The organism is Sphingomonas sp. IC4-52 (genome assembly GCF_020707225.1).
Taxonomy (GTDB): domain Bacteria; phylum Pseudomonadota; class Alphaproteobacteria; order Sphingomonadales; family Sphingomonadaceae; genus Sphingomonas.
On record NZ_JAJFEU010000002.1, the window covers coordinates 115,343 to 170,920 of the forward strand.

Annotated in this window: 57 protein-coding genes and 2 tRNA genes (2 of these 59 only partly in view); 24 read left to right on the plus strand and 35 right to left on the minus strand. The window is 64.8% G+C overall.

Going from position 1 to position 55,578, the window contains the following annotated elements; genetic code table 11:
• The 3 genes from groL to LK535_RS06950 all read right to left on the minus strand — a co-directional run.
• Positions 1-1,330 carry the 5' portion of a chaperonin GroEL gene (gene groL, locus LK535_RS06940; RefSeq protein ID WP_227771185.1) on the minus strand. It extends 308 nt beyond the left edge of the window, so only the first 1,330 of its 1,638 coding nucleotides appear in the window; it begins with the start codon at positions 1,328-1,330; its stop codon lies off the left edge, out of view.
• A 57-nt stretch (positions 1,331-1,387) separates the two neighbouring features.
• On the minus strand, positions 1,388-1,675 hold the full coding sequence (gene groES, locus LK535_RS06945) for a co-chaperone GroES (RefSeq protein WP_066777169.1): 288 nt from the start codon (positions 1,673-1,675) through the stop codon (positions 1,388-1,390).
• Positions 1,676-1,804: 129 nt separating this feature from the next.
• The gene (locus LK535_RS06950) at positions 1,805-3,211 is read right to left on the minus strand and encodes an MATE family efflux transporter (protein WP_227771186.1); all 1,407 of its coding nucleotides are present in this window, start codon (positions 3,209-3,211) and stop codon (positions 1,805-1,807) included.
• 153 nt (positions 3,212-3,364) lie between these two features.
• Here LK535_RS06950 and sppA point away from each other — a divergent pair, with 153 nt between their 5' ends.
• From sppA to LK535_RS06965, 3 genes are all read left to right on the plus strand, one after another.
• Positions 3,365-5,239, plus strand: coding sequence for a signal peptide peptidase SppA (sppA, locus tag LK535_RS06955; protein ID WP_227771187.1), 1,875 nt, complete (start codon positions 3,365-3,367; stop codon positions 5,237-5,239).
• Positions 5,236-5,646 carry a hypothetical protein gene (locus LK535_RS06960; protein ID WP_227771188.1) on the plus strand — a complete coding sequence of 137 codons (411 nt, stop codon included), beginning with the start codon at positions 5,236-5,238 and terminating at the stop codon, positions 5,644-5,646. The genes sppA and LK535_RS06960 overlap by 4 nt, the downstream gene beginning before the upstream one ends.
• 118 nt (positions 5,647-5,764) lie before the next feature.
• Positions 5,765-6,328, plus strand: coding sequence for a GNAT family N-acetyltransferase (locus tag LK535_RS06965; protein WP_227771189.1), 564 nt, complete (start codon positions 5,765-5,767; stop codon positions 6,326-6,328).
• Positions 6,329-6,391: 63 nt separating this feature from the next.
• Here the strand turns inward: LK535_RS06965 and LK535_RS06970 are convergent, their stop codons facing one another.
• The 3 genes from LK535_RS06970 to LK535_RS06980 all read right to left on the minus strand — a co-directional run bounded on the left by LK535_RS06970 (position 6,392) and on the right by LK535_RS06980 (position 9,854).
• Positions 6,392-7,018 carry a trimeric intracellular cation channel family protein gene (locus tag LK535_RS06970; protein ID WP_227771190.1) on the minus strand — a complete coding sequence of 209 codons (627 nt, stop codon included), beginning with the start codon at positions 7,016-7,018 and terminating at the stop codon, positions 6,392-6,394.
• A 72-nt stretch (positions 7,019-7,090) separates the two neighbouring features.
• Complete coding sequence (locus LK535_RS06975) at positions 7,091-9,133, minus strand: TonB-dependent receptor domain-containing protein (RefSeq protein ID WP_227771191.1); 2,043 nt, start codon at positions 9,131-9,133, stop codon at positions 7,091-7,093.
• Between the two features lie 199 nt (positions 9,134-9,332).
• Positions 9,333-9,854, minus strand: a complete 522-nt coding sequence (locus LK535_RS06980) for a hypothetical protein (protein WP_227771192.1) — start codon at positions 9,852-9,854, stop codon at positions 9,333-9,335.
• Between the two features lie 105 nt (positions 9,855-9,959).
• Between LK535_RS06980 and glpX the strand changes: the two genes are divergently transcribed.
• Positions 9,960-10,931, plus strand: a complete 972-nt coding sequence (gene glpX / locus LK535_RS06985; protein ID WP_227771193.1) for a class II fructose-bisphosphatase — start codon at positions 9,960-9,962, stop codon at positions 10,929-10,931.
• Between the two features lie 13 nt (positions 10,932-10,944).
• Positions 10,945-11,688: a CPBP family intramembrane glutamic endopeptidase gene (locus tag LK535_RS06990; RefSeq protein WP_227771194.1), complete on the plus strand. Its 744-nt coding sequence runs from the start codon at positions 10,945-10,947 to the stop codon at positions 11,686-11,688.
• Positions 11,689-11,748: 60 nt separating this feature from the next.
• On the opposite strand, the gene nusG is transcribed toward LK535_RS06990, so the two are convergent.
• The 6 genes from nusG to LK535_RS07020 form a co-directional block, all read right to left on the minus strand.
• Positions 11,749-12,285 (minus strand): transcription termination/antitermination protein NusG, encoded by a 537-nt coding sequence (nusG, locus tag LK535_RS06995; RefSeq protein ID WP_227771195.1) that lies wholly within the window; start codon positions 12,283-12,285, stop codon positions 11,749-11,751.
• A 20-nt stretch (positions 12,286-12,305) separates the two neighbouring features.
• Positions 12,306-12,503: a preprotein translocase subunit SecE gene (gene secE, locus LK535_RS07000; protein ID WP_088333318.1), complete on the minus strand. Its 198-nt coding sequence runs from the start codon at positions 12,501-12,503 to the stop codon at positions 12,306-12,308.
• Positions 12,504-12,671: 168 nt separating this feature from the next.
• Entirely contained in the window at positions 12,672-13,154 is a 483-nt protein-coding gene (locus tag LK535_RS07005) for a hypothetical protein (protein WP_227771196.1), read from the minus strand.
• Positions 13,155-13,230: 76 nt separating this feature from the next.
• Positions 13,231-13,307, minus strand: a tRNA-Trp gene (locus LK535_RS07010).
• Positions 13,308-13,344: 37 nt separating this feature from the next.
• Positions 13,345-15,666, minus strand: coding sequence for a putative bifunctional diguanylate cyclase/phosphodiesterase (locus tag LK535_RS07015; RefSeq protein WP_227771197.1), 2,322 nt, complete (start codon positions 15,664-15,666; stop codon positions 13,345-13,347).
• Between the two features lie 123 nt (positions 15,667-15,789).
• Positions 15,790-16,701 (minus strand): glutathione S-transferase family protein, encoded by a 912-nt coding sequence (locus LK535_RS07020; protein ID WP_227771198.1) that lies wholly within the window; start codon positions 16,699-16,701, stop codon positions 15,790-15,792.
• Between the two features lie 145 nt (positions 16,702-16,846).
• Here LK535_RS07020 and LK535_RS07025 point away from each other — a divergent pair, with 145 nt between their 5' ends.
• Positions 16,847-18,007 (plus strand): serine hydrolase domain-containing protein, encoded by a 1,161-nt coding sequence (locus tag LK535_RS07025; protein WP_227771199.1) that lies wholly within the window; start codon positions 16,847-16,849, stop codon positions 18,005-18,007.
• A 36-nt stretch (positions 18,008-18,043) separates the two neighbouring features.
• On the opposite strand, the gene LK535_RS07030 is transcribed toward LK535_RS07025, so the two are convergent.
• The gene (locus LK535_RS07030) at positions 18,044-19,111 is read right to left on the minus strand and encodes a phosphotransferase family protein (protein WP_227771200.1); all 1,068 of its coding nucleotides are present in this window, start codon (positions 19,109-19,111) and stop codon (positions 18,044-18,046) included.
• 114 nt (positions 19,112-19,225) lie between these two features.
• On the opposite strand from LK535_RS07030, the gene LK535_RS07035 reads away from it, so the two are divergent.
• Positions 19,226-19,888 carry a TetR/AcrR family transcriptional regulator gene (locus LK535_RS07035; protein WP_227771201.1) on the plus strand — a complete coding sequence of 221 codons (663 nt, stop codon included), beginning with the start codon at positions 19,226-19,228 and terminating at the stop codon, positions 19,886-19,888.
• On the opposite strand, the gene LK535_RS07040 is transcribed toward LK535_RS07035, so the two are convergent.
• A complete protein-coding gene (locus LK535_RS07040) occupies positions 19,863-20,942 on the minus strand; it encodes a GNAT family N-acetyltransferase (RefSeq protein WP_227771202.1) in 1,080 nt (359 codons plus the stop codon). The genes LK535_RS07035 and LK535_RS07040 overlap by 26 nt on opposite strands.
• Positions 20,943-21,020: 78 nt before the next feature.
• Here LK535_RS07040 and LK535_RS07045 point away from each other — a divergent pair, with 78 nt between their 5' ends.
• The 4 genes from LK535_RS07045 to LK535_RS07060 are packed head-to-tail and all read left to right on the plus strand — an operon-like array spanning position 21,021 to position 25,512.
• Positions 21,021-21,470 carry a DUF2721 domain-containing protein gene (locus tag LK535_RS07045; RefSeq protein ID WP_227771203.1) on the plus strand — a complete coding sequence of 150 codons (450 nt, stop codon included), beginning with the start codon at positions 21,021-21,023 and terminating at the stop codon, positions 21,468-21,470.
• Positions 21,471-21,527: 57 nt separating this feature from the next.
• A complete protein-coding gene (locus tag LK535_RS07050; RefSeq protein ID WP_227771204.1) occupies positions 21,528-22,697 on the plus strand; it encodes an MBL fold metallo-hydrolase in 1,170 nt (389 codons plus the stop codon).
• Positions 22,698-22,754: 57 nt separating this feature from the next.
• Positions 22,755-25,220: an ATP-dependent helicase HrpB gene (hrpB, locus tag LK535_RS07055; protein ID WP_227771205.1), complete on the plus strand. Its 2,466-nt coding sequence runs from the start codon at positions 22,755-22,757 to the stop codon at positions 25,218-25,220.
• A 10-nt stretch (positions 25,221-25,230) separates the two neighbouring features.
• Positions 25,231-25,512, plus strand: a complete 282-nt coding sequence (locus LK535_RS07060; protein WP_227771206.1) for an ETC complex I subunit — start codon at positions 25,231-25,233, stop codon at positions 25,510-25,512.
• Positions 25,513-25,628: 116 nt separating this feature from the next.
• Here LK535_RS07060 and LK535_RS07065 read toward each other — a convergent pair whose 3' ends face one another.
• The 8 genes from LK535_RS07065 to thpR form a co-directional block, all read right to left on the minus strand.
• Positions 25,629-26,534, minus strand: coding sequence for a hemolysin family protein (locus tag LK535_RS07065; protein WP_227771207.1), 906 nt, complete (start codon positions 26,532-26,534; stop codon positions 25,629-25,631).
• On the minus strand, positions 26,535-27,044 hold the full coding sequence (ybeY, locus tag LK535_RS07070) for an rRNA maturation RNase YbeY (protein ID WP_227771208.1): 510 nt from the start codon (positions 27,042-27,044) through the stop codon (positions 26,535-26,537).
• Positions 27,045-27,177: 133 nt separating this feature from the next.
• Complete coding sequence (locus LK535_RS07075; protein WP_227771209.1) at positions 27,178-28,179, minus strand: PhoH family protein; 1,002 nt, start codon at positions 28,177-28,179, stop codon at positions 27,178-27,180.
• A 141-nt stretch (positions 28,180-28,320) separates the two neighbouring features.
• On the minus strand, positions 28,321-30,435 hold the full coding sequence (locus LK535_RS07080; RefSeq protein ID WP_227771210.1) for a M10 family metallopeptidase C-terminal domain-containing protein: 2,115 nt from the start codon (positions 30,433-30,435) through the stop codon (positions 28,321-28,323).
• Between the two features lie 118 nt (positions 30,436-30,553).
• Positions 30,554-31,957 carry a tRNA (N6-isopentenyl adenosine(37)-C2)-methylthiotransferase MiaB gene (gene miaB / locus LK535_RS07085; RefSeq protein ID WP_227771211.1) on the minus strand — a complete coding sequence of 468 codons (1,404 nt, stop codon included), beginning with the start codon at positions 31,955-31,957 and terminating at the stop codon, positions 30,554-30,556.
• Positions 31,958-31,967: 10 nt separating this feature from the next.
• A complete protein-coding gene (locus tag LK535_RS07090; RefSeq protein WP_227771212.1) occupies positions 31,968-32,702 on the minus strand; it encodes a lysophospholipid acyltransferase family protein in 735 nt (244 codons plus the stop codon).
• The gene (locus LK535_RS07095; protein WP_227771213.1) at positions 32,699-34,258 is read right to left on the minus strand and encodes a spinster family MFS transporter; all 1,560 of its coding nucleotides are present in this window, start codon (positions 34,256-34,258) and stop codon (positions 32,699-32,701) included. Before LK535_RS07095 ends, LK535_RS07090 begins: the two co-directional genes overlap by 4 nt.
• A 45-nt stretch (positions 34,259-34,303) precedes the next feature.
• Entirely contained in the window at positions 34,304-34,846 is a 543-nt protein-coding gene (gene thpR, locus LK535_RS07100) for an RNA 2',3'-cyclic phosphodiesterase (protein WP_227771214.1), read from the minus strand.
• Positions 34,847-34,966: 120 nt separating this feature from the next.
• On the opposite strand from thpR, the gene LK535_RS07105 reads away from it, so the two are divergent.
• The 4 genes from LK535_RS07105 (at position 34,967) to LK535_RS07120 (ending at position 37,694) form a co-directional block, all read left to right on the plus strand.
• Complete coding sequence (locus LK535_RS07105; RefSeq protein WP_227771215.1) at positions 34,967-35,713, plus strand: Bax inhibitor-1 family protein; 747 nt, start codon at positions 34,967-34,969, stop codon at positions 35,711-35,713.
• A 185-nt stretch (positions 35,714-35,898) separates the two neighbouring features.
• The gene (locus LK535_RS07110) at positions 35,899-36,687 is read left to right on the plus strand and encodes a transglutaminase-like domain-containing protein (protein ID WP_227771216.1); all 789 of its coding nucleotides are present in this window, start codon (positions 35,899-35,901) and stop codon (positions 36,685-36,687) included.
• Positions 36,688-36,744: 57 nt separating this feature from the next.
• Complete coding sequence (locus LK535_RS07115; RefSeq protein WP_321576544.1) at positions 36,745-36,963, plus strand: hypothetical protein; 219 nt, start codon at positions 36,745-36,747, stop codon at positions 36,961-36,963.
• A 191-nt stretch (positions 36,964-37,154) separates the two neighbouring features.
• Positions 37,155-37,694, plus strand: a complete 540-nt coding sequence (locus LK535_RS07120) for a hypothetical protein (RefSeq protein WP_415837108.1) — start codon at positions 37,155-37,157, stop codon at positions 37,692-37,694.
• 43 nt (positions 37,695-37,737) lie between these two features.
• Here LK535_RS07120 and LK535_RS07125 read toward each other — a convergent pair whose 3' ends face one another.
• The 4 genes from LK535_RS07125 to LK535_RS07140 form a co-directional block, all read right to left on the minus strand.
• Positions 37,738-38,490: an extensin family protein gene (locus LK535_RS07125; RefSeq protein ID WP_227771217.1), complete on the minus strand. Its 753-nt coding sequence runs from the start codon at positions 38,488-38,490 to the stop codon at positions 37,738-37,740.
• The gene (locus LK535_RS07130; protein WP_227771218.1) at positions 38,490-39,248 is read right to left on the minus strand and encodes an NUDIX hydrolase; all 759 of its coding nucleotides are present in this window, start codon (positions 39,246-39,248) and stop codon (positions 38,490-38,492) included. The genes LK535_RS07125 and LK535_RS07130 overlap by 1 nt, the downstream gene beginning before the upstream one ends.
• A gap of 95 nt (positions 39,249-39,343) precedes the next feature.
• Positions 39,344-39,419: transfer RNA gene (locus LK535_RS07135), tRNA-Ala, on the minus strand.
• Positions 39,410-39,583, minus strand: a complete 174-nt coding sequence (locus LK535_RS07140) for a hypothetical protein (protein WP_227771219.1) — start codon at positions 39,581-39,583, stop codon at positions 39,410-39,412. The genes LK535_RS07135 and LK535_RS07140 overlap by 10 nt, the downstream gene beginning before the upstream one ends.
• Before the next feature lie 67 nt (positions 39,584-39,650).
• Between LK535_RS07140 and LK535_RS07145 the strand changes: the two genes are divergently transcribed.
• Both LK535_RS07145 and LK535_RS07150 read left to right on the plus strand, forming a co-directional pair.
• On the plus strand, positions 39,651-40,898 hold the full coding sequence (locus tag LK535_RS07145; protein WP_227771220.1) for a DUF2171 domain-containing protein: 1,248 nt from the start codon (positions 39,651-39,653) through the stop codon (positions 40,896-40,898).
• A 135-nt stretch (positions 40,899-41,033) separates the two neighbouring features.
• Positions 41,034-42,020 (plus strand): NADP-dependent oxidoreductase, encoded by a 987-nt coding sequence (locus tag LK535_RS07150; protein WP_227771221.1) that lies wholly within the window; start codon positions 41,034-41,036, stop codon positions 42,018-42,020.
• Between the two features lie 92 nt (positions 42,021-42,112).
• On the opposite strand, the gene LK535_RS07155 is transcribed toward LK535_RS07150, so the two are convergent.
• On the minus strand, positions 42,113-43,027 hold the full coding sequence (locus LK535_RS07155) for a neutral zinc metallopeptidase (RefSeq protein WP_227771222.1): 915 nt from the start codon (positions 43,025-43,027) through the stop codon (positions 42,113-42,115).
• A gap of 166 nt (positions 43,028-43,193) precedes the next feature.
• Between LK535_RS07155 and LK535_RS07160 the strand changes: the two genes are divergently transcribed.
• Both LK535_RS07160 and LK535_RS07165 read left to right on the plus strand, forming a co-directional pair.
• Entirely contained in the window at positions 43,194-43,979 is a 786-nt protein-coding gene (locus LK535_RS07160) for a 3-hydroxybutyrate dehydrogenase (protein WP_227771223.1), read from the plus strand.
• 41 nt (positions 43,980-44,020) lie between these two features.
• On the plus strand, positions 44,021-44,686 hold the full coding sequence (locus LK535_RS07165; protein WP_227771224.1) for a DUF4893 domain-containing protein: 666 nt from the start codon (positions 44,021-44,023) through the stop codon (positions 44,684-44,686).
• A 4-nt stretch (positions 44,687-44,690) separates the two neighbouring features.
• On the opposite strand, the gene LK535_RS07170 is transcribed toward LK535_RS07165, so the two are convergent.
• The 3 genes from LK535_RS07170 to LK535_RS07180 all read right to left on the minus strand — a co-directional run bounded on the left by LK535_RS07170 (position 44,691) and on the right by LK535_RS07180 (position 47,320).
• Positions 44,691-45,317 (minus strand): hypothetical protein, encoded by a 627-nt coding sequence (locus LK535_RS07170; protein ID WP_227771225.1) that lies wholly within the window; start codon positions 45,315-45,317, stop codon positions 44,691-44,693.
• A gap of 196 nt (positions 45,318-45,513) precedes the next feature.
• On the minus strand, positions 45,514-47,109 hold the full coding sequence (locus LK535_RS07175) for an isocitrate lyase (RefSeq protein WP_227771226.1): 1,596 nt from the start codon (positions 47,107-47,109) through the stop codon (positions 45,514-45,516).
• A 55-nt stretch (positions 47,110-47,164) separates the two neighbouring features.
• The gene (locus LK535_RS07180; protein ID WP_164518819.1) at positions 47,165-47,320 is read right to left on the minus strand and encodes a hypothetical protein; all 156 of its coding nucleotides are present in this window, start codon (positions 47,318-47,320) and stop codon (positions 47,165-47,167) included.
• Positions 47,321-47,492: 172 nt separating this feature from the next.
• On the opposite strand from LK535_RS07180, the gene LK535_RS07185 reads away from it, so the two are divergent.
• Positions 47,493-48,878, plus strand: a complete 1,386-nt coding sequence (locus LK535_RS07185) for a helix-turn-helix domain-containing protein (RefSeq protein WP_227771227.1) — start codon at positions 47,493-47,495, stop codon at positions 48,876-48,878.
• A 21-nt stretch (positions 48,879-48,899) separates the two neighbouring features.
• Here the strand turns inward: LK535_RS07185 and LK535_RS07190 are convergent, their stop codons facing one another.
• From LK535_RS07190 to LK535_RS07205, 4 genes are all read right to left on the minus strand, one after another.
• Positions 48,900-49,550 carry a L,D-transpeptidase family protein gene (locus tag LK535_RS07190; protein ID WP_227771228.1) on the minus strand — a complete coding sequence of 217 codons (651 nt, stop codon included), beginning with the start codon at positions 49,548-49,550 and terminating at the stop codon, positions 48,900-48,902.
• A 131-nt stretch (positions 49,551-49,681) separates the two neighbouring features.
• Positions 49,682-50,626, minus strand: a complete 945-nt coding sequence (locus tag LK535_RS07195; protein ID WP_227771229.1) for an aldo/keto reductase — start codon at positions 50,624-50,626, stop codon at positions 49,682-49,684.
• The gene (locus LK535_RS07200; RefSeq protein WP_227771230.1) at positions 50,623-50,808 is read right to left on the minus strand and encodes a hypothetical protein; all 186 of its coding nucleotides are present in this window, start codon (positions 50,806-50,808) and stop codon (positions 50,623-50,625) included. The genes LK535_RS07195 and LK535_RS07200 overlap by 4 nt, the downstream gene beginning before the upstream one ends.
• Positions 50,808-51,128, minus strand: coding sequence for a hypothetical protein (locus LK535_RS07205; protein WP_227771231.1), 321 nt, complete (start codon positions 51,126-51,128; stop codon positions 50,808-50,810). The genes LK535_RS07200 and LK535_RS07205 overlap by 1 nt, the downstream gene beginning before the upstream one ends.
• A gap of 158 nt (positions 51,129-51,286) precedes the next feature.
• Here LK535_RS07205 and LK535_RS07210 point away from each other — a divergent pair, with 158 nt between their 5' ends.
• A complete protein-coding gene (locus LK535_RS07210) occupies positions 51,287-52,270 on the plus strand; it encodes an ArsR/SmtB family transcription factor (RefSeq protein WP_227771232.1) in 984 nt (327 codons plus the stop codon).
• Complete coding sequence (metF, locus tag LK535_RS07215) at positions 52,267-53,208, plus strand: methylenetetrahydrofolate reductase [NAD(P)H] (RefSeq protein ID WP_227771233.1); 942 nt, start codon at positions 52,267-52,269, stop codon at positions 53,206-53,208. Before LK535_RS07210 ends, metF begins: the two co-directional genes overlap by 4 nt.
• 122 nt (positions 53,209-53,330) lie before the next feature.
• On the opposite strand, the gene LK535_RS07220 is transcribed toward metF, so the two are convergent.
• A complete protein-coding gene (locus LK535_RS07220; protein WP_227771234.1) occupies positions 53,331-54,326 on the minus strand; it encodes an LLM class flavin-dependent oxidoreductase in 996 nt (331 codons plus the stop codon).
• A gap of 169 nt (positions 54,327-54,495) precedes the next feature.
• Here LK535_RS07220 and LK535_RS07225 point away from each other — a divergent pair, with 169 nt between their 5' ends.
• Together LK535_RS07225 and dapD are read left to right on the plus strand one after the other, a co-directional pair.
• On the plus strand, positions 54,496-55,161 hold the full coding sequence (locus LK535_RS07225; RefSeq protein WP_227771235.1) for a pyrimidine 5'-nucleotidase: 666 nt from the start codon (positions 54,496-54,498) through the stop codon (positions 55,159-55,161).
• Positions 55,158-55,578 carry the 5' portion of a 2,3,4,5-tetrahydropyridine-2,6-dicarboxylate N-succinyltransferase gene (gene dapD / locus LK535_RS07230; protein WP_227771236.1) on the plus strand. The gene runs 398 nt beyond the window's last position, so 421 of the gene's 819 nt are visible here — the first part of the coding sequence; the start codon lies at positions 55,158-55,160; its stop codon lies off the right edge, out of view. The genes LK535_RS07225 and dapD overlap by 4 nt, the downstream gene beginning before the upstream one ends.

The following is a 55,578-nucleotide window of genomic DNA, read 5'->3' on the forward strand; positions in this document are numbered from 1 at the left end:
GAACGATGTCGACGCCGCGCGTCTGATCGTCATTGTCGCCCTTCAGGCCTTCGAGCGCCTTCGTCGCGTACAGCAGCGCGGTGCCGCCGCCCGGAACGATGCCCTCTTCGACGGCAGCGCGGGTTGCGTGCAGCGCGTCGTCAACGCGGTCCTTGCGCTCCTTCACCTCGACCTCGGTCGCACCGCCGACCTTGATCACCGCGACGCCGCCAGCGAGCTTCGCGAGACGCTCCTGGAGCTTCTCACGGTCGTAGTCGGACGTGGTGACTTCGATCTGCTGACGGATCGCCTCGGTGCGGCCCTTGATCGCTTCGGCATCACCGGCGCCATCGACGATGGTGGTGTTGTCCTTGTCGATCGTGACGCGCTTGGCGGTGCCGAGCATGCCGAGCGTAACGGTCTCGAGCTTGATGCCGAGATCCTCGGAGACGACTTCGCCCTTGGTGAGGATCGCGATGTCCTCGAGCATCGCCTTGCGACGATCGCCGAAGCCCGGCGCCTTGACCGCTGCGACCTTCAGGCCGCCGCGCAGCTTGTTGACGACGAGCGTGGCCAGCGCCTCGCCCTCGATGTCCTCGGCGATGATGAGGAGCGGACGGCCCGACTGCACAACCGCCTCGAGGATCGGAAGCATCGACTGCAGGTTCGACAGCTTCTTCTCGTGGATCAGGATGTACGGGTCGTTCAGTTCGACCTGCATCTTTTCCGGGTTGGTGATGAAGTACGGCGACAGATAGCCGCGGTCGAACTGCATGCCCTCAACGACGTCGAGCTCGAATTCGAGGCCCTTCGCCTCTTCGACAGTGATCACGCCTTCCTTGCCGACCTTCTCCATGGCCTCGGCAATCTTCTCGCCGACTTCACGGTCGCCATTCGCGGAGATGATGCCGACCTGGGCAACTTCCTGCGAACCCGAGACGGGCTTCGAGCGCGCCTTGATGTCGTCGACGACCTTGTGGACGGCGAGGTCGATACCGCGCTTCAGGTCCATCGGGTTCATGCCGGCGGCAACCGACTTCATGCCCTCGCGAACGATCGCCTGGGCGAGAACGGTCGCGGTGGTGGTGCCGTCACCGGCGATGTCGTTGGTCTTCGAGGCCACTTCGCGCACCATCTGTGCGCCCATGTTCTCGAACTTGTCCTTGAGCTCGATTTCCTTGGCGACCGACACACCGTCCTTGGTGATGCGGGGCGCGCCGAAGCTCTTGTCGATGACGACGTTGCGGCCCTTCGGCCCCAGCGTGACCTTCACGGCATCGGCGAGGATGTCGACGCCCTTGAGAATGCGCTCGCGTGCGTCACGCGAGAATTTCACGTCCTTGGCTGCCATGTGGCTACCCTTTCAGATGAACGAATGTTGAGAAAGTTGAGGCTGTCGAACGGAATCTCAGGCGATGATGCCGAGAATGTCCGATTCCTTCATGATGAGCAGGTCTTCGCCGTTCACCTTCACTTCGGTGCCCGACCACTTGCCGAACAGGATACGATCACCGGCCTTGACGTCGAGCGGCGTGACCTTGCCGTCTTCCGCCTTGGCGCCCGCACCGGCGGCGACAACCTCGCCCTCCTGCGGCTTCTCCTTCGCGGTGTCGGGAATGATGATCCCGCCGGCAGTCTTTTCCTCGGCCTCGACGCGGCGCACGAGCACGCGGTCGTGCAGCGGACGGAAGTTCATGGCTGTACCCTCTTTTGAGCGGTGTGACTGTTTTTTGGCACTCGCCTGAATCGAGTGCCAACGCGGGCCATATGTGTCTGGCCAATCACCGCGTCAACGGCACGGGACACAAAAAATTGGAGCCACCGGTCAGATCGTGCGTGGAACCAGGCCCAGCCGTTCGCGGGCATACCAGCGCCACATTAGCAGGACGGAAACGGCAAGCAGGCCGACGGCGAGGCCGGTCCAGATGCCGACGCCGGCCCAGCCAGCCTCGAAGCCGAGGAAGATGGACGTGCCAAAGCCGACCACCCAATAGCCGAACAGCGCGATGAACATCGGCACGCGCGTATCCTGCAAGCCGCGCAATACGCCCGCCGCCACCGCCTGGGCGCCGTCCACCAGCTGGAACATGGCCGCAAGCGCCAGATACTGTACCGCGAGCTTGACGACGATGGCATTGGCGGGCGCGTCCACGTCGACATAAGCGCTCACGAACAGGCGCGGCGCTGCCCACATGGCGGCGGCCGTGATGCCCATGAAGCCGATCCCCACCGCCAGAGCGACGCGGCCCGCACGCGCGATCCAATCCCGGTCCCGTGCGCCATAGGCCATGCCGACGCGTATGGTGGCCGCCTGTGCAATGCCGAACGGCACCTGGAAAGCGATGGCGGCGATATTGAGCGCCACGGCATGGGCCGCGACTTCGTTGACGCCGATCAAACCCATTAGGATCGCGGCCCCACCGAACAGCGCGCCCTCGAAGGTCCAGGTCAGCATGATCGGAACGCCAAGCCGGATAATGTCGCGGAAGCGTGGCCATTCGGTTGCCCACCATCGGCCGAACAGGTGATACCGTCGCAACCGCCGGTCGAAGCGGATGATGGCGGCATAAGCGATTGCCATCGCCGTCAGGCTGATGACGCTGGCGATCGCAGATCCTTCCAGCCCGAGAGCCGGCGCGCCAAGATTGCCGAAGACCAGCGCCCAGTTGGCGACAATGCTCACCAGCAGCGCGAGGCCAGTGACGGCAAAGGCCCACCCCGGACGGCCAAGCGCGGCCGCCGACGATCGCATGATTCCCGCCGCGACACCGGGCAAAAGACCGATCAGGATGATGTCGAGAAAGTGCCCTGCGCGGCGCGCCACATCCGGATCCTGCCCGGCCAGCAGCAGAAGCGTCTCGCCATGCGCCAGCAGGAGCAGCACCGGCAGCGCGGCGGCAGCGCCAACCCAGAAGGCCATGCGCACGCTGCGTCGCACTTCGCGTACGGCATGGCGCCGGCGCCCGAGCTCTGCCGCAATCAGCGGGGAAGCGGCGCTGGTGAGGCCGATCAGCGCATACATGCTGAGGTTGAAGAGGAACACGCCGAGCGTTGCGGCCGCCAGATCGACCGTACCGAGTCGCGCGACGAAGATCACGTCGACCGCGCTTACCGCCATCTGCAACAGGTTCGCGCCAACCAGGGGCGCGGCAAGGCGAGTCAGGGCGGACAGCTCGGCCCGGTCGCTCGCCGGACGCGTTTCGGTCAGCGGCGGGGCGGCAGCAAGCTCCATGACGGCGCCGGGTTAGGCCGAAAATCTTACGGTGGAAAGGCCGCGGCGCCAGTAAAGCGCGCTGAACCGTGCGCCCTTGCGCAGCAGTTTCGCCGTATTGCTCCACCCATACACCTTCGGCTAAACCACTGGCGGACTTTCCGGGAAATCATGATGAAGCTTGTACGCGGCGCGTGGAAACTGCTGGTCGGCATCAAGGACGCGCTGGTGCTGGTGGCGATGCTGCTGTTCTTCGCATTGCTGTTCGCCGCGCTGAACTCGCGGCCAAGCACGCCTGCAATCAAGGACGGTGCGCTTGTGCTCGATCTCGACGGGCCCATCGTCGAACAACCGGAAGAAGTGCCGGCGCTCGCCTTTGTGTCCGGTCAGCAGATCGGCCGCCAGTATCGACTTCGCGATGTCGTGCACGCCATCGATGCGGCACGCACCGACACACGCGTGAAGGCTATTGTGCTCGACCTCGACCGTTTCGGCGGCGCCTATCCTGCGATCCTGGCGGAAGTAGCCGAGGCGCTGGTCCGTGTTCGTCAGAGCGGAAAGCCGGTGCTGGCCTATTCGACCGGATATACGGATGGCAGCTACCGGCTGGCTGCGGCGGCGAGCGAGATCTGGGTGGATCCGCTGGGCGGCACGATCTTCAGCGGGCCCGGAGGCAGCCGGCTTTATTACAAGGGGCTGATCGACAAGCTGGGCGTCACTACCCACGTCTTCCGCGTCGGCAAGTTCAAGTCCGCGGTGGAGCCTTATACCCGCGCGGACGAGAGCCCGGAATCGCGTGCCGCTTCGCAAGCGCTCTATGGATCGCTGTTCGAACAGTGGAAGAACGCGATTGCGCAGGCCCGGCCGAAGGCGCGGGTCGACGGCTGGCTGACGCAGCCGAGCCGTATCGTACAGGCGGCCGGCGGCGATCTCGGCAAGGCGAGCCTTGAGTCCGGCATCGTCGACAAGCTGGGCGACCGCCTGACGTTCGGGCGTCGCGTCGCCGAGATCGTCGGCGCTGACAAGGACAAGCCGGCCGGCTCGTTCAAGCAGATCCGCTACGCCAGCTATGTTCAGGCAAATCCGGCGCCCAACGACGGCGAAATCGGCGTGGTGACGGTCGCCGGTGAAATCGTGGACGGCAAGGCCGGTCCTGGCACCGCGGGCGGCGATACCATTTCCAAGTACATCCTTGATGGCCTGGCCGAGAAGAAGTTGAAGGCGCTGGTCGTGCGCGTCGACTCGCCGGGCGGGTCGGTCATGGCGTCGGAGCGTATCCGCCTCGCCGTGCTGGAGGCAAAGCGTCGCGGGCTGCCGATCGTCGTATCGATGGGCGGCGTCGCTGCATCGGGTGGTTATTGGGTGTCGATGCCGGGCGAGGTGATCTTCGCCGATCCCGGTACCATCACTGGCTCGATCGGCGTTTTCGGCGTTCTCCCGAGCTTCGAGAAGAGCCTCGCGAAGATCGGCATCACCAGCGACGGGGTGAAACTGACCCCGCTGGCGGGTCAACCCGACATCGTCGCGGGCATCAATGACGAGGCGGGGGCGCTGATCCAGTCGAGCATCGAGCAAGTCTATGGTCAGTTCCTTGCCCGTGTGTCCCAGTCCCGCAAGATTCCGGTCGCGCGGGTCAACGAGATCGCGCAGGGGCGCGTCTGGGAAGGCGGCACGGCACGCCAGCTCGGTCTGGTTGATCGCTTCGGCACGCTCGACGATGCCCTGAAGGAAGCGGCACGGCGCGCAAAGCTCGATCCGGCAAAGGCCAAGCCGGTGTACCTCGAGAAGAAGCCGAGCTGGGCGGCGCAGATTGCGCAGCAGATTGGCGACAGCGAGGACGAGAACGGCAGCACGCCGACCGATGCGCTCGGCCGGATCGCGTGGGAGCAGCGGCAGGTGCTGGCCCGCGCCGCCGGTGACGTCCGTCGCCTGGCAATGACCGGCGGAATCCAGGCGCGCTGCCTGGAATGTGGCGCGGTCGGCCCGGCGCAGGTGATGGCTGGCGACCAGCGCCTGCTCGATCTCCTGCTGGCGCGGTTCGGGTTGTGATCGCTGCCATCCTGCTGGCGCTGCAGGCCGCGGCGGCCGCCGCCGTGCCGCCTGCGGTCCAGCCGGCGTCGCCGCGCACGCTGACCGGGCGCTTCGCCTGCGACGCGATCGTCTATGAGGTGCAGGTGACCGCAACGCCTCAGTCGGGGGCGGGCGTGCTGCTCGAACGGCTGATGATCGGCGGCAAGCCGGTTGACAGCGGTTCGCTGGCTGAGGCGCGGCGAATGGTGGCACGATTGGCGGACGTCCAGTCGATCGATGTGCGGTGCCGCGCTGCGGGCGGCGGCGAACTGAGCATTTACGGGGCGCAAGCCGCACCGGGCGCGCCGCCGCGGCGCGCGCGCCTGCGCGGCACCATGAACGGCGGCGCCGTCTCCGACCTGACTGTCGCCGTCGAGCAGCGTTGACGGGGTACGCCCCAATATGGGTGCCGCTGGAATCGATTGACGATCATCCGGCTTTGCTGCCGATTAGGGGCGCCTGCCCGGCTCAAGGGCCGGCACTGCCAGAAGGAGGCGCCTGACCATGATCGCCATTCGCGCCGCCACGCCCGCCGACGCGGCGACAATTGCGGCAATCTATGCGCCCTATGTACTGTCCGGCACGGTTTCATTTGAAAGCGAGGCGCCGGACACGCGACAGATGCGGCAACGCATGGCTGCCTCCGACGGCTTTTATCCCTGGATGGTGGCGACGTCGGGCGCAGGCGACGACGCCGCTGTGGTCGGATATGCCTATGCTACCCGCTTTCGCGAGCGGGCCGCCTATCGCTACGTGGTGGAAACGTCGATCTATCTGTCCGGATCGGTTCAGCGGCAGGGGGTGGGACGGCTGCTTTACGAGGCACTCGTCGATACGCTGCGCGCGCAAGGCTTCACCCAGGCGATCGGCGTGATCGCACTTCCCAACGATAGTTCGATTTCGTTGCACGAGGCAGTCGGCTTCCGCCGGGCCGGCATCTATCGCGAGGTCGGCTACAAGCAGGGGCGCTGGGTGGACGTCGGCTTCTGGCAATGTGCGCTGAACGAAAGCGTGGTGCCGCCGATCGAGCCGCGGCGTTTTGCGGACGTTGGCGTGGTCCGTGCCTGATCCCGGCGCGACGCCGCGCCTTGCCTGCCCGATCAGCGAAGATCGCTGTGACGGCGGGACCGCTCAGCGGCGCTGGCGATACGCCGGCAGATGCAATTGCCACCGGATCGCCGCTGCACGCAGCGCGAAGCCGGCGCTCGCAGCGAGGATCGCAGCCACGGCGCCGGCCATTCCCAGCAAGGTGAGGCCCACGAACAGTGCCGACGCCAGCGCCGCCGCGGTGACATAAAGCTCCGGGCGCATCAGGATCGATGGCTCTCCGGCGAGAACGTCACGGATGATGCCCCCGACGCACGCCGTCACCACGCCCATCAGGAAAGCAGGCACCGGCGGCACGCCATAGCCAAGCGCCTTGGCCGCGCCATAAACCGCGTAAGCGGCGAGGCCCACCGCGTCGAACCAGTCAAGCGCTTCTCCGCGCCACCAGCGTTCGGGCGTGACCCAGATCACCAACGCCACCGACAGGCAGACGGCGGCGGCGCGGCTGTCGACGATCCAGAATACCGGCGCGCCGATCAGCAGATCGCGAACTGTGCCCCCGCCCACGCCCGTGATGATCGCGAAGAACGCGAGCGTGACCATTGTCTGCCCCCGCCGGGCGGCGGCAAGCGCACCGGAGGCAGCGAACACCGCGAGGCCGGCAAGGTCGAACCAGGGCGCGAGAGCCGGGAGGGCGGCGACGGGCGGCATGGGCGAGCGGTTATCAGATCATTGTTCGGCAGGGGAGTGGGTGTCGCGCGCCACCCCGCTGCGGGTTCGTCCTCAGCCGAAGTTATGCTTGATCGTCAGATACGGCAGGATGTGCTGACTGCGCACCCGATCTTCCACTCGGAAAGGGGACGGCGTGCGCCGATCGGGATCAAAGAACAGGCGGCTGCGCCGCGCGGGGAAGTCACCCAGATTGTCGACGCTCAGCGTCACGGTGGTGCTGCGCGTCGGGCGATATTCGGCAAAGGCGGTGATGTACGGGTTGCCAGGGTAAAACGTGTCCAGTTCATTGCGTCGATAATAGGTGGACGGGTCGTCGCCGGAGAAGCCAACACCCCACGCAAAGTCACCCATGTCCTGGCGCCAGTTCACCTCATAAACAAAGGGGGAGGCGCCCGAGAAAGGACGCTGGCGGCCGGTATAGGGATCCCGGACGGACGTGCCGACATAGCTCAGGCGACCGGAGATACGGCCGCCCTTGATGCCCAGCCTTGATACGGGCACGTCAAAGGTCGCCCGGGCGATCTTGCTGCTGCCATCGCCCAGATTTCCCGGCGCATCGAACCCTTCGGGGGTGGGCACCCGATCCTGCACCAGCGACGTTTGCGTGTAGCCGAGCTCGACCTTCACCAGCCCGTCGCCAAGCACCTGTTTCTCGATCGTCGCCAGCGCCTCCCATGAACGCTGCGGCACCAGCTCGGCGTTGCCCCCGTTCACCCGTTCATTGGTCAATTCGGCCGCGCTGATGAAGTCCTCGAAACGCAGCTGCGCCACCGTGCGCGCAATCGACGCCTGCGCCCGCCAACCGTTTCCTGGTCGCCAGTCGAGGTTCACCTTCGGCTTCAGGAACCGGAGCGAGCGTTTCGCTTCGGCATCGCCTTCCACGGTCAGGCGGGACATTTCGTAGTTGAGCGCCAGATCCATGCGCAGCTTGGGCGACAGCGATCGGCTGGCGCTGGCGAACGCTTCTGCGCGATATTCGGTGACGGTTGCATCATCCACCGGCAAATCGATGCGGGTGCGCGTGCCGTCTTCGGCCAGAGAGAACAGGTCGACCTTGCTGCGCAGCCGGTTCAATGCGCCTTCGATACCGGTTTCCACGGACCAGCCGTTCAGATCAGGCCGCGTCCACAGCGCGCGCAACACGGCTTCGTCGCGCTGGCTTCGCACCTGCTGTTCATCGCCGTCGATCACATTCCCGCGCACCCGCAGAAGCGCCCGTTCGCGGTCCTGGCGGTCGCGTCGGGTGGCCAGGCCAATGAGCTTCACGCCGCCACCCAGCAGCGGCCGCTGGATATCACCGCCGACTTCCCATTCGTCGAAGTTGAACCGCTGGTTCAAGCGGTCGTCGCGCGCGATCCCGCCCACCGGCAGAACGTCGTTAGTCTGGCTCAGGCGAAAGCGGTCAAACGCATAGCGGGCATTGAACCGGGCGGTTTCGAATTGCGACGCCTTGTAATCCCATGAGCCCGATACGAACGCATTGGGATCCGCGATCGAGTTGATCTTGCGCCGATATTCCAGAAGCTCGCCGGAGGGCAAGGCACGCAGCGTGTCGTATCCCTCTTCGCTGGTCTGGTTGTTGTTCACGCCGATGGACGCGTTGAACGTGGAATCGCCGCGGCGCAGGAGCGTGGAAACGCTGCCTTCGGGAAACAGCTTGCCGTCATATTGACGGCGCAACGTGCCCGTGGCCGTTCCCGCGAGGCCGCCTTCGCCGGTGAGGATCAGGTTCACGACCTGCGCCTTGCCGCTATATTCCGCGCCGAAGAGCGTGCCTGGCCCAACCTCCACGCGCGCGACGCGACTGGCGGGAATACGCGCGAGCACGACATCAATGGTGTCACTCTTCGACGACGGCCGCTGACCGTTGATGACGACATTGCCCGCCGCCTGCCCAAAGCCGCGAACGTCCACCTCCACCTGTTCCAGGGTGAAGCCGGGCACACGGCGAACGATCTCAAGCGCATTGGCCGGCTGAAACCGCTGAAAGAACGTCGCTTCGTACACAATGCGCCCGCTTGCATCGGCCGTCTGTGCCGAGGCAGGTGCCGCAACCAGGGCGACTGCCGCATGGGCAGCCAGTGCGACACGCATGTTTGATAATCCCCCGATCCTCTCTGACAGCCGCCACTACGCAAGCATCAGGCCAAGAGGAAGAAGCCACCCGGACGAGTTATTGCCGCGGTGGTGGCGAGAGGTGAGAGCCGCCCAGCGCATCACACGCCGTGGCGTCGAGCGTGGCCGCTCACGCCGCTGTCCGGTTCCGCACGGTCAATGTTCGTTTCCGAACAGTTCAGTCGCGCCGCCAATCGTCGAGTGCCGCGTCATAGGCATCACGCGCCTGGATGCGCGCCCGATCCAGCTTCGTGCGTTCCGCCGCTTGCGCTTTGTCCAGCGCGCGGCGTCGCGCGGCGAGCGCTTCCTCCTCGCGTTTCAATTGCGCGCGCTCCTCGGCATAGCGCGCTTCTGCCGCTTCGATGGCGGCCTCTGCCTTGTCGAGGGCCGCCCGGCTGGGTTTCGCCTTTGGCTTGGGTGGGGGCTTGCGAGCCGCCGCGTCTGACCTCGCGCGACGGGGCGCTGGCTTGGGTGCGGGTGAATCCGGAGCATCGGCCATGGTGCGTGCCACACGGATTACCTCGCCAGGATGAGCCAGGGGCTCGCGCGTCAAATCGGGATCGGTGACCACCTCCGCCATGCCGCGTGCAAACAGGTTCGCATCGCTGCCCCACGCTGCCAGCGCTGCCTTCTGGCTGGGCGCTGCGACATAGGCGTCGTGGAACCCGGCAGGCGTTCGATAAACCTTCAGCTTCGGCATGCACCTACTTGTCGCGCGCTTGCCGCACCCCGGCAAGCGCCGTCTCGACACCGCCACGCGAGCCGCCTATCGCTCCGGTGAAACAAAGGATTTTTGGGGGATTTAATGCCGACAGCCAGCAAGGTGCTCGATCGCGTCCTGGTGCTCGAGATGGTGCGCGTGACGGAGGCGGCAGCGATCGGTGCTTCCACCCTGATCGGGCGCGGCGACGAGAAGGCGGCGGATGCGGCGGCTGTTGAGGCCATGCGCGAGGCGCTGAACACGCTCGACATCGATGGCACCGTCGTGATCGGCGAAGGCGAGCGCGACGAGGCGCCGATGCTGTTCATCGGCGAAAAGGTCGGCGCGGCTCAGGGCACAGGGCCGAAGATCGACATCGCGCTCGATCCGCTGGAAGGCACCACGATCTGCGCAAAGGCCGGTCCGAACAGCCTCGCCGTGCTGGCAATCGGAGAGGAAGGCTGCCTTCTCAACGCGCCCGACGTGTACATGGACAAGCTGGCGGTCGGTCCGGGTCTTCCGGAAGGGGTGATCGATCTCGATCGCACTCCGACCCAGAATATCGAGGCGATTGCCGCCGCCAAGGGCGTTCGCCCGAACGAGATCATCGCTTGCGTGCTCGATCGTCCGCGGCACGAAAAGCTGATCGCGGAGCTGCGTTCGATCGGCTGCGGCGTGGTGCTGATCGGCGACGGCGACGTGGCCGGCGTGATCGCCACGACCGATCCGGACACCACCATCGACGTGTACATGGGATCGGGCGGCGCGCCGGAAGGCGTGCTGGCCTGTGCCGCGCTGCGCTGCGTTGGTGGTCAGTTCAAGGGCCGGCTGCTGTTCCGCAACGAGGACGAGCGCGCCCGCGCCCGCAAGTGGGGCATCACCGATCTGGATAAGCAATATGATCTGAAAGATCTGGCGAAGGGCGATTGCATCTTTGCCGCCACCGGCGTCACCGACGGATCGTTGCTGGAAGGCGTGAAGCGCCGCGGCAAGACCATGACGACGGAAAGCGTCGTCATGCGCGCCTCGTCGGGCACCGTTCGCTGGGTGAAGGGCGAGCACCGGCTCGACCGCTGATCCGGGGTAATTGATGCTGGCCGCAGCGCTGCTCCTTGCCGCGCTCGGCCTGCTTGCCCACGGCTGGTCGACGAAGCGGAGCGTTGCCGCGCGCATTGCCTGGGCGTTCCGCGGCAGTTCTGCCTCGCGGCCGCGCGCGACCCTGGGTTGGGCGCTGGGTATCGCCCTCATGTACGGTGCCACGACACTGGCGGCGCTGGCACTGTTGGGCCGGCTTGATGCGCTGACGGTGCTTCCCGTCGAGCTTCGCGCCGCGGCGACGCATCTTGGCGTTGCGCCACTTCGCATCGATGCAGTGGCCGAGATCGCATGGTCGATCGGTGGCGGCTTCGTGCTGGGCGCCATTGCCGTCATCGTCATGGCACGGCGCGGCTGGCTGCGCCTCGGATTGATGTATCGCTCCCCCGCCGTCGCTACGAACCGGCGCGAGGCCGGGGCGGCAGTTCTGCTCGCCACGGCGGCGGGCGTCGGGGAGGAATTGTTCTTCCGGCTGCTGATCCCGCTGCTCGTCGCGATCGTCTCGGGCAGCGGGGTTGCCGGCTGCGCGGTCGGCTGGGCGACGTTCGCGCTGGCGCATCGCTACCAGGGCGCGCTCGGCATGGCGGCGGTGGCGATCGTCGGGGCGGTGCTGGCTTGGTTGTATTTGGCTACCGGCCTGCTGTGGCTGGTTATCCTGCTGCACACGCTGGTGGACGCCAATGCGCTGGTCTTGCGCCCATGGCTGGAAAAGCTGGCTCGTCCGCGCCCGGCACAATGAGCCTGCGGACAGGATAGGGCGAAAAAGAAAGGGGAGCGACTTGCGCTCCCCGTTTCAGTCTTACTTGCTGCGCTCGACCTGTTCGAAGTCGAGCTCGACCGGCGTCGCACGACCGAAGATGGACACCGAAACCTTCACCTTCGACTTGTCGAAATCCAGTTCCTCGACGGTGCCGTTGAAGCTTGCGAACGGACCTTCCAGAACCTTGACGGCATCGCCGATCTCGAAATCGACCTTGACCTTCGCCTTGGGCGCGGCTGCGGCTTCTTCCTTGCTGTTCAGCATGCGCGACGCTTCCGCCTCGCTGATCGCCTGCGGCTTTCCGGAGGAGCCGAGGAAGCCGGTCACCTTGGGCGTGTTCTTGACGAGGTGATAGACCTGGTCGGTCATGTCCAGCTTGGCCAGCACATAACCGGGCATGAACTTCCGCTCGACCTGCACCTTCTTGCCGCGGCGGGCTTCCTGCACCGTCTCGGTGGGCACCTCGATGCGCTCCACGAGCTGTTCCAGGCCCATGCGGCTGGCTTCGGCCATGATCGCGTCGCGAACCTTGCCCTCGAAGCCGGAATAAGCGTGGATGATGTACCAGCGTGCCATGTGGGGACGCGTCCTTCCTGTTACTTGGCCAGGCTCAGCAGCGCGTTGACGATCGCATTGAACGCCGTATCCACGCCGAGGAAGAAGAGCGCCAGGATCGTCGTCATGATCATCACCATGACGCCGGTCATGATCGTTTCGCGCCGGCTCGGCCACACGACCTTCTTGGTCTCGGCGCGAACCTGGTTGATGAATTCGATCGGGGACGTCTTCGCCACGTGCCTTGCCTTTTATTCGTTCAAGCCGAAGCGGGGCATAACCTCTCTACCGCTTCCCTCGTGAGGAAACGATGAGTGGCCGTCCGCGCTGTCGGATGCGACGGGCGAGATAGCGCTGCACAGGTGCAAGAGCAAGGGGAGGAGCGGCTTTCGCGCCTGCACTCTCGCTTATTGGTGGATCATTTCGACAACGACGTCCCGCACCTTGGGGGCGCCACGCTGGACATTGAAGTCGCACTCGCGATCCTCAACCACCTCCAGCACGGTCTTGCCGGCTTCCGTGGGATTGTCGCTCAGCATCTTCACGGGGCATCGCCACGCGAGGTTGAACGGCTTGCCCCATTGTTCGCCACGCGCCTCGGCATAGGCGTAGCAGGTGTTTTCCACCATTTCGGCGCCGGTGAAGCGGTAGCCGCCGGCATCTACCAACTCGCGGATCACTCCGCCGCCGTAATCGCGCCCTTCCGGGGTGGAGACAAAGGCTGCACGCAGCGAACTGTTTCCGCTTTCGCTGGCGGAGGTGAGCCCGGCGCAAAGCCCGGCATCGGGGCTGGCCTGATCTTCGGTGGCGGCGACCGGAACGGCGTTCTGCGCCGAATCGCACGCCGTCAGGACAAGGGCGGATCCGACAATCAGATTGAGTATCTTCATCGATCTTCCGGCCAGGCGAGAAGGTGAACACTGACCTGCGGTCATTCCGGGCCGGACGGCCGAACCGCAAAAAGGCTGGCAGGGGAGCTCGGATTCGAACCGAGGGCCTTCGGTTTTGGAGACCGACGCTCTAACCAGCTGAGCTACACCCCTGCAGCAGCACCGCCCTTAGCGGCGCATGGCGCGCTGTTCAAGCGGCGCGAGTGGCAGATCTGTTGCGAAGCGCGATGGCGCGTGCCTCCGCAACTGGCAGGGGACGTCCGAAATGGTAGCCCTGGATCTTTGAACAGCCGAGCGCGCGAATCAGCGTCAGCTCATCGACCGTCTCCACCCCTTCGGCGGTGGTGGCCATGCCGAGGCTGTTCGCCAGCGCGACCACGGCGCGAATGATCGCCAGTGCTTCCGGCACCCCGCGTGACGCGCCGGTCACGAAGCTGCGGTCGATCTTGATGGTGGAGAAGCGGGTTCGGGAGAGATAGCCGAGCGACGAATAGCCGGTGCCGAAATCGTCGAGGCTGAGCCGTACGCCCAGTTCCAGCAGCCGCTCCAGCGCCTGCACGGCGGCGGTTGCCTCGCGCATGAAGACGCTTTCGGTGACTTCCAGCTCCAGCCGGTGCGGGGAAAGACGGCTCGCCGTCAGCGATTGGGCGACCACCGCTACGAAATTGGGATTGTGCAACTGCTCCGGCGATACGTTGACCGCGACTCTCACGTCATCCGGCCAGTTGGCGGCCTCCTCGCATGCGGCGCGCACCACCCACTCGCCGATCGGGCCGATCAGCCGCGTGTCCTCTGCGATGGGAATGAACTTCGACGGGGAGATCGGCCCGAATTCCGGGCTGGACCAGCGGAGCAACGCCTCGAAGCCAACCAGCCGCTCGCTCGCGGCATCCACCACTGGCTGATAATCGAGGTGAAGCTCGCCCTTATCCAGCGCCTTCCGAAGCGCCATCTCGAGCACGCGCCGTTCCTCGGCATCGACGTGAAGCTGCGGCTCATAAGCATGGAAGACGCCGCCGCCAGCGTCCTTGGAGCGATAGAGCGCAAGGTCGGCCGACCGGATCAGCGTTTCGGCGGTGCGCCCGTCGCGTGGCGAGGTGGCCACGCCGACCGACGCGCCGATGTAGAGCGTGTGCTGGTCCACTTCATACGGCCGCGAGAGCGTTTCGATGATCCGCTGCGCCAGTTTCTCGACTCGGCTCGCGTCCGTCGCGTCGTTCATGACCACGGCGAATTCGTCACCGCCAAGGCGCCCGATCAATTCATTCTCGGTGATCAACTCCGCCAGGCGTTCCGACACCCGGCCGAGCAGGCGATCGCCGATCGGGTGGCCCAGCGTATCGTTGACGGCCTTGAAGCGATCGAGGTCGATCATCATGAAAGCGGCGCGGCTGCCCCAGCGCTCTGCCTCCGTCAGCGCGCGCGCGAGCGCTTCGTTCACGAACAGGCGATTTGGCAATCCGGTCAGCGCGTCGAAGCGTGCCATCCGGTTGATCTTGTCCGCCGAGGCGCGTTGTTCGGTCACGTCCGAACCGACGCCGCGAAAACCGACATACTGGCCACGTTCGTCGAGGCGCGGGTTGGCGGTGATTTCCCACCAGCGCTGCTCGCCGTTCACCGTCACTGGCAGGGAAAGATCGCGAAATGCCTCCCGCCGCTTCAGCTTGTCGGCAAGCAGGCGAAGCGCGGGCGCAAAGTCGCCGGTTTCCCAGCTCGCCCCCGCCAGCGCCTGCAGCACCGGCATGCCCTCGAGCTGTTCAGGCGTGCTGCCCAGCGCATGGGCAAGACGCGGCGTAACCTTGCACAAGCGTCGCTGCGAATCGGTTTCCCACAGCCAGTCGGCGCCGCTGTCCTCGAACTCGCCCAGCAACAGGCTGACCGTTTCGTCGCTGTCCGACAGGGTCATCTCGAAGCCGCGAAGCATCAGCAAAAAGCGCGCGCGCCCAAGGCACGTGGCAGTGAGCAATGCACCCAGCAGGATGGTCGCGGCGGCGGAAAAGAATTGATGCTGGAGAAGGAGCAACAGCGCGGCGGTCGCCGCCACGCCGCCGATGAACGCCAATGCCGCAAGGATCAACGGCGCGAGCGCAAAGGCTGCGGCCGACATCAGCACGCAAAGGATCATCCACAGGTTGAAGGTGGCGGCGGGTGCCTTGGCAGCGAACACCAGGGGCGGAAAGCTCCACATGGCCGCAAGCGCCAGCCCTTCCAGGGCTGTGTCCCGCAACTCCTGAATCGTGGCATAGCCTTCGTCGAGATGGCGCGTGCGCAATCGCCGGATCGTCACTGCGCCAGCAACCGCCACCAGCGCGGCGAACCACGCCGCCAGCCACCACACCGGCAAGGCATCGTCGAACAGCCTTACCACCGCCGCGCCGCCGATCAGGTTCGCCGCGAGCAGCAGAAGCGCCAACCGTCGGCCAGCGAACAACTGGGTCGCCCGAAGGCGACTCCAGAAAACCGGATCGTCGCCCTCGCTGATGCCAAGCAGTTGCCGAAGCGAAACTGGCACGGGGCGTTGGGTTGGCCGTGAGCTCACAATCGCACGTGTTAGGGATCTAGTGTTTACCGATCGTTGCGCTCGCCAGCCAAAATGGAGCCATTTACTGTCGTCGCCGTCCGAATGCAGGTTAGTTCAGTGTGCCGCGGAGATCGAGAAGGTCAATCGTGGGACATGGACCACGACCGATCCGGCGCGCGGGTCCTCGCGTGCAACGGACCAATGGTGCAGCGACGATCCGACAAGCCTACCCCGGATGGGGTCGCGCCCGTAATCGGTGGCCGCAACGGCGACGTCCTGGCCCGCGAGTGCCGAATCCTCCGGCATTACCGACGCAGCGTCGGGTGTCGCGTCGCGGGCGGCGGCAATGGCGTCCTCCCGGCTGGCCGAACTGCGGCTGCCGTGCCCGATGGCCCGCACCCGATCATACCAGGCGCCCAGCCCCGGCAGATCCTCGAACGCGGCCGCGCCCGGCGCGTGGAAGGAGCGGACGAACCAGAGGTTGTAATAGCAGGTGGCGTCGATCAGGCCGGGCTGATCCCCTGACAGGAACGGGCGGCCATCCGTTAATTGTTCGCTGATCAGCGCGGCATGAGCCCGCAGCTGTCCCGCCATGTGCGGCACTGCTGCCCGCATCGCGGCGGGATCGAACGGCTGTCCGCTCAATTGTTCACGATCCTGCTTGAACGCCGGATCCACCGCATCGCCCAGCCCGCCGAAAATCACCGCCACTGCGGCCTGGAAAAAGGATCGATCCGTCCATTGCGCTAGCGCCTGGTCGATACCTGGCGTTCGCGCCGGAAAGAGTGTTCGCTCTGGAAACCGGCGCTCCAGTTCGCGAACGATCAGGACGCTGTCGCAGTAAATGTCGGCGCCGATCTGCATTACCGGAATACGGCGATAGGCGCCGGTGAGCGCGAGCAGATCGGGCTTGGGCATGATCACCGGCTGATCCACCGCGGCCCAGGAAAGCTGCTTGATCCCCAGGCAGATGCGCACCTTCTCCGAAAACGGTGAGCTGTCATATTGGTGCAGAAGGATAGTCATGTGCCGTTCCCCTCCCGGTCGCTGCTCGCGCGGCAGCATCGGCATGGCGTAACGCGACGGGAATTTAAGTCGACCGTTTTCTTTGAGGCCTGGCGATTGCCTTTGCTTGCTTGGCTTGCAAGTGTTCGCCCGGGGGGAACGCCGCTTGATCCTGCTTGCCATTGCCGCCGTCGCCGCCGCCGCGCCCGTTGCCACTGTTCGCGTCGCCTTTGATCGAAAGGGCGAAACCGGCGTCGCAACGACCGGGCTTGCTGACACGAACACGGGCCGTGCGGTAACGGCCGATGACCCGGTTCGCATCGCCTCCATTTCGAAGCTGGTGACCGCGATCGGCGTGCTTCGGCTGGTGGAGCAAGGAGTGCTCAATCTCGATGCCGATGTATCCGCGCAGCTCGGATGGCGCTTGCGCAACCCCGCCTATCCCGAAACGCCGATCACGCTCCGGCTGCTGCTGTCGCACCAGTCGAGCCTGACCGACGCCGGCGGCTATTTGCTCACGCTTGATGATCGATTGCAGGACAAGATGGCTGATCCGAACGTGTGGGATCAGCAGCATTCGCCGGGCAGCTTCTTTCGTTACACCAATCTGAACTTCCCGGTGGTTGCCGCCGTCATGGAGAGCGCGACGGGCGAGCGGTTCGATCGGCTGATGCAGCGACTGGTTCTGCGGCCGCTCGGGCTGGATGCGTGTTTCAATTGGGCGACCTGCAGCCCGGCAGCAAAGTTGCGCGCGGTTGTCCTCTATGAGGGCGGCAAGCCTGTGCGCGACGAACCGGCCTTCATTGCCGGCTGTCCTGTAACGCCCGCACGCGCCGGATCATGCGACCTTTCGCTCTGGCGCGCAGGCACCAATGGCGGCCAGTTTTCGCCCCAGGGCGGGCTGCGGATCTCGATGCGTGGGCTGGCAAAGATTGGCCGCCTTCTGCTCGGCGATGGCGCCGTCGACGGTGTGCGCCTGCTGTCGCCCGCTTCCATGGCTGCATTGTCCCAGCCGGAGTGGACCTTCAACGGCAACAACGGTGTTCAGAACGAAGAGGCGGAAAGCGGCGTTCAGGCCGGTGGCTTCAACTGCCGCTATGGCCTTGCTGTCAGCTTCACGGCGACCCCACGGCCCGGGTGCCAGGATGATCCCGTGGGTGACAAGGTGCCCCGGCTCGGCCACGCCGGCTCGGCCTATGGCCTGCGGTCCGGCCTGTGGGTCGATCGGGCCGGTGGCACCGGTGTCGCCTATTTCGCCACCGATGTGACGGACGAACCGGGCGCGCATTCCGCGCTGAGCCGGACGGAGGAAGCATTGGCGCGATAAGGCGGCGCACGCGGCCGGCATCCGCCCCACGTCACTTCACATCAATGGCTTGTCGATCCGCCGCAGTGCACGTTCGAACAGCGAAATTGTATGCGCATGCAACTGGTCGCCGATCGGCTTGGGGGTCAACCCGGCGCACGCCCGCGCATGGCTCCCCTCCAGGATCGCGCCAAGTTTGAACGGGGCGAGCACCGTGTACCACCGCGCTTCCGCGGCGGTGCGCCCCGTCGCGGCGAGGTATCGATCGACAATGTCCGACAGCGTGGGAAAGCCGTCCCATGGTGTCACCGAAACCCGCTGATGCGCTTCGTCCGGATCGCGCCACGTCGCGGTGAGCCAACCTAGGTCGAGCAACGGATCGCCGCGGCTCGCCAGTTCCCAGTCCACAATGGCCGCCAGCGCCGGCGAGTCCGGCCGGTACATGACGTTGGACAGGTGGTAGTCGCCGTGGATCAGGCCGGGTTTCATCGTGGTTGGGCGATTTGCCTCCAGCCAGCTGCAGATCGCATCCACGTCCGGCAGCGCGTCATATCCGGTCCAGCCCTCGAACTTGGCATAGCTGTCCAGCTGCGCGCGCCAGCGCGGCACTTGCCGTTCGAGCCAACCGTCGAGCTTGCCGAGATCGTCGAGGCCTGCCTCATGCGGGTCGATACGCGACAACGCCACCGCGCCATCGACGATTGCCTCGCCCATCTGCCGACGGACGTCCGCGCTGCCGGCATGGAGCGGCGGCAGGCCTACGGTGGCATTGAAGCCGTCGATCGGCTCCATCAGGTAGAATGCCGTGCCGAGTATGGCTGGATCGCCCTCGCCAGCGATGAAGCCGGGGTGGGGCACGTCCGATCCAGCAAGTGCTGACAGCACCTTCATCTCACGACGCATCACCTCGTCGCTCTCGGGGCGGGGCCGGCGAGGTGGGCGCCGCAGCACATAGGTGCGACCGGCGCGGTCGAATCGCAGCAGGATGTTCTGCGTGCCGCCGCCCAATGTCTCGGCACGGTCGATCGGCCCATCGCCCAGGCCCTTGCCGTCCATCCAGCGCGCGAGCGCTTCAAGGTCGATCAGTTCCGCCCAAGCCTCGCGGTCGTGCGCCAGCGTCGCCACGATCCCTCTCCCGCTTTTGTAAGTCGTTCGCTTTACCATAGGGTGCCCGCGACAAGCGTCAATGTAAGCCGGGTGACTTGAACCGCGCGGCGGCTTCGCCGATGCTCCGGCCGCATGAACCTTGTGCGTCCCCAATCCGCCGGCCGTGGTGGCACCACCCGAAACGAGCTAAAGCGCGCTGCGCGCCGGCTTTTTGCCGAGCGGGGCATTGCTGCCGTCGGCATGCGCGAGATCGTGGAAGCTGCCGGGCAGCGCAACGCCGCCGCCGTCCACTATTATTTCGGCAGCAAGGACGACCTGCTGCGCGAGCTGGTGGTCGAGGGCGCGGACCTGATCGACGATTCGCGTATGCGCATGTTGGACGAGGCGGAAGCGCGGGGGGACCTCAGCCTTCGCGATGTCGTTCGTGCGCTGGTGGTGCCCAATGCCGAACTGAAGGGCGAGACTGGGGAGGGCGAGACTTATTTCCGCTTCATGACCAGCATGCAGACCGAGCGTCGCCAGATGTTCGACGAATGGGCGGGCGGCGAGCATTCCGAAGGTTACGTGCGCTGCCTCACGCACTTCCACCGGTTGCTCGATCATCTCCCGCACGCATTGGTCAACCAACGGCTGCTGTTCGCCGGCCTGTCCCTGCGCACGCTTCTTGCCGGACGAGAGGCGGCTCGGGATGCAGGCGCCGGCGCGGATCACCCTTATTGGGGTGAGCCGGTCGCGCTGGACGGCATGATCGATGCGGTGGAGGCGATCCTTACCGGTCCCGCCACGCCAGACTGATCACTGACGCCAGCGTCGCCGGCAAGCCGGGTCGCAGCAACAGCCAGTCCCGGATCGCCGGACCGGCCTCCGCCCCGATGGTACGCTTGTAGCCGCTGTCGCCAGCGCCCCAGTCGACCCGAGTGATGCCTCGCTCGATCGCAGCGGTCAGGTTGCGGTAATAAAGCAACTTGCCCGGCGAATGCTTCGCGAAGGCGGGGTCGTAGCTGTTGGCGATCGCATATTTCAGGTCGCCCGCATCGATGTCGAAGGAAAAGGCCGCCGGTCTTCCGTCCACCGTCAGCATCGCTGCGCGGAACATGCGCGCCAACACCGGATCGACGGCGGCTGCTCGCCAGAAGGCGCCGTGGCCTGCGCGGGTGAACTTCGCATCCCGCCCGTCCGTGCGGCTCGCGATCCAACTCGCCCATTCCACCGTTGCAAGATCGTCGAAGGCGGCGGGCCAATCCGCGCCGGACAGGAACGACCATCCGAGCGCGCCGTGCTCCGCCAGATGTTTTTCGTGGAAGCGGTTCTTGCGCAGCGTCGAGTTGCGCGGCCAGGTGCCGGCCGCACGCGCTGCCGCCATGTCCAGCAGGAAGCTGGTCGCGACCGTTCGGCTCAGCACGGCCCAGCCGCGTGCGCGCGCCGCCTCGATCAACGGTGCGGCCGAAACATCGCCGTCGTAGACGGGGCCAATGCGCAGCGCGCGGACATTCTGGGCCAGCGCGGCAAGCGCGGCATTGATGGCCGGCTCCCCCGCAGAAATGGCCGTTGGAAAGCTGCGGAACGGCCAAAAACACCCAGGAACCGTCGCCACCCCCCCTCTTGCGAGGCCGACGGAGCGCATCGGCAAGGCGAGCACAGGGCGGTCGCACTCGGTCACGATCAGCGTTCGTGCCCGCCCGCCGTAAGCCTGAAACGCGGCCTCAAACCAGGCGCGACGCAGAAAAGCGTGGCTCGCCGCAGCTGCCTCCGCAATCTCATCGATAACGGCTGGAATCCCGTCCACCACCTGCGCACGGGCGCCGTTGCCGAGGCTATGTAGCGCGCGTGGTGACAAGTGCTTCGACATGAGCGGCCCTTAATCCAAATCCCGTTACCAGCATGTTGCAACTTGCTGGCTCGTCGCCGGCGCGCCACAACCCTTGAAATGCCTTATTCGCCAGAGGTGCTGACGATCGCGCAGACGATCCAGCTATCGCTCAGCCCCGTTTTCATGCTTGCCGGCATTGGCGCGCTGCTGAACGTGCTTGCCGGAAGGTTGTCCCGCGTCATCGATCGCGCGCGCACCCTGGAAGCTATGCTGCCCCGCGCTTCAAGCAGTGACCACGATCGGCACCTGTGGGAGCTGCGACTCCTCGATCGTCGCATGACGATCATCAATCGGGCGCTGTTCCTGGCCGTGAGTTCTGCCGTGATGACCTGCGCCGTCGTCGCAACCTTGTTCGTCGCCGTGCTGGCCAGTCTGCATATCGGGCAGCTCGTGGCCATCGCATTCATCCTGGCGATGCTGCTGCTGATCGCCAGCCTTGCCTGTTTCATGATCGAGGTGAGCAAATCCATGGAGGCCAATCACGTCCGGGACGAACTGCTGGGCTGAAAATCGCGGCCGTGCGTTTGCTGCCGATATGGCGAGAGAGATGGCGGGGGAGATGGGTTGGCGCGGTTTCTGAGGGTTGCCACGTCGGCGGTGTTGTTTCTGTTGGTTGCGGCGGGTCTCGCGATCGCGATCGTCCCCCGCTTTCTGGACCGCATTTATTATCGGGGGCCGACGAGCGCGCACTTCGATGGCGAACGCTTCTTCAATCCCGACGGGGAGGAAGACACCCTTCGCGTGCCCACCGGCGGCAGTCGATCGGGCTTCTTCTGGCGCTATCTGAGCGGAGGCGACGGTCGTCCGCCCTGGCCTGAAAAGGTGGCGGTGAGGTCAACGGTGCCGGCCCGCCGGGTCGACGGGGACCGCATGGTTGCGACCTGGATCGGGCACGCCACGGTGCTGGTTCAAACGCGGGGATTGAACATCCTGACGGATCCCGTCTGGTCCGATCGTGCGGGTCCGCTTGGCTTTGGTCCAAAGCGGGTGATGGCACCGGGCGTGCGCTTCGAAGACTTGCCCAAGATCGATCTCGTCCTCGTCAGCCACAATCACTATGATCACCTCGACAAGGCGAGCCTGAAGAGGCTGTGGGCGCGTGACCGCCCGTTGATCGTCACCAGTCTGGGGAACGACAGCGTGATCGGCCAAGCTGGCGTGCCCGCAACCGCGCTGGACTGGGGACAGCGGATTGCTGTCCGATCAGATGTGGACGTAATCGTTTCCCGCAATCATCATTGGGGGAGCCGGTGGTTCACTGATCGCAATCGCGCGCTTTGGTCTGCCTTCACGATCCGTTTGCCAGGCGGCAACCTTTTCTTCGCTGGCGATACGGGATTAGGCGACGGCAAGTGGCCGCGCGAAGCGGCGTCGCATGGGCCGGTCCGTCTGGCGCTGATTCCCGTTGGCGCGTTTCGCTTCACGCCGGGGCAGATGGGAACGGGAAGCCATATCGGCCCCCCTGACGCGGTTCGCGTCTTTCACCGCATGGCACCGTCGCGGGCGATCCCGATCCATTGGGGCACCTTCCGCCTCAGCTATGAGGGACGAGACACCCCGCCCCGAATGCTGTCATCGATCATGCGCTGTGCAGGCTATGATCCCGCGCAGTTCGCGCCGGCAGGCCCAGGGGCGCCGGTGGAGGTGCCGCTCGCAACGTCGGAAGCTCCCCGCGGCGATGAAGGCAGGATTGCAGGCTGCCTGCGCACGCCGGAGGTGACGGCGCTTCGCTGACACCGGCATCCGGAACGGCTTCAAATCGCGGCACGTGCCTGCCACAGGACGCGAATGATGGGTGCCAGCGACTTGCCGATCCACGCCGTTCTGCCGGACCTGCTCGCCGCGTTGCGCGATCGATCGTCCGCGGTGCTTGTAGCCCCACCGGGCGCCGGCAAGACGACGGCCGTCGCGCCAGCGTTGCTGGATCAGCCCTGGTGCACGGGTGAGATTTTGCTTCTGTCGCCCCGACGGCTCGCAGCACGCGCTGCCGCCGAAAGGATGGCCGCCCTCGCGGGCGAGCCAGTGGGGAAGACCTACGGCTATGCCACCCGGCTCGACACGAAGCGATCGGCCGAGACCCGCGTCATCGTTGTCACCGAAGGCATCTTTACGGCCCGAATTCAGCGCGATCCGGAGCTTGCCGGCGTGTCCGCGGTTCTGTTCGACGAGGTCCACGAGCGCAGCCTGGACGGCGACTTCGGCTTGGCGCTGGCGATCGACGCCCAGGCGGGCTTGCGCGAGGATTTGCGGCTGATCGCCATGTCGGCCACCCTCGACGGGGCGCGTTTTGCCGCGCTGCTGGGGGACGCACCGGTCATCGAAAGCGCGGGACGTAGCTGGCCGCTGTCGCTCGTTCATCTCGGGCGCAACGAGGATCGAATCGAGGACGCAGTGGCTTCGGCGGTCCGTCGGGCACTGCGCGAAGCGGAAGGTGGGATCCTCGCCTTTCTCCCCGGGGTGGCCGAGATTGAACGAACTGCTGAGCGCCTGGAGGGCATGCCGGGGATCACGCTTCACCGTTTGCACGGCAGCCTTGATCCCACGGCTCAGCGCGCCGCCATTCGCCCGGACTCAGAGGGGCGACGCAAGCTGGTGCTTGCCACTTCGATAGCGGAAACCAGCCTCACCCTCGACGGCATCCGGATCGTTGTCGACTCCGGCTTGGCACGCCGTCCCCGCTATGATCGCGCCGCCGGCATGACGCGGCTGGTGACCGAGCGCGCGAGCCAGGCTTCTGTCACGCAGCGCGCCGGCCGCGCGGCACGCCAAGGCCCTGGCGTGGCCTTTCGCTTGTGGGAAGAGGCAGCCACGGCTGGATTGCCGCGGTTCGACCCGCCGGAAATCCTCGAAGCGGATCTTTCCTCGTTGGTGCTCGCCAGCGCGATCTGGGGCGTTGCCGATCCGCGGGATCTGTCCTGGATCGACCCGCCTCCGGACGCGGCACTGGCGGAAGCGCGCGCTCGATTACTGACGCTCGAAGCGATCGACCTTGATGGACGCCCGACGCAGCACGGCCGATCCATCGCTGCCTTGCCGATGCCGCCTCGTCTCGCGCACATGCTGCTCCGCGCGGCGGAACTGGGCTTCGCTCGCGAGGCCGCCGACGTGGCGGTGCTGTTGGGGGAGCGCGGGCTAGGGGGCAACGATCCAGACCTCGAACTTCGCAGGCGTCGTTGGCGAAGCGACGCCACACCTAAAGCGAGAGCCGCGAAGCAACTTGCCGAGCGATGGAGCCGTGTCGCTCCTCGGCCTGCCGCGGATGCGCCGGACGCTCTCCCGTTGGCAGCTCGGGGCCTTGAGGTGGCAGTTGCGCTTGCCTTTCCCGACCGGATTGCGCGTCGGCGAGATGCATCGGGCGAGCGCTGGGCCTCGGTCGGCGGTCGCGGCTTCAAGCTCGACTCCGCTTCCTCACTTGCGCGTGAGGAATGGCTCGCCGTCGCGGAGACTCAGGGGATGGCCGCCGGCGCTCGCATCCTTTCTGCCGTGCCGATCGATGAAGAAACGGTCGTTGCGCTTTTTGGCGACCGGATCGAAACGCGTCATCTCGCCGAATTCGATGCTGCGACGGGCGGCGTGCGTCCGATGCGGGAGCGCCGCCTTGGCGCAATCCGCCTCGCCAGCGCCCCCGATCCCGATGCATCAGCAGCAACCATCGAGGCGGCACTGGTGGATGGCGTGCGGCGGCATGGACTTTCATTGCTGCCCTGGAGCGAGGGCGCACGCGCCTTTCGACAGCGCGCCATCTATGCAGGATTGCCTTTCGACGACCAATCCCTGGAGGAGCGGCTGGACGAGTGGCTCCCCCCATTGTTGGCCGGCAAGCGGCGGCTCGATGCGGTGTCATCGGGGGCGCTGACCGATGCGCTCCGCAATCTGCTGTCATGGGAGGAGACGCAGCGGATCGAGCGCATGGCGCCGGCCAATTTCACCAGTCCCGCTGGCAGCACCCACGCCATCGATTACGCGGCGGAGGGCGGCCCCAGGGTCGAGTTGCGTGTGCAGGCGCTATTCGGGCTTGGTGAGCATCCCACCATCGGCGCTGATCGGGTGCCCCTCGTCCTGTCGCTGACGTCACCCGCGGGGCGACCGATCCAGACTACCCGGGATCTTCCTGGCTTTTGGGCCGGCAGCTGGAGAGCGGTCGCCAAGGAGATGCGCGGCCGATATCCTCGGCACCCCTGGCCGGACGATCCAGCCGCTGCCTCGGCGACGCTGCGAACGAAAAATGCCGATGCAAGAGCGCGCGGATCGCGATAAGGACGTGCTCATGCCGACCGCCCGTATCTATCAGCGCCCGAAGAACGCCATGCAATCGGGCAAGCACCGCACCGATCTCTGGCAGCTCGAATTTGAACCGCGCGAGGCGCAGCGCCCTGATCCGCTGACCGGATGGGCCGGAAGCGGAGACACGCAGGGGCAAGTCCGTCTTGGCTTTGCGACGCTTGAGGCGGCAAAGGAATATGCCGAGCGCGAAGGCATTGCCTATGTCGTGGTCCCGGCGCCCGAGAAGAAGCTGAAGCTGCAGAGCTACGCCGACAACTTCCGCTGACGCTGGACTGAAGTTTGGGGCAAAGCCTGCCTCGCTTCTTGGGGCAGGTCACTTGCCTGCCTGACGAGCCCGGCTGGCTTGATGGCGCAGGCGGCCCACCAGCCGGATGAGCGGTGTCAGTCCTCTCCCGGCTCGGGCACCGGCGGATGAAGGCGGACACGGTTGATCCGCCGTTCGTCCGCGTCGATGACTTCAATTCGCCAGCCGCTGGGGTGATCGATACAGTCGCCTGGCTCCGGCACCCGGCCCGCGAGAACCGCGGTCAGTCCGCCGATCGTGTCGACGTCGCTCTCCGCCTCCGCAAGGCGAGGATCCACGACTTTGCCGACGTCCTCCAGCTCTACCCGGGCCGTCGCCTCCCATGCGCCGCCGTCCAGGGGCACGAGCATGGTTTCTGGCGCCTCGTCGTGTTCATCCTCAATCTCACCGACGATTTCTTCGATCAGGTCCTCGATCGTCACCAGCCCCTCGGTGCCGGAATATTCGTCCAGCACCACCGCCAGGTGAACACGCGTCTGGCGCATGTCGGCGAGCAGATCGAGCGCACCACGGCTCATAGGCACGAACAACGGCTGCCGGATCAGGCCGGTGATGTCGGCCGGCCGCGGGCCGTCGCCCGCAAGAATAGAGAACACGTCCTTGATGTGAACCATGCCGATGATCGTATCGAGGCGCTCACGATAGACCGGTAGTCGGCTGACGCCGGCGTCGGCAAAGACGTGCACGACCTCATCGAAGGTGGTCTGTTCTTCTACCGCGATGATGTCGGCACGCGGTACGCCCACGTCGCCTGCATCCCGCTCGCTGAAATGGAGCAGGTTGCGCACCATCTGCCGTTCGAGCGGGGTTAGATCACCCTTGCTGTCGGGGCCCGGGTCCTCCTCATGACGGTCGATTGCCGCCTCGAGGACATCACGCAGCGTTGCTTCTTCGGAATCCCCGAAGATCAGAGTGCGCAGGCCACGCCAGATACTGCCTTCATTCGGCTCGCCGTTTCCGGCGCTACTTCGGTCCTCGGACACTTAGTCCTCTCGTATGGCATAGGGATCCGCGATGCCGAGCGTGGCGAGCGCGTCCCGCTCGATCGCTTCCATCGCATCCCCTTCGTCGTCGCTCATGTGATCATAGCCCAGCAGATGCAAGCTGCCATGCACGATCAGGTGGGAAAGGTGATCCTCGACACTGATCCCGCGATCCGCCGCCTCAGCCACGCAGACGCCGTGCGCGAGCACGATATCGCCCAGCAAAACCTCGCCATCGTCCGAATTGTGGCTGACCGTATCGATCAGGTCGGGCTGTACCATCGGAAAGGACAGCACGTTGGTGGGCTTGTCCTTGCCGCGATACTGGGAATTGAGAGTCTGCACCTCCTGATTGGAGGTCAGGCGGATACTCACCTCAACGGCGGCTCGGGTGTCGAGCAATGTGCCAAACGGGGTGGCGCCGATCGCAGCGCGCACAGCGGCACCAGCAAGCGTTTCCCAAGGGCCGTCGGGCCAGGGCTCTTCCTGAAGGAGGGCAACGTCAATCATGTGAGATCCGTCTGCACCAATTTGCCGCACTTGTGGAGCGGCATCGCTGGGGCGAGAGGGCGTGACCTGCGCCCTGATGCACTGCCGCTAGCGCATGCGGGTGCGTCACAGCACAGCCGGAGTGCCAAGGCCGTCAAGCGTCGCGCCCTTCATATGCCTCGACGATCCGGCCGACGATTGGATGGCGCACCACGTCCGCGGCGGTGAAGCGAACCATTGCGATGCCCTCCACACCTTCCAGCCGCATAGTGGCGTCGGCGAGGCCGCTCGCCGCCACGCCGCCAGGAAGGTCGGTCTGGTTGGGATCGCCGCAGATCACCATCCGGCTATTCTGGCCAAAACGGGTCAGAAACATCTTCATCTGCGCAGGCGTCGTATTCTGCGCCTCGTCCAGGATCACGAAAGCGTCAGATAGCGTGCGGCCGCGCATGAACGCGATTGGGGCGATTTCGATCTCGCCACTGGCGATTCGTCGCTCCACCTGTTCGGCAGGAAGGCAATCGTACAGCGCATCGTAAAGCGGCCGAAGGTAGGGATCGACCTTTTCCTTCATGTCTCCGGGAAGAAAGCCGAGCCGTTCGCCCGCCTCCACCGCAGGACGCGACAGGATCAGGCGCTGCACACTGCCGGTGATCAACTGCGCCACCGCCTGCGCTACTGCCAGATACGTCTTGCCGGTGCCGGCCGGGCCGAGCGCGAAGATCATGTCGTTGTGAACAAGCTCGCGCATATAATGCGCCTGCGCGGGTGTCCGCGGGACGATGGTCTTCTTGCGTGTTCGTATCATGATGGGCGGTGCGCCGCCCGTCTTTTCGGCGGAAATGATACCATCCAGCGTCGGTTCGGCCGCCATGGCGATCGACGCATCGACCAGCCCCGAGTCAACTTCTTCGCCGCGCTGAATGCGAACGTAGAGATCGTTTAGAACGTCGCGCGCAAGCGCGACCTGTTCAGCGGTTCCCTCCAGCCCGACGCGATTGCCGCGCGCGGTAATGTAAACCCCCAGGCGGTTCTCCAACGCTACCAAGTTACGATCATATTGGCCGAACAAGGCACTGAGCAGTTGGGGACGATCGAAGGTTAGTTCGACCCTGCTGCGATCGCCCGCTTGGGCGGCTACGGGCTTTCGGCTCATCTGGCTCCCTGAAGGTGCGTCATGCGCCACCAATGTGGCAGCGGCAACGGGCAAGTGTAAGTCCCATCACGCCCACAAACGGAAACGGCGCCGGATCGTTGCGAATATACCGCAATCGACCCGGCGCCGCCCCTGATCACGTCAGGCAATAACGCAGTTGATCGTATCCAGCGAATGGACCGGCGACGCCTGCGTATAGAGGAGTGCCGGCTCGAAGCTCGCCACACCTCCGGCGCCCGCCGAGGCCGAACCACTGGCGAGCCGCATGTCGTCGAGCGAGAATGCATTGGCGTTGACCGTTGGCGTGCTCGTCGTGCTGGGCGCGAACAGGTCGCCACCGATCGCCTCGGAGAACGGAACAGGCGCCTCATAGACGCGTCCGGCGGCGAACGCGCTGGTTACCGGCTTGTCGATCCGGGGCGTGTCGCTGGCATAGCCGTAGTAGAACAGCCCATCCCGTTCGCCCAGGAAGTTGATGCCGCTGCCGACCTCGAAGTTCTGCAGGATGACGCGGGAGTCCGTTGCGGCGTCCAGTACCAGTTTGCCGTTGCTGCCGATCTTGATGATGTCGTCGTTGTTGGGATCGGAGAGGGCCTTGTCAGTGACGATGATGTCGTCGCGGTTGAAGTCCGTGATACGATCGATACCAGTGCCGCCCGCGGCAAGCTTGAAGACGTAGGTATCGCGGCCGCCGCCGCCCGTCAGGCGATCGTCTCCGGCTCCACCCTCAAGGATGTTCGCGCCGCTATTGCCCGTGAGCCGATCTGCAAAGGCAGAGCCGATCAGGCCCTCGATGCTGGTGAGGCGATCACCACCCGCACCCGCCGATCCCATGCCGTTGGCGAGCGACACTGTCACGGCAGCCGTTGCGCTTTCGTAGCTCACGGTGTCCACACCCGCGCCGCCGTCAACCCGGTTTGCCGCGCTGTTGACGACAATAAGGTCATCACCGCCGCCGCCCACGGCGTTCTCGATTACCGTGCCATAAGCAATCGAGATGTTGTCGGTGAACAGGCCGTTTTCGAGCCCGAGTTCCTCACGCAGGGCGACATAGAAGTCGTACTGCTCCTGGGTGCGCGGTGCGAAACCGAGCGCCTCACGATTGGCATTCACTTCCTCAAGCGACGGGAACTCGATCACGCCACCGCCGGAAGAGAAGGCGCCTTCGTTCAGATCGATGATCGAAGGCGTGTCCCAGCCGGAGAAGTTGATCGTGTCGCGGCCGCCGGCATCCCAGATGGTCACGATCGGCCGGGTGTTAAGGGTGAAATCATACGCAGCCCGGCCAGCGTTCGAATCGAAGCCATAGGTCGTGTTCCCGGTGCGCGTAGAGGTGTCCGCGCCATAAATGGCCTGGATGGCGGCAATGTCGTGCACCAGCGGGGTGGCTGCGTAAGCGAAGTTCGTGAGCGTGAAGTCGATGTGCTGCGCACCAGTCTCATAAGCGTCGAAATAGCTCATGATCGAATATTGGCGCGAGTCCTGCGCGAATGCGGCGTCGTTCGCATAGGTGATCGGGTCAGGCTCACCATCACCATCATCGTCGTCGAGCGCATCGTAGTCGCCGGGATGGCTAAGGCCGATCGCATGGCCGATTTCATGGATCATGGTGGTGACGGCATAATAGCTGTTCGCCACCGGGAAGAAATTGGAAGCTACGAAGCCGTCAATCCAGACGTCACCGCTGAGCCGGCCAACTTCTGAAAAGTCATATTGCGTCTCGTAGAGATCGTCCAGCGTGTCGCCGAATGGCAGATAGGCGTAGGCCTGCGCGCCGCCGGTGTCGGTATTGCCGAAGGTGATGTCAGCGTCGAACGACTTGGTTTCCCGGAAGGAGATGTCGATCAGATCGTCCCAGAGGCCGATCGAGGTGCGGGCGATACCGCGTTGATCTGCGTTGAAGGCGGAGAAGGTCTCGCGATCAGCTTCGCTGAAATAATCAGTGCCAGTGGCATTGACGTAGTAGCTATTGGAGATTTCGGCGAAGTTCTTCCAGAAGCCGAAATTCAGGACGCCGTCGTCCAGTTCGCCGTAGTTATTCGTGTACCAATCGTCGCCGGTGCGATTAAGATTGGCGGAAATGGTGCCGACATCCCAGATCGGCTTGCCGGCGTAAGTGCCGCCAGCATCGGGATCAAGCGAGCTATAGTCTACGTACCGACCGTCATCCCAGATCTTGCCTTCAGGATGTGTGCCGCCGCCAGAACACGCGGGGCACTGGCACATCGCGCCAGTGGGTGCGTCCACAATCGACATCTGATCGTCCTCCCTACTCCTTCAGGCAGGGGACTTAGCCGAACCAACGACTGCTCTTCCGCCGGAAGAGCAGGGATCAAATATCCAAAGCGTCACTGACGCGCGGCAATGACGATCTTCAGGATACAATAATGCTGGCGTTGATCGCGGCCCCTGCCTGTTCTTGTGCGCGCAGCCTCTCGCTTCTTGCAAGAACTGTCAACAACTTGTCCTCGTTCGCCGAAGCGAAATCGGATAGCCCCCTCAAAGAGTTGGGGCCGCCATGGGTAAGCTGAACGGTTACCAGGTCGCCGATCCTGTGTTCCCCGGACAGAAGAACTGATTGCAGCCACGGCGATTTCCCCAGCATTTGGCCTGCGTACTTGCCTTGCCGCTCCACCAGAACGTCGCATGTCCGCCCCACCGATCCTTCGTTGAACGCCAGCTGGTCCCGGTTCAGCGCGGCTTGCAGTTGCTGCAGCCGCGCGTCCATCACCTCTTCCGGGGTCTGATCAGCGAGCTCGGCCGCCGGTGTGCCGGGACGCGGGCTGTACTTGAAGCTGAATGCCTGGGCATAGCCAACCTCGTCCACCAGCCGCATGGTCTCGTTGAACTCGGCGTCGGTCTCCCCCGGAAAGCCGACGATGAAATCGCCAGACAAGGCAATGTCGGGACGGGCGGCCCGGACCCGGTCGAGCAAACGCAAATAGGAATCCCGACTATGGCTGCGGTTCATTGCCTTCAGCACCCGATCACTGCCTGCCTGTACCGGTAGGTGGAGGAACGGCATCAGGCTCTCGACATCGCGATGGGCGTCGATCAGGCCCTGTGCCATGTCGTTGGGATGACTGGTGGTGTACCGGATCCGCGCGAGGCCCGGAATGCGATCCAGCGCTCGGATCAGGTCGTGGAGGCCACGGTTGTCGCCATCTGTCCAGGCGTTGACGTTCTGGCCCAGCAGGGTGATTTCGCGCGCCCCCGCATCGACGAGCGCCTTTGCCTCTTCCACGATCGCGGCAAAGGGCCGGCTCACTTCGGCGCCCCGCGTATATGGCACGACGCAATAGGTGCAGAACTTGTCGCAGCCCTCCTGAACCGTCAGAAATGCGCTGGGCCCTACCTTTCGGCGGGCGGGAAGGGCGCCGAACTTCGACATCACGGGCATGTCGGTGTCGAGCGCGGCCTTTCCGGCGGCTGCCTCGGCCACCAGCTTCGGCAGGTTGTGATAGGCTTGTGGACCAACCACCACGTCGACCTTGGCCCGGCGAACGATTTCCTCCCCCTCGGCCTGGGCGACGCAGCCTGCCACGGCGATCATCGGCGCGCGCCCGTGCTTCCGCAGGCGCCCGATATCGGAAAACACTTTCTCGGTAGCTTTTTCACGAATGTGGCAAGTGTTGAGCACCACCAGATCCGCGTCATTGGCATCGGCGGCTTGAGTCATGCCCTCGGCCGTCATCAATTCCGCCATGCGCTCGCCATCATAGACGTTCATCTGGCAGCCGAAGGATTTGACGGCAAAGGTTTTTGGCGCTGGCTTCATGGGGCGGCGCCTATAGCGGAGACAGGCTCCTTTCGCCACCGGCAGCCGCAATCCGCGCCCGCGCCTCCGCCGCGATCGCCTTACGCCCGGGGAAGTCGCGGGGATCGAAGGGGTCGCAGAAGTGGATGGTTGCAACGAACGTGCCGCGTCGGCGCAGGACGCGCAGCGCATGGGACGTGCCGGGCTCATCCCCGACCCAGGCGAGTTCCGCCGTGGCGGCACCATAATCGATGTGCACGGGCTGAACCATCACGCCCGGGGGCGGGGGATCGAGCACGGCCAGTAGCGCCGCCTTGAACGGCAACAGCGATTTCCCGTCGCCCGTCGTGCCTTCGGGAAAGATCGTGATCGCCCAGGCTTCCGTCAGCGCCTCGCGCAGGGCGTTGATCTGATCCGCGACTGCCATGCGGTCGTCGCGGCGGACGAAGATCGTGCCGTTCAGGGTGCAAAGCCAACCCACCAGCGGAACTGACCTCAGTTCCGCCTTCGCGACAAAGGCACTGCCGTTGCGCCCCGCCAGGATGGGGATGTCCATCCAGCTGAGGTGATTGGAAACAAACACCACGTCTCGCCGCAGCGGGGCGCCGACCGTTCGCCGACGCGCGCCGATGATCCGCGCAACGCTGCCCAGAAACCATTTCGGCCACGGCGAGCTCAGGCGCAGAAGCCGCCAAAGAAGGTGGAACGGAACGGCAAACAGCAGCGCCAGCACCAGCGCCGCTATCCGCAATGCGACGCGGATCAAGTGAAGTCGGTCTCGCCGGCTGCACGGGCGCGATCCTCGCGGCTTGCTTCGGCGGCGGGAACGAGCCGGAAGGCAGCGATGGCAGCGCCAAGCGTGATCGGCACGGTCACCAGCAAGGAGAGCATGCCGGTGGAGAGGCTGCCGGTTAGCGACGACACTCGACCCGCGAGGTACGGGCCAAGCGCAAGGCCCAGCAAGGTGGTGCCGATGAAGTAAGTGGCGGTGGCGGCGCCGCGCATGCGTGGCAGCACCAGATCCTGCGTTGTCGCGGCCGAATTGCCGAGGCCCCAGCTCGCCGTGAACTGGGCAAGGAAAAGGCAGGCATAGAGTATGAGGGGCGTGTCAGTGGTGAAGCCGATCGCCAGAAAGGGAACGGGCACGACGGCACCCAGTGTCACCATGATCAGCCGTCCGCCGGCGTTTCGTTGACGTAGCTTGTCGCCCAGGATGCCGCCAACCGTAACCCCGAGGAAGCCCGAAACGGCGCCCATTCCGCCCAGGATCAACCCGGCTTCGGCTGGCGATACGCCCAGTTCGCGCATGGCGTAGGGCGCCGCCCAGAAGCCGGCGGCGTAGCTGAGAAAGGCGTTGAGGCCGTACGCTACCACCGTGCACAGAAATGCCGGCGTTCCGACGATCAGCGCGAAGGTCGGCGGATCGCGATGGCGCAGCGCACTCGCCCAGGAGAAGACGGCGTAGCAGCCGATCCCTACCGCCAACCATTGCGGCAGTGGCTCGCCCAGGGTGACAAGAACCGCAATCGCTGCTGCGGTGATGGCCGCGGCGACCAAGTTCCAAAGCAAGGTTCGCGTACCCAGCCGAGCCGCACCGATCACGGTGAACGGCGGAACGATCGTCAGCAATTCTTCGAAGAAGGCTTTGAACGGCGCGGGATGTGGCGGTTGTGCCAGCCCTTCAGAAAGGCCGCGAACAGGCTCACGCAGCGTGGCTATCCACAGCGAGATGACGATGCCGGGCAAGCCCACCGCGAGGAAAGCCGCCTGCCAGCCGGCCAGGCCGAACGGGCCCCCGTTTGGATAGGCGGCATTCCAGCTCTGCACGATCAGGCCGCCGATGAAGAGCGAAATGCCCGCGCCGACGTAAATGCCTGCCGAATAGATCGAAAGCGCGGTGCCGCGCAGCTTCTTGGGAAAATAGTCAGAGATCAGCGAATATGCGGAGGGACTAGCGGTCGCTTCGCCAACGCCAACCCCGATGCGCGCGGCGGCGAGCTGCCCCCCAGTCTTCGACAGGCCCGACAAGGCGGTCATGGTCGACCATAGCGCCAGGCCCACGCTGATCAGTCGGACGCGGTGCCAGCTATCGGCGAGCCGCCCGAGCGGAATGCCGAACAGCGCGTAGAAGACGCCGAACGCGGTGCCGTAAAGAAAGCCGAGATCCTCGTCGCGAAGGTTCAGGTCGCGCTTGATGTCCTCGGCCAGGATCGAGATCACCTGCCTGTCGATGAAGTTGAGGATGTACACCACGAACAGGATCGAGAGCACGTACCAGGCATAGCCCGTCGCGCGGTATTCGCCGTCCGTGGTCGTGGTCATCCTGCTCCCCTCGTGCGGTTCTTTGTGTCCGGGCGTAACAGACGATCAATCCAGGGGCCAGCGGGCGATTGGCTCGTAACTCGCGCCGCTTCGCCCCAGATGGCTTTCATACAGGACCAGATGATGGAGCGCGAAGGGACCGCTCGTCAGGGCCGCGTGACGCGACAGCCACGCTTCCACTTCAAGGCCGGCGTTCACGCCGCGCGGCAGGCGGGCAAGCGTGATGTGCGGGAGATAAGCGCGTCGTTCCGGCTCCAGCCCCACGCGCACCATCGCCTGATCGACCTTGCGATGGATGGCGGCGAGCGGCTCCTGCGGCGCAATGCCCGCCCATAGCGCTTCGTTGCGGCCCCGCTGACCGAACCGCCCGACACCGGAAACGGTCGCTTCCACGGCCGCGGCATGGATACCGCCCAGCGCGGCGGCGATGTCCTCGGCCACCGGTCGATCGACCGAGCCGATGAACCGAAGGGTCAGATGCAGCTGATCGTCGTCCTGCCAGCGGGCACCCGGTACGCCGTCCATCACATCGGCAAGCCCGTCGCGGATGGCAGGGGGCGGGCGAAGGGCGACGAACAAGCGGTGCATCGGCGATCACCTCTTTGTGACGAACTGTTGCCAACACGGCGCGAACTTGAACTTTGGGAACGTCCACGCGATATTCGAAGGCGTATCCGGCCATTTGCCGGACGAAGGAGCAAACTGACAATGGCTAACTGGTCCGACCCCCGTCCGACGGCGAATGCCTTCGGCGCGAGCGTACCGGGCACGCGCGGCACGACATATGATGCGGGTCTCCGCAAATACATGTTGTCGGTGTACAATTACATGGCATCCGGCGTGCTGCTCACCGGCATCGTCGCGCTGCTGTTCGCCAGTGGCGGGCGTGAAAGCCTCGCGGCGCAGATCTTCCTTGCGCCCGGTATTCTGAAATACATCGTGATGTTCTCGCCGCTGGCGTTCGTGATGGTGCTGAGCTTCGGCATCAACCGCCTTTCGACCGGTGCGGCTCAGGCGATCTTCTGGGCCTTTGCTGGCATCATGGGCGTGTCGATGTCGACGATCTTCCTCGTCTACACCGGCACTTCGATCGCCACGACGTTTTTCGCCACGTCGGTCGCGTTCCTGTCGCTGAGCCTGTATGGCTATACGACGAAGCGTAACCTCTCGGGTTTCGGCACGTTCCTGATCATGGGCGTCGTGGGCCTGATCGTGGCGTCGCTGCTGAACCTGTGGCTGCAGAGCCCGGCCCTGCAGATGGGCATCAGCGCGATCGGCGTGCTGCTGTTCGCTGGCCTGACTGCCTATGACACGCAGCGCATCAAGGAAATGTACGCCTACGTCGCCGGCACGGACATGATGGGCAAGGCAGTGATCATGGGCGCGCTGTCGCTCTACCTGGACTTCATCAACATGTTCCAGTTCCTGCTCTCGTTCCTCGGCAACCGCGAATAAGCGGCAGCGAGGCTGAGACACGGGGCTCGGCGGGGAAACCCGCCGGGCCTTTTTATTTGGCTCCAACGCCGATGAGCGCAGGAGCATCGGCGCTGAGTGAAATCATCCACGGGCAAGAAAGAATCTCGGCTCCGCCGGAAACACCTTAATGATCTCGCCGTACGATGCCGGCGCAGGAGCAAGCGATGCGCCTCTCGATCGATGTCCATCTCGACTATGCATTCCCGGAGCCTGCGGACGTTCTGCTGCAGATCGAGACGGCGGCGATGCCGGATCAGCGGATCGAGGCCGAATCGCTGGTCATCCATTCCGACAATCCCATTCGTGCGGTGGCCGGCGAGGAAGGCATCGGCCAGCGCTGCTGGGCACGTGCGGAGCAGCGGCTGGTTGCTGATTATCGGGCGATAGTGAGCGTCGAACGGCCGGCCGTTGATCTCGGCTCGCTTCCCGCCACGCCGGTGCGCTTCCTGCCGCCGGAAACGATTCGCTACCTTCTACCCAGCCGATACTGCGAATCTGACCGGTTCGAACATTTCGTGCGACGGCAGTTTGCCGGTCTTTCCGGCGGTATGCTGGCTGCGGCGCTCGTAGACTGGGTGCAGGGAGCGCTGGAATATAGCTCAGCCGCCACCGAGTCTCGCGGCAGCGCGCTCACCACCTTTGCCGAGCGGCGCGGCGTGTGTCGTGACTACGCGCACCTACTCGTCGCCCTGGCGCGATCGGCGGAGATCCCCGCGCGCTGCGTCGCCGTCTATGCCCCCGGGGTTGATCCTCCCGACTTCCATGCAGTCGCGGAATTGTGGCTGGGCGGCGCGTGGCGGCTTGTTGACGCCACTGGCATGGCGAATTGCGCAGACATTGCGCGCGTGGCGGTTGGGAGAGACGCAACCGACATCGCATTCATGACCATCTTCGGCACGGCATATCTGTTCGCCCAAACGGTCAACGTGCGCAGGCTCGAAGACCAGCCCTGATCAAGGAACAGGGTTCGCGCGTGGATCGTTGAGGATCCGTTTCAAAGGAGAAGCGCCATGCCGACCCAACAACCTCCGTCCCAGGACGCCGGTCGCGATGAATCAATCGCCAAGCGGCTCGACAAAAACCCCGAGAGCAAGGACGCGCAGCTAGACGCCGGGCTCGACGAATCCATGGATGCGTCTGATCCCCCGTCGAGCACTCAGCCCGGCCGTGCCGATCCCGCGCCGTCTTCCGGCTACAATGAAGAGCAGGAGCGGCAACGCGACGCATGATATGTTGCGCGAAAGTCGCATCCGACGTCATTCCGTAATATTTCGCTGCTGTTCGTCGCATATGATGTTGCGGCGCGGCATGGGGCATGATCGTATCCGGCGTCGGTTTTCGGCGCCGGATGTTTGATGATCATCCTGGCATCAAGATCGACTTCGAAAATGCGGGCGGGGTGGTCGCAATGAGTGCCAGGATGAAGCCAGCAGAAGGCGTGATGACGCTGGCAGAGATGAAGGAATTCGCGAGTTTCACCGCGTCGACGCAGCGCTACATCAGGCGCAGCCTCGATATAGGCCTGGACCGCGACGACGCGATGGCACGCTGGTCACGAGATGTCGTCGAGGCAGCCAGCATTCGCGCTCAGGCCCGTCATTATATGCGCCTGCCGGAAATCCGGGCGCTAATACCGGATGATAGCGGGCTTGATGCCGTCGAGCGGTTCCTGGGGCCGCTCACCACCGTCAGCGCGTTCGATCTGGGGCAGGAGCGGATTTCCAGCTTCTCGGCTTATCGCTTCCTCTACGAACGGCTGATCGGGGCCGCTGTTCGCCCCTGGCTTCCGGGAGCGTTTTGCGCCGCAGCAGCGCTGCCGCACCTTCATCCCGAGTTGCGGCGCAAGCTGCTGCAGTCGATCAGCGAGGCGGCGGCTACGGCCTCCGGCTGGTCATCGCGCCAGCCAGCATTCTACCCTTATTGGGTCGAGAAGGTGGAGGCGGGCGCGCTGCCGCACTGAACGGGTTGTGCTGCGTCGGCCGGTCGGGACCGCGACCGTGGTATCATCGGCACGAGCGCCATCCCATGGTGCCCCGGTCCGCTTGATCGAAATGCAGATGGTCGCGATGGGCGGCGTTGTAAGCGGGTGAAAGGACGGTTGCGAACACGCGGCATGCTCCATCGCGCACATCACGAAGAAACGCTGCTTCTGGTCCCTTTTTCGACCAATCGCCAGCCAGCGTGATCCGTCGTCCATCCGCGAGCCTGAATCCCGATATGTCGACGGCATCGGCGGTGGCATGCTGGCTGAAATCGCCGCTGCTTCGACCATAAAGGCGCCGGCAATTGTAGCTGCCGAGATGCTCGATCGCGGTGACCCGCATGCGGAAGTGGCGCTCCGCGGCTGGCTGTACCACCTCCCATTGCCACAGCGCCAATGCTGCGGCGACAGGGCAGGCGAGGCCAAGCCGCCCTGGAGTGAAGGGAGTAATACGCGGATCGTCCGCCGCGAAGCGCACACCATCCGCATAGCCGCATCGCGCGCCCTCCCTGACTTCAGCGAGCGCGGTGTATTCAATGCCTGCCCGATCCAGCAGCGCTCGGCAGCGTGGAAAATCATTGCCCAGCGAAACCAGCTTACGACCTGTGAACATGCCGATTGGCTGCGCGAGGTCGAGCGGCGCCCATGGCGTATCCTCGGGATGTTGCCTGAGCCAGCCATAAGCGAGCAGCCCAAGCAACCCGCTCACTGCTAGTATCACCAGCCAGCGCAGGATGCGGCGCACGCGTCCGCGCGCGCGTTTCCGGCGCGGCATCAGCCCCGCATGGCGCTCGCGATCACTTCCGACGTGACCGGGTAGCCGCAATCGTCGGGGATGCAGAGATGCTCTTCACCATTCCGGGTTTCCGACCAGGGCGTAACGGTGCGGATCGGCGTCTCGTGCGCATGGGCCGCCGCCTCGGCAAAGCTGTTGAACTGCGCGAGACGTTCCAGATTGCGCCGGGTGGGGAAAATCACTTCAAGCTTGCCGGCATCGGCGTCTGCCAGAACTTGTTGTGCCGTTGCCCAGACCAGGCGGACATTTTCCGTGCGGTCGACCGTGGCGTGCGGCGCGTTGCGGGGCAACTCGGCAAGATAGAACCGGGTGTCGAAGATGCGCATATTGCGATGCGCCGGGCGCCAGCGCGCCCAGGGTACAAGCTGCTCCAGATCAAGCGTTGCCTCCGCCTCCGCCAGCGCTTCGGCGAGGGTCGCTCCCCCGTGCAGGGCAACCCGCATCTGCGCCAACCGCTCGGCGGTGGGCAGGCAGGAAAGGCCGATTGGCAGACCGGCCTCCTCGATCGTTTCACGCACCGCCGCGATCCGGGCGGCCATTTCGTCGCCGCCACCGTTCAGCTCTGCCAGCACATGGTCGCCCGAATCGATCCGGCCACCCGGGAACACCATTGCGCCGCCCGCGAAAACCATCGCCTTCGCCCGCTCCACCATCAACAATTCGGGTGGGCCGTTCGCAGCTTCGCGGAAGATGATCAGGGTGGCAGCGGGAATCGCTTCGGGCAGATCGTCACTCATACGACCGACTTAACGACCCGCGCGCAGGAAAGTCACGCCGCGGCGCAGCAAAGTTCGTCAGGAAAGAGGGCTAAAGCGATCAACAGACCGGCGGGTGGTGGAGCCGAGGGGAATCGAACCCCTGACCTCTGCAGTGCGATTGCAGCGCTCTCCCATCTGAGCTACGGCCCCGCCCGGAACCCGGCGAAGCCGGGAGCGTCGCCCTTAGCTTGGCCCGCGCGCTCATGCAACGCCTTCTGTTTCATCGCCGGCACGATCATCGGAATGGCTTGGCCGCTCGCCCGATGCAGCTGGCCGAAACCGCCCGCCAGCAGCGGAACATTCGCCTTCGTCATAACTTGAATCAGCACCGTGACCGGGCGTCACAGTCCGGCGCTGTCCGCAGACGTAAGGAGTTTGGACATGGGCTACGATCGTTACTCCCGTGGCGATTACAACGGGCGCCGCGACCCGCAGGACTTCGGCCGCGACTTCGGCTCGGGGCGCGACTACAGCTATTCCAGTGCACGCGAATATAGCGCCGCCGGCGCCTTCGATCGCGGCCGCAATCGCGGCCATGACGACGATGATGATCGCGATTACACGCGCAATTTCGTTCCTTATGGCGAGCGTGGCGACAACGACCGGAACTACGGATCAGGTGAGGGCTATGGCCGGCGCGGCGGTGGTCGCGGCTGGAGCGATCGCGACAACGATACGCGTGACTGGGGCGAGCGCAGCGGCAGCGGCTTCGGTTATGGCCAGTCGTCGGGCGATCGCTACGGCCGGGCGCGCTATGACTCGGATGACCATCGCAGTGGCTACGGCAGCAGCAGCGGCGGCTATGGTGGTGGTGGCGGCTATGGCGCGGGGCGCCGGTTCGACAACGGCGATCGCTTCCGCGGCCAGGAATATGGCGGCCAGCGTCAACGCATGAGTGGTGATCGCATGGGCGGTGATCGCATGGGTGGTGGCAATCGCCAGCGAGGCGGTGGCTATCGCGGCGTGCCGCAGGGCTATGATTATGACGATCGCGGCTTCTTTGCGCGCGCGGGGGATGAAGTCCGTTCTTGGTTCGGCGACGAGGAGGCGGAGCGCCGTCGTGAAGCGGACATGCGCTATGACGAGCGCGGCTACAGCGATCAGGATTCCTATGATCGCGACTCCGATTATGGCTCCTGGCGCCGGACGCAGATCGCAGCGCTCGACCGCGATTATGACGAGTATCGGCGTGAGAACCGCAGCAAGTTCGAGAACGAGTTTTCGAGCTGGCGCACCACTCGCCAGACGCAGCGGGAATCGCTCAACAAGGTGACGGAGCATATGGATGTGGTCGGCTCCGACGGCACGCATGTCGGCACCGTCGACAAGGTTCGCGGTGACCGGATCCTGCTGACAAAGAATGATCCGGAGGCTGAGGGCCATCATCATTCGATCCCGTCGAGCTGGATCGCCAGCGTCGATACGAACGTGACGCTGTCGAAGACGGCCGACGAAGCGAAGAAGCACTGGCGCGATGAGGAGAATAACTCCGCATTGTTCGGCTACGGGGATCAGACGCGGAGCCGTGGTGGTCAACAGGGCGGGACTCAGAGCGGTAATCAGTCGGGCGGTCAGGATGACAATCAACGCCGCACGAACCTCGATCGCAGCTTCTCCGGCACTTATTGATCGAGACTAGCCAACCGCCAGCCGTTTCCCTCTGCGGCCAGGCGAGCGGGGAGCCCGGGTATGATGCCCGGGCTCTTTGCTTTGTGCCCGGCGCTCGGGCATGAATGCGCCAACCGGACAATATGGGAGAGAATGATGCCGCGTGCCTGGACTCTGCACTCGCGCCCCAAGGGGATGCCCACATCCAGCGATTTCGCGCTGATTGACCAGCCTTCCGCGCCGTTGGGCGACAATGAAGTCCGTGTCGCCAATCGCTGGCTCTCTGTCGATCCGTACATGCGCGGCCGGATGAACGACGTGAAGAGCTACGTTCCGCCGTTCGCCCTTGGTGAGCCGATGCAGGGTGGAGCGATTGGCGAAGTGGTGGAAAGCCGCGCCGAAGGCATCAAGGTAGGCACCAAGGTGCAGCATATGCTTGGCTGGCGCGAGGAGGCGGTGCTGCCCGCCCAGCATGTGCAGCCGCTGCCGCCGATCGACGTGCCAGAAGAAGCGTTCCTTGGTCAGTTCGGCATGCCGGGAATGACCGCCTATTTCGGGCTGCTTGATGTGGCGCAGGCGAAGGCAGGCGATATCGTGTTCGTGTCCGCCGCGGCCGGGGCGGTCGGCTCTACCGTCGTTCAGATCGCCAAAGCGAAGGGCATGACGGTGATCGGGTCGGCCGGGGGCGCGGCGAAGTGCGACTGGGTGAAGTCGCTCGGCGCCGACGAAGTCATCGATTACAAGTCGGATGATGTGGTGCAGGCACTTGCCAGGGCGGCACCGGAGGGAATCGACGTCTATTTCGACAACGTCGGCGGCGATCATCTCGACGCGGCGCTGCTCGCATCGCGCATGAACGCGCGCTTTGCGATCTGCGGCATGATCGACATCTACAATGAGGGCCAGCCCCAATCGCTTAAATATCTGGCGAAGGTCATCGGCGCTCGTGTGACGATCAAGGGCTTTCTGGTCGGAGACCATCTGGCCCGTGCTGCTGACTTCTACACGGACATGGGCCGCTGGCTCAATGACGGGAGCATCACCCGCGAAGAGACGGTGTTCAAGGGTCTGGAGTCGACACCCGACGCATTCCTCGGTCTTTTCACCGGCGCGAACAAGGGCAAGATGCTCGTTCGCATTTGATATCGTCGACGGCGCTGCGGTTTCGGCCGCGGCGCTCGTTTGCCGCTCCGCTGATGTCGATCTCGCCCGACGTCAGCGCTGCGTGATCGCGGTCAGATCGCCCCGCTGAACGTATCGCACACGGCCGGATCGCCGCTTTCCAGTCCGCGCCGCAGCCATGCCTGTCGCTGAGCCGACGTGCCATGCGTGAAGCTCTCCGGAACGACACGGCCCTGCGCCTCGCGCTGCAGCGTATCGTCACCGATCGCGGCTGCCGCAGTCATGCCCTCTTCGATATCGCCCGGCTCCAATCGGTTGCGGTTCTGCGCCGCCCAAACGCCCGCATAGCAATCGGCCTGAAGCTCCAGCCTGACCGACAATGCGTTGCCTTCCGCCCTGCTGGCGCTTGCCTGCGCACGACGGACCTGATCCGAGGCGCCCGTCAAAGTCTGGATGTGGTGGCCAAATTCATGCGCCACGACATAATATTGGGCGAAGTCGCCAGCTGCGCGGAAGCGTTGCTCCAGTTCCTGGAAGAAACTGGTGTCGATGTAGACGCCCTGGTCCGATGGGCAGTAGAACGGCCCCATTGCCGAGGATGCCGCGCCGCAGCCTGACATGCCCTGGCCACCGTAAAAGACAAGTTTGGGCGCCTGGAAACGCTGCCCTGACTGGGCGAACAGCCGCTCCCAGGTGTTTTCCGCCGAAGAAAAGGCGTTGCAGGTCGATCGGGTGGCTGCGTCCACGGAGCAGGCGGCCGCTGCGCCGGATCCGCCCGCGCTTCCCGCGCCGCTGCGGCTGACCTGCGTGGGCGGCGCGCTGCCGCCACCAGTAAGCAGGCCGCCGATGTTCCCGAGACCACCGAACACGGCGAAGATCAGAAGCACCACCACGATGCCCCCGCAACCGAAGCGACTCCCGATCAGCGGCAGCAGGCCCAGGAGCAGACCACCACCACCGCCACCGCCGAAGCTTTGCCCGCGTTGATCCTCGACGTTGATGTCGTTGTCGAAATCGTCGAGCCGCATTGCGGTGTTCCTTCGTTACCGGTGCGGTATGAATGCGCGAGGAGGAGGGGCGGTTGCAACTGGTGCGGGTTGATCATCCGCGTTCGATCGGCGCATCATCCGATCGCGATTGAACGGAGCCCGGGCAAAGGCCGAACATGCCCGGCCGCGCGGTGGGAGACGCACCATGTTTCTGAAGGGCAAGACAGCGCTGGTGACTGGTTCGACCTCGGGGATCGGATCGGCTTATGCAAGCGCGCTGGCGGAGGCCGGAGCGGCCGTCATGATCAATGGCTTTGGCGATGCGCAGGCCATTGAACGGCAATGCGCCGCATTGGCGGACGCGAGCGGCGCCCGGGCGGTTCACGATCCAGCGGACATGACGAAGCCCGAGGCTATCGAGGCGATGGTTGCGCGCTGCCATGCGGAGCTCGGCGGGCCCGACATCGTCGTCAACAACGCAGGCATTCAGTATGTCGCACCGGTTGCCGACTTTCCGCCGGAGAAGTGGGACGCCATCCTTGCGATCAATCTCACCAGCGCCTTTCATGTGATGCGCGCTGCCATTCCGCACATGCGCGCATCCGGCTGGGGACGCATCATTTCCACCGCATCTGCCCACAGCCTCGTCGCCAGTCCCAATAAGTCGGCCTATGTCGCTGCCAAGCACGGTCTGGTCGGGCTTACCAAGACGGTGGCGCTGGAAACGGCAATTGATGGTATAACCGTCAACTGCATCTCTCCTGGCTATGTCTGGACCTCACTGGTCGAGAATCAGATCCCCGACACCATGAAGGCGCGCGGCCTCACCCGTGATCAGGTGATCAACGACGTGCTGCTGTCCGCTCAACCCACGAAGAGGTTCGTGACCCCGGATCAGGTGGCGGCCTTTGCGTTGTTCCTGTGCCGGGACGAGGCAGCGTCTATCACTGGGGCCAACCTTTCCATGGACGGCGGCTGGACCGCCGCGTGATCGCGGGCTAGCCCTTCTGTAACTGGGGAGGGGCCGGCAGCGTGAAGCGGGTGCTGATTGCATCGATGGCGGCGGCGACACTCGCTGGCTGCGGTGGCCGACGCCCGGCGCCTGCAAGCGTCCCGGCACCAGCTGCTTCGCCGGTCACCACCGGTGCGACCACAGCGCCTGCCGATTGGCGACGGATGGCAACGCTGGCAGATCGCGATCGGCTGCGTAAATGGCGGTCGACCTGGCTTGATGCCCTCAGCCGCGCCCGCGTCAGCGGGGCGGGCGCCGCGATCTCCGCGCAAGGCGCTTTGCTTTTGCCCGATGTGCGCCTCGCGGATCCGATCCCGCCGCCGGGAAGCTATCGGTGCCGCATGTTCAAGCTCGGTGGCAAGGCCGTGGGTATGCGCGATTTCACCGGCTATCCGCCGTTCACCTGTCGGATCGAGCGCGAGGGTTCGCTGCTCCGCTTCGAAAAGATCAATGGTTCACAGCGGCCGGTCGGACGCATCTTCCCCGATCCCGCTGGGCGCCCCGTGTTCCTGGGTACGTTGATGCTGGCCGACGAGACCCGGCCCATCGCCTACGGCCGGGACAATAGCCGTGACATGGCCGGCTTCGTTGATCGCGTGGGGGATCGGCGATGGAGACTCGTTCTGCCGCTGCCGGCATTTGAGTCCCTGCTGGACGTGATCGAACTGGTGCCCGCTTCCTCCTGAGCGTTCAGCGGGCTGCTTCGTTCACTGCAGCGGGCGCATTGCTCGCGACCATCGGTGTGGGGCTCGCCTGCTTTTCGGCATCCAGCGCTGCCAGATATTCTTTGCCGTGACGGTCGATCACCGTCACCTGTGTTGCATTCGCCTGTGCCACTGCCTTCAGGAATGAACGCGGCTTCTTCATCAGACCGGGGAACTCCACCTGCGTCAGCCCGGCTCGGCGAGCAGCTTCCTGTGCGAAATGCACGCAATTGCGCGTGTTCATCCGGTAGGTGCCGTCGCCCTTCTTCTCGTCCCATTCATCGACGAGCCGCAGGATCGCGGCATATTGCGCATCGGTGAGAACCAGCGAAAATTGCGCATCGCTCCCTTCCATGTAGCTGCGCTTGGCAATGTCGATGCGCCCGCCAACAGGGCCGAACAGAATGGCCGGCGAAATCGCCTTGGGGGTAAAGCCATAGTTGAGGTCGACCGCCTCGCCGCCGGCATCCGGCGTGCCTCTCAGCGTAAAAAAGGCGTGCGGGAAGTGGTTGCCGAACTCGTGGCTCCAAAAGGTGATGACCACCGCCGCATGGGCGGGCAGCGCAGCCAGGGACAGCAGAAGCGCGGCGATCGTGGCGACAAATCGCGTCATGTCGCCGGTTCTGTCATTGTCCGGTCTGCCGCTCAAGTGCTTGCGCGATGCGGCGAAACACGGAAATGCCCGCCAGTGGCGAACCACCGACGGGCACCTTTCCTCCCCAGGAAACTTTCGGTCATCCTCGCCGCAGAGCCGCGCTGTTGACCGGGCGTCAGGTCGGCGTGCCGTAGCGATTGCTACGGCGACCGCCTCACGCCGCGAACTGGTTCATCGTGTTGTGGACGCCGCCCGCCTTCAGCGCGGCCTCCCCAGCAAAATACTCCTTGTGATCGTCGCCGATGTCGCTGCCCGACATATTCTGGTGTTTCACGCAGGCGATGCCTTCGCGGATTTCCTTGCGCTGCACGCCCTTCACGTAGCCGAGCATGCCCGCGTCGCCGAAATATTCCTTGGCGAGATTGTCGGTCGACAGTGCCGCGGTGTGATAGGTCGGCAGCGTGATGAGGTGGTGGAAGATGCCGGCCCGCGCCGCCGCATCCTTCTGGAAGGTGCGGATCCGCTCGTCGGCCTCTGCCGCCAGATCGGTGTCGTCGTAATCGACGCTCATCAGCTTGGCGCGGTCATAGGCGGACACGTCCTTGCCGGCCTCCACCCAGGCGTCGAACACCTGCTGGCGGAAGTTCAGCGTCCAGTTGAAGCTCGGGCTGTTGTTGTACACCAGCTTCGCATTCGGCACGACTTCGCGGATGCGGTCGACCATCGAGGCGATCTGCTCGATATGTGGCTTCTCCGTCTCGATCCACAGCAGGTCGGCGCCATTCTGCAGCGAGGTGATGCAATCGAGCACGCAGCGATCGGCGCCGGTGCCTTCGCGGAACTGGAACAGGTTGGACGGCAGCCGCTTCGGGCGCATCAGCTTGCCGTCACGCTCGATCACCACATCGCCGCGCAGGGTCGACAGGTCGGTCACTTCCTCGCAATCGAGGAAGGCGTTGTACTGGTCGCCGATATCGCCCTTCTCCTTGGAGAAGGCGATCTGCTTGGTGAGGCCGGCGCCGAGCGAGTCGGTGCGCGTCACGATGATGCCATCGTCGACGCCCAGTTCGAGGAAGGCGTAGCGGCAGGCGCGGACCTTCGCGAGGAAGTCCTCATGCGGCACGGTGACCTTGCCGTCCTGGTGACCGCACTGCTTCTCGTCCGATACCTGGTTCTCGATCTGGAGCGCGCAGGCGCCCGCCTCGATCATCTTCTTGGCGAGGAGGTACGTCGCCTCGGCATTGCCGAAGCCCGCGTCGATGTCGGCAATGATCGGCACGACGTGCGTCTCGTAATTGTCGATTGCCTGCATCAGCCGCTGCGCTTCGATCTCGTTGCCGCTCTCGCGCGCCTTGTCGAGATCGCGGAACATCATGCCCAGTTCGCGGGCATCGGCCTGCTTCAGGAAGGTGTAGAGTTCCTCGATCAGCGCGGGAACGCTGGTCTTCTCGTGCATTGACTGGTCGGGCAGCGGACCGAACTCGCTGCGCAGCGCCGCGACCATCCAGCCGGAAAGGTACAGATACCGCCCCTTGGTGGTGCCGAAATGCTTCTTGATCGAGATGAGCTTCTGCTGCCCGATGAAGCCGTGCCAGCACCCCAGCGACTGGGTGTAATTGGCCGGATCGGCGTCATAAGCGGCCATGTCGCGGCGCATGATGCCGGCGGTGTAGCGCGCAATGTCGAGGCCGGTGCGGAACCGGTTCTGCAGCCGCATCCGCGCCACGGATTCAGCGTCGATCCCGTCCCACGTGCCATTGTAGCTGGCAACGAGCTGGCCGATCTGACTGGTCTGTTCCTGGTAGGTCATGATTGTTCCTGTCGCGGATGGTGGCACGCGGGACCGGTCCCGCAGTCTGGATCGGTCAGCCGAGGCGGCCGAGGCGGTGATAAAGGTTGGAGAATTTGGCCGAGCGGGGCTCGTCGGCGATCTTCTTGATATACTCGCCGATGGCTTCCTTCATGAGGCCGAAGTCCTCGGTCGAGAAAACGGCGCGGCTGCGCTGCGGGGTAGCGTCCATGGTCGTTCTCCTGTGTGAATGCTTACAACTGCGATCATAGAAACAGCATGGAGCCGGAATTCACAACGCGATGCCGAGGTGATTCGGTGTCATCGGGTCGCACCGGGCGCCGGGATCATTGGTAATGCTGTAAATAATTGACATAAAGCCGGCGGTCGGCCAGCGTCATGGCATGGCAGAGCGCAAGCTGATGGCGGGGCATGTGGTACGGCGGCTGCGACGGCAGCAGGCGCTGAGCCAGGCGGCGATGGCCGAGATGCTGGCGATCAGTCCCAGTTACCTCAACCTCGTCGAACGCAACCAGCGCCCCGTATCGGCGACCCTGCTGGTGAAACTGGCCGAGACGTTCGATTTCGATCCGCGCTCGCTGATGGCGGCTGAGCCAGGCGGCGGGCGCGACGCGATGCGGCGACGGCTGGCGGACCCGATGTTCGCTGACCTGGAGATCGACCGCAACGAACTGGAGGAATGGCTGGCCGCCGCGCCCGGCGGGGCGGAGGCCTTTGCGCGCGCCTTCGACCGCATGGGGCAGGGGACGGCGGCGGCGGCACCCGGCGATGATCCCGTGGCGCTGGTGCGGCGGGAGATCGGGCGCTGGCGCAACCATTTTCCCGATCTCGACGCGGCGGCGGAGGCCCTGGCCGATGAACTGCGGCTTGGCACCGGTGATTTGTACGGCGCGATTTCCGAGCGGCTGCGGGTCAAGCACAGCCTCGCGATCCGAATCCTGCCGGTCGACGTGATGCCCGACGTGCTGCGCCGGCTGGACCTTCACGCCCGCCAGCTTCAGCTATCGGAATTGCTCGATCCCGCCAGCCGTACCTTTGCCGCTGCGTTCCAGCTGGCGCTGATCGAAGCGCGCGGCGAGATCGATGCACTAGTGGCGGGCGCGGGCTTCGGTCAAATCGCCGCCGATCGCCTGTTCCGCCGCCATCTCGCCAGCTATTTCGCCGCCGCGGTGATGATGCCCTACGCCCGCTTCCTGCGCGCGTGTGAGGCGACCGGCTATGACATCGAGCTGTTGCAGCGACGCTTCGGCGCCGGGTTCGAGCATGTCGCGCACCGATTGACGACGCTGCAACGCGTCGGCGCGCGCGGCCTGCCATTCTTCATGATCCGCGTCGATCGCGCCGGGCAGTCATCGAAGCGCTATGCCGGGGCGAGTGGCGCTGCGCTGGTCGAGGCGGAGGGGCGCTGTCCGCTCTGGCACCTCCATCACGCCTTCGATCGGCCGGGGCATCTCGCGGTTCAGCTGGTCGAGCTGGAAGATGGCGAGCGGTGGCTGACGATGGCGCGCACGGTGACGCCGCAGGGGCAGCGCTATGGCCTGGTGTCGGCCGAGTTCGCGGTGGGGATCGGCGTTGCGGTGGAACATGCCGGCACGTTGACGGTCGCGCGCGGCTTCGATCTTGCCGGCCCCGCGATGCCGATCGGACTTGGGTGTCGCCAGTGCTTCCGTCAGGATTGCCCGCAACGCGCTGCGGCGCCGGCCGGCCGCGCGCTGACGATCAACGAGCGGGAGCGGCGGGTCAGCGCCCTGACCTTTGCGGGGGATTGAGCACCGGGGTCGTCCGCCGCGTCAGATTGCCTTGACAGGCTCGCCCACTGCCAGGGTTTCCCCTCGAGTGATGATGACCTTGTCGCCCAGCGTCACCGTCTCGAACAGCTTCTTGGCGAAGGCCAGGGGCACGCCGATGCAACCGTGCGTCATATAGCCGTCGGCCACTTCGCTGGCGTGCACCGCGATGCCATCGTTGGTCAGGCGAAGCATGTAGGGCATCGGCGCGTTGTAGATGTTGGAGACGTGGTCCTTGCTCTTCTGCGTGATCGGGTAAACGCCCAGCGGTGTCGGCTTCGCATCGGCACCGAACAGGATCGCCGCTGCGCCGATCTCATGACCGTCGCGGAACACGCTGAGCACCTGGGCGGCGAGATCAACCGTGATGACGATCGTGCCCGTCGCTGGCGCGGCGCTTTCATCCCAATGATGCTCGCCCATTTTCATCGGGCCCTCGATCGGCAGGATCGACTTGATCGTATAGGCGCCCGGATCAGGCTCTGGCGCAGGACTAGGCTCGGAAACGAGGGGCGATGATGGAGCTGCCGCCGGCACGGTCTTGGCGACGGGTGCCGGCTCCGGCTCGGGTGGAGCGGTTCGCGTTACGGCGAAGGCGATGGCCCCGGCCGCAATGGCAAGCGGCAAGAGAAGGAGGCGGCCCCGGGGAAGCATGATCCTGTCCTAATGCGGGATGGTTGCGGTGGGCTGACGTGACAGGGTTAATGGCGGTACAGCCTCGAACGTCGCCAGCAGCATTGTTCATAGCCGGAACCGACGCGCTTGCGTCGCTATCCGCCGATCAATCAGGCACCCGCCGTGGTGAGGCGATCGAGTTGCTCGGTGGACAGCGACAGCGTCATGGCGGGCAGCAATTCCTCGACCTGCGACACGCTTGTCGCACTGGCGATCGGCGCCGTGACGCCGTCCTGCGCGATCAGCCAGGCAAGCGAGATCTGCGCGAGCGTTGCGCCGGTTTCGGCTGCCACTGCGTCGAGCGCCTTCAGCACCTCGCCGCCCTTGCCTTCGAGCAACTCGCCCATCCGGCCTCCACGTACGCTTTTCGACAAATCGTCGCGCGACCGGTATTTGCCGGTGAGGAAGCCTGAGGCGAGGCCGTAATAGGGCACCACGCCTACGTTCTGCTCAACGCAATAATCCTGAAGCTCGCCTTCGAACTTGTGCCGGCTGACAAGATTGTATTCTGGCTGGAGCACGTCATAGCGCGGCAGGCCAGCGGCGCGGGCCGCTTCGTTGGCGGATTTCAGGCGCGCGGCGTGAAAGTTCGATGCGCCGACGACACGGATCTTACCGGCATCAACCAGGCGGCCGAAAGCCTCCAGCGCGGCCTCCTGCGGCGTATCTTCATCGTCCTGGTGCGCGAAATAAAGATCGATGCGATCGGTGCCGAGCCGCTTGAGCGATGCCTCGCAGGCCGCCGCGATGCGTGCAGGCGCGAGTTTCTCCCCGCCCTCGCCGGGCAGCATGCCGACCTTGGTGGCGATCAGTACGTCATCCCGCTTTCCTGATGCCTGCAGCCACTCGCCGATCATCGCTTCGGACTCGCCGCCACGATGGCCCGGCACCCAGGCGGAGTAGACGTCCGCGGTGTCGATCATCGTGCCGCCGCCAGCCACAAACGCGTCCAGCACCGCAAAGCTCGCCGCACGATCGGCGGTCCAGCCAAAGACGTTGCCGCCAAGCACCAGTGGCGCGATTTCAAGGTCGGAGGAACCCAGGCGCTGCTTCACTTCAAGGCTCCGTCACCAAGATTGTCGAGGGCGATGCTGTTGGCATCCAGCATGGCCGCTGCATCATTGAGCTGCCGTTCTTCATCTGCCGTTGGCGCGCCGGGCGTCGCGGGATCGCCGGAACAGGCGGCGAGCAGCAAGAAGGGGAGCGCTAGCTGCGCCCCCCTGATCGTGCGGATCATCAATCCTTCAGCGAATTGCCAGCATCGGTCAGCGCCTCGCCGGTGGCGTCGGCTGCGCGATCGGCGGAGTTCGAGATGGCGTTGCCGGCCCGATCTGCGCCGCGCTCAGCCTTGGCGCCGGCATTGTCCAGGGTTGCTTCGGCCGAACCCAGCGCCTCGTCCGTTGCCGCATCCACGTCATCAACCGCGTTTTCGGTCGTGGCGCTCACATCGGAGCCGACCGCATTGGCTGCTTCAGCGGTCTCATTCTGGGCCTTGGGGCTGCATGCGCCGAGCGCGGCAGCAGTGGCGAGGCCGGCGGCAATGGCGAAAAACTTCATCAACTCTCTCCCTCTTGTTTACCCGAAACCGCAAGCGGTGACAGCGCGACAAACGTGGCGCAGGCGTTTTGGCTCCGCAACGATTGTTTGCCGCCCATCATCGCAGCGGAATCCGTCTTGGTTTGACGACATATAAAGATATCTTTATATGTGCTGGGGTGACCCAGGCGTTGGAAACCTTTCGAGCATTGGCGGACTCCTCGCGGCTCCGCATTCTTCGCCTGTTGCGGTCGATGGAGCTGTCCGTTGGTGAGCTCGCACTCGTGCTGGGCCAAAGCCAGCCGCGCGTAAGCCGGCATGTGAAGATCCTTTGCGATGCCGGGCTGACGGAGCGTCGCAAGGAGGGCAGCTGGGTCTTCGTCGCGCTCGGGGCGCCAGGTCTGGTCGAGCCAGTGATGGCTGCGATCGATGCCTTGGACGGGAAAGCCGCGGATGCGGAAGGGGCGACCGATGCGGCCCGCCTCGCCGCGGTCAGGGCGGATCGGGCGGCGTCGGCATCGCAATGGTTCGAGGCGCACGCGACCGAATGGGATGCGATCCGCTCGCTTCACATCGCGGAGAGCGAGGTCGAAGGTGCCATGCGGCGACTGCTCGGCGATGAACCGCTTGGCCGCCTCGTCGATATCGGCACCGGCACCGGGCGGATGATCGAGCTGTTTGCACCGCGCGCCAGCACGGCCTTGGGCATCGACCGCAGTTCGGAGATGCTGCGCATTGCGCGTGCCAAGATCGGCGAGCGCGGCTTGGCGAACGCGGAATTGCGCCAGGCGGACCTTTATTCGCTTCCCGTGTCGGATGGCGGTGCAGACGTCGCCATCGTCCACCATGTGCTTCATTATGCGCAGCAGCCGGGTGCCGCGATCGTCGAGGCTGCGCGCGCACTGGCACCCGGCGGACGGTTGCTCATCGCCGATTTCGCGCCGCATGATCGCGAGGAACTGCGCGCCAAGGATGCGCACACCCGTCTGGGTTTCTCCGACGCCCAGATCCGCGGCTGGTTCGACACTGCCGGGCTGGCGGTGGAGCAGACGGAGACGCTGGAAGGCGGCGAACTGACGGTGAAGATCTGGCTTGGGCGCAAGCCGGCCCCTGGCGGCATAAAGCAGCAGGGTGCCACAATTCACGAGGTAAAGGCGGCATGACCCTATCGATCAATCAGCTCGAGGAAGCGCGCCACGCGCTTGAAGCGCCGCTGTTCGCCGACGTGGCGGGCGACATCGACGTGAGCTTCGAATTCTTCCCGCCCAAGTCGGCGGCGATGGAAGCGACCCTGTGGGATTCGATTGGCACGCTCGCGCCGCTCGGGCCGCGGTTCGTGTCGGTTACGTATGGCGCCGGTGGCTCCACCCGGGAGCGCACGCATGCGACCGTGGCGCGGATCGCGCGGGAGACCGATGTACCTGCCGCGGCTCACCTCACCTGCGTGGAGGCGACGCGCCAAGAGATCGACGCGGTGGCCAGTGAATATTGGGCTGCCGGCGTTCGCCACATCGTGGCCCTTCGCGGCGACCCGCCGCGCGCGGGGGAACGCTATGCGGCACACCCCGGTGGTTATGAGAATGCTGCCGCATTGGTCGAGGGATTGCGGCGGCTCCATCCGTTCGAGATTTCGGTCGCCTGCTATCCGGAATGTCATCCTGACTCCGCCGATGCGACGATCGATCTGGACAATCTGAAGCGCAAGATTGACGCGGGAGCGACCCGCGCGATCAGTCAGTTCTTCTTCTCGCCCGACGTGTTCTTCCGCTACCGTGATGCGGTGGCTGCCGCCGGTGTGAACGCGGAAATCGTGCCCGGCATCATGCCGGTCAGCAATTTTGCGGCTGTGCAGCGCATGTCGGCCATGTGCGGCACGGAGGTTCCGGCATGGATGGGGCGCCTGTTCGCTGGCCTCGATGATCTGCCCGGCGCGCGGCAGCTGGTGTCGGCAACCCTCGCGGCTGAGCTGTGCCGAAAGCTTTACGCCGGCGGCGTGAAGCAATTCCACTTCTACACGCTGAACCGTGCGGAGCTGAGCTTCGCGATCTGTCACCTGCTCGGCGTGCGCGCTAAGTCGGATGCGGTGCGCGTCGCCGCCTGAGCCATTGGAAGGGGCGTGGGCGGCGCAACGCCGCGCCCGCGCGGGATGCGCCGAACTCGCGCTACCTGACGAAACGGGATCGCACCCCAATGGGCGCGGTCCCGTTCGTGTGTCGGGAGGGCTTACGCCGCTTCGGGCACGCGCATCGCTTTGGCCGCGATGGCGATGCTGCGCTTGCGGGCGTCGTGGTCGTAGATGCTGCTGGTCAGCATCACCTCGTCCACGCCCGTGCGCTTCACGAAAGCAGCGATGCCCGCAGCCACATCATCCCGATCCCCGATCGCACTGCAGGACAGCACCTGGTCCAGGATCGCAGCATGGGCGCGCGGCAAGGTGTCGCGGTAGCCGGCGACCGGCGGCTTCATCTTGCCGGGGTTGCCAGTGCGAAGGGCAACAAACTGCTGCTGCTGGGAGCTTGCAAGCAGCTCCGCTTCCTCACGGCTGTCGGCGGCAAAGACGTTGAAGCCCGCCATGGCATAAGGCCGATCCAGCTGCGCCGAGGGGCGGAAGTCGCGGCGGTAAATTTCCATCGCCTGGTCGAGAGCATCGGGCGCGAAATGCGAGGCGAAGGCATAGGGCAGGCCAAGCATCGCGGCGAGCTGCGCGCCGTAAAGCGAAGAGCCGAGGATCCACATCTCTGGCTTGGCGCCCGCGCCCGGCGTGGCGACAATGCCGGTACGCCCATCGTTGGCAAGATAGCTTTGCAGCTCCACCACATCGTTCGGGAACGCATTGGGGTCGCTGTCGAGCGTCCGGCGGATCGCGCGCGCCACTCGCTGGTCGCTGCCCGGCGCGCGGCCGAGGCCAAGGTCGATACGGCCCGGGAACAACGCGTCGAGCGTGCCGAACTGTTCGGCGATCTGAAGCGGCGCATGGTTGGGAAGCATGATCCCGCCGGCCCCCACGCGGATCGTCCGCGTTGCGGCGGCGACATGGGCGATCACGACTGCGGTGGCGGCGGAGGCGATGCCTTCCATGCCATGATGCTCGGCGACCCAATAGCGGTTGAAACCGTGCGCCTCGGCATGGGCGGCGAGGTCTGCCGCATTGGCGAGCGCGCCGGCGACGGTGCCGCCTTCGACGACGGGGACGAGATCGAGCAGCGAATATTTGGTCATGAAAGGGATGTGGGCGGAAGGGTTGTGCTTCGCAACCGTCCTGCGCTTCGCCGCCCCCAAGCTCGACTATTCCCGCTGCCGCAAGGCCGCGGAGCGCCAATTTTCGCCTTGGGATGGGCAAAGGAGGATATGCTTGCCGAACCGCGCTCCCCTTCGTAACGGATGCGCCATGCTGCCAGGTCTAGCCCATGTCCGCGCCTGGATCTTCGATCTCGACAATACGCTCTATCCGTCGAGTGCGGATCTCTTTGCGCGCATCGACGTGAAGATGACGGACTACATTGCCCGCTTGCTCGGCGTTGATCGCGTGGAGGCGCGCCGCATCCAGAAGGCCTATTTCCTCGGCCACGGCACGACGCTGGCCGGGCTGATGGCGGAGCATCACGTCGATCCCGCCGATTTCCTTGCCTTCGTCCACGATATCGAAATGGACGTGCTGGAGGAGAATGTCCCGCTGGCCGCGGCCGTTGCCAAGCTGCCGGGGCGAAAGGTGGTCTTCACCAACGGCGACGCGCCTTACGCAACGCGCGTGCTTGAACGACTTGGCCTGGGCGAATCGTTCGAGGCGATCCACGATATTCACGCCATGGATCTGGCGCCGAAGCCCGCACCGTCGGCCTATGAGGGTCTGTGCGCTACTCTGTCCATTGATCCGACCACCGCGCTGTTCGCCGACGATATGGCGCGCAATCTCGCGCCGGCGAAGGCGATCGGAATGACCACCGTCTGGGTCGATAACGGCTCCGAACAGGCCAGCGATCCCGATCGCAGCTTCATCGACTATACGACGCACGATCTGACCACGTGGCTTCAGGGGATATTGGAATCGGCATGAGCGATCTGGAAGCAATCATCGACACGGCCTGGGAAGATCGTGCGGAGATCGGGCTCGGCACGGCTGGCGAGGTGCGGATCGCCGTTGACCGTGCGCTGGCCCTGCTCGATTCCGGCGCGGCACGGGTGGCGGAGCCGGACGGCAACGGCGGCTGGCGCGTCAATCAGTGGCTGAAAAAGGCGGTGCTCCTGTCGTTCCGGCTCAACGACAATGCGCTGATCGACAATGGCCCGGGCGCGGGCCACTGGTTCGACAAGGTGCCGTCCAAATTCTCCGGTTGGAGCGAGGCGGAGTTCCGCGCTGCCGGTTTCCGTGCCGTTCCCGGCAGTGTCGCACGCCGCGGAGCGTTCATCGGCAAGGGCGCAATCCTGATGCCCAGCTTCGTCAACATCGGCGCCTATGTCGGTGAGGGCACGA

Bases quoted from the DNA above. Each gene is read 5' to 3' on its own strand.
- groES (WP_066777169.1), bottom strand. From the start codon at position 1,675: ATGAACTTCCGTCCGCTGCACGACCGCGTGCTCGTGCGCCGCGTCGAG.
- LK535_RS06950 (WP_227771186.1), bottom strand. From the start codon at position 3,211: ATGGAGCTTGCTGCCGCCCCGCCGCTGACCGAAACGCGTCCGGCGAGC.
- sppA (WP_227771187.1), top strand. From the start codon at position 3,365: ATGAAGCTTGTACGCGGCGCGTGGAAACTGCTGGTCGGCATCAAGGAC.
- LK535_RS06965 (WP_227771189.1), top strand. From the start codon at position 5,765: ATGATCGCCATTCGCGCCGCCACGCCCGCCGACGCGGCGACAATTGCG.
- LK535_RS06970 (WP_227771190.1), bottom strand. From the start codon at position 7,018: ATGCCGCCCGTCGCCGCCCTCCCGGCTCTCGCGCCCTGGTTCGACCTT.
- LK535_RS06975 (WP_227771191.1), bottom strand. From the start codon at position 9,133: ATGCGTGTCGCACTGGCTGCCCATGCGGCAGTCGCCCTGGTTGCGGCA.
- LK535_RS06980 (WP_227771192.1), bottom strand. From the start codon at position 9,854: ATGCCGAAGCTGAAGGTTTATCGAACGCCTGCCGGGTTCCACGACGCC.
- glpX (WP_227771193.1), top strand. From the start codon at position 9,960: ATGCCGACAGCCAGCAAGGTGCTCGATCGCGTCCTGGTGCTCGAGATG.
- LK535_RS06990 (WP_227771194.1), top strand. From the start codon at position 10,945: ATGCTGGCCGCAGCGCTGCTCCTTGCCGCGCTCGGCCTGCTTGCCCAC.
- nusG (WP_227771195.1), bottom strand. From the start codon at position 12,285: ATGGCACGCTGGTACATCATCCACGCTTATTCCGGCTTCGAGGGCAAG.
- LK535_RS07005 (WP_227771196.1), bottom strand. From the start codon at position 13,154: ATGAAGATACTCAATCTGATTGTCGGATCCGCCCTTGTCCTGACGGCG.
- LK535_RS07020 (WP_227771198.1), bottom strand. From the start codon at position 16,701: ATGACTATCCTTCTGCACCAATATGACAGCTCACCGTTTTCGGAGAAG.
- LK535_RS07035 (WP_227771201.1), top strand. From the start codon at position 19,226: ATGAACCTTGTGCGTCCCCAATCCGCCGGCCGTGGTGGCACCACCCGA.
- LK535_RS07040 (WP_227771202.1), bottom strand. From the start codon at position 20,942: ATGTCGAAGCACTTGTCACCACGCGCGCTACATAGCCTCGGCAACGGC.
- LK535_RS07045 (WP_227771203.1), top strand. From the start codon at position 21,021: ATGCCTTATTCGCCAGAGGTGCTGACGATCGCGCAGACGATCCAGCTA.
- hrpB (WP_227771205.1), top strand. From the start codon at position 22,755: ATGGGTGCCAGCGACTTGCCGATCCACGCCGTTCTGCCGGACCTGCTC.
- LK535_RS07060 (WP_227771206.1), top strand. From the start codon at position 25,231: ATGCCGACCGCCCGTATCTATCAGCGCCCGAAGAACGCCATGCAATCG.
- ybeY (WP_227771208.1), bottom strand. From the start codon at position 27,044: ATGATTGACGTTGCCCTCCTTCAGGAAGAGCCCTGGCCCGACGGCCCT.
- LK535_RS07075 (WP_227771209.1), bottom strand. From the start codon at position 28,179: ATGAGCCGAAAGCCCGTAGCCGCCCAAGCGGGCGATCGCAGCAGGGTC.
- LK535_RS07080 (WP_227771210.1), bottom strand. From the start codon at position 30,435: ATGTCGATTGTGGACGCACCCACTGGCGCGATGTGCCAGTGCCCCGCG.
- miaB (WP_227771211.1), bottom strand. From the start codon at position 31,957: ATGAAGCCAGCGCCAAAAACCTTTGCCGTCAAATCCTTCGGCTGCCAG.
- LK535_RS07095 (WP_227771213.1), bottom strand. From the start codon at position 34,258: ATGACCACGACCACGGACGGCGAATACCGCGCGACGGGCTATGCCTGG.
- thpR (WP_227771214.1), bottom strand. From the start codon at position 34,846: ATGCACCGCTTGTTCGTCGCCCTTCGCCCGCCCCCTGCCATCCGCGAC.
- LK535_RS07105 (WP_227771215.1), top strand. From the start codon at position 34,967: ATGGCTAACTGGTCCGACCCCCGTCCGACGGCGAATGCCTTCGGCGCG.
- LK535_RS07110 (WP_227771216.1), top strand. From the start codon at position 35,899: ATGCGCCTCTCGATCGATGTCCATCTCGACTATGCATTCCCGGAGCCT.
- LK535_RS07115 (WP_321576544.1), top strand. From the start codon at position 36,745: ATGCCGACCCAACAACCTCCGTCCCAGGACGCCGGTCGCGATGAATCA.
- LK535_RS07120 (WP_415837108.1), top strand. From the start codon at position 37,155: ATGAAGCCAGCAGAAGGCGTGATGACGCTGGCAGAGATGAAGGAATTC.
- LK535_RS07125 (WP_227771217.1), bottom strand. From the start codon at position 38,490: ATGCCGCGCCGGAAACGCGCGCGCGGACGCGTGCGCCGCATCCTGCGC.
- LK535_RS07130 (WP_227771218.1), bottom strand. From the start codon at position 39,248: ATGAGTGACGATCTGCCCGAAGCGATTCCCGCTGCCACCCTGATCATC.
- LK535_RS07140 (WP_227771219.1), bottom strand. From the start codon at position 39,583: ATGACGAAGGCGAATGTTCCGCTGCTGGCGGGCGGTTTCGGCCAGCTG.
- LK535_RS07145 (WP_227771220.1), top strand. From the start codon at position 39,651: ATGGGCTACGATCGTTACTCCCGTGGCGATTACAACGGGCGCCGCGAC.
- LK535_RS07150 (WP_227771221.1), top strand. From the start codon at position 41,034: ATGCCGCGTGCCTGGACTCTGCACTCGCGCCCCAAGGGGATGCCCACA.
- LK535_RS07155 (WP_227771222.1), bottom strand. From the start codon at position 43,027: ATGCGGCTCGACGATTTCGACAACGACATCAACGTCGAGGATCAACGC.
- LK535_RS07160 (WP_227771223.1), top strand. From the start codon at position 43,194: ATGTTTCTGAAGGGCAAGACAGCGCTGGTGACTGGTTCGACCTCGGGG.
- LK535_RS07170 (WP_227771225.1), bottom strand. From the start codon at position 45,317: ATGACGCGATTTGTCGCCACGATCGCCGCGCTTCTGCTGTCCCTGGCT.
- LK535_RS07175 (WP_227771226.1), bottom strand. From the start codon at position 47,109: ATGACCTACCAGGAACAGACCAGTCAGATCGGCCAGCTCGTTGCCAGC.
- LK535_RS07180 (WP_164518819.1), bottom strand. From the start codon at position 47,320: ATGGACGCTACCCCGCAGCGCAGCCGCGCCGTTTTCTCGACCGAGGAC.
- LK535_RS07185 (WP_227771227.1), top strand. From the start codon at position 47,493: ATGGCAGAGCGCAAGCTGATGGCGGGGCATGTGGTACGGCGGCTGCGA.
- LK535_RS07190 (WP_227771228.1), bottom strand. From the start codon at position 49,550: ATGCTTCCCCGGGGCCGCCTCCTTCTCTTGCCGCTTGCCATTGCGGCC.
- LK535_RS07200 (WP_227771230.1), bottom strand. From the start codon at position 50,808: ATGATCCGCACGATCAGGGGGGCGCAGCTAGCGCTCCCCTTCTTGCTG.
- LK535_RS07205 (WP_227771231.1), bottom strand. From the start codon at position 51,128: ATGAAGTTTTTCGCCATTGCCGCCGGCCTCGCCACTGCTGCCGCGCTC.
- metF (WP_227771233.1), top strand. From the start codon at position 52,267: ATGACCCTATCGATCAATCAGCTCGAGGAAGCGCGCCACGCGCTTGAA.
- LK535_RS07220 (WP_227771234.1), bottom strand. From the start codon at position 54,326: ATGACCAAATATTCGCTGCTCGATCTCGTCCCCGTCGTCGAAGGCGGC.
- LK535_RS07225 (WP_227771235.1), top strand. From the start codon at position 54,496: ATGCTGCCAGGTCTAGCCCATGTCCGCGCCTGGATCTTCGATCTCGAC.